Source organism: Asticcacaulis taihuensis (assembly GCF_900100255.1).
Classification (GTDB): domain Bacteria; phylum Pseudomonadota; class Alphaproteobacteria; order Caulobacterales; family Caulobacteraceae; genus Asticcacaulis; species Asticcacaulis taihuensis.
Map to the genome: position 1 here is coordinate 225797 of NZ_FMTS01000006.1, position 43681 is coordinate 269477.

General features: G+C 60.2%; 50 protein-coding genes (1 of these 50 only partly in view). 21 read left to right on the top strand and 29 right to left on the bottom strand.

Annotated features, from left to right (window positions below):
• Window positions 1-81, top strand: the 3' portion of a protein-coding gene (locus tag BLO49_RS14950; protein WP_090650079.1) for an undecaprenyl-diphosphate phosphatase. Its footprint begins 723 nt before the window's first position; 81 of the gene's 804 nt are visible here — the last part of the coding sequence; its start codon lies off the left edge, out of view; the stop codon is at window positions 79-81.
• Window positions 82-206: 125 nt separating this feature from the next.
• Here the strand turns inward: BLO49_RS14950 and BLO49_RS14955 are convergent, their stop codons facing one another.
• Entirely contained in the window at window positions 207-716 is a 510-nt protein-coding gene (locus BLO49_RS14955; protein WP_090650081.1) for a L,D-transpeptidase family protein, read from the bottom strand.
• Window positions 717-769: 53 nt separating this feature from the next.
• Here BLO49_RS14955 and BLO49_RS14960 point away from each other — a divergent pair, with 53 nt between their 5' ends.
• The 3 genes from BLO49_RS14960 (at window position 770) to BLO49_RS14970 (ending at window position 2597) form a co-directional block, all read left to right on the top strand.
• Window positions 770-1456 carry a response regulator transcription factor gene (locus BLO49_RS14960; protein WP_023456094.1) on the top strand — a complete coding sequence of 229 codons (687 nt, stop codon included), beginning with the start codon at window positions 770-772 and terminating at the stop codon, window positions 1454-1456.
• A 43-nt stretch (window positions 1457-1499) separates the two neighbouring features.
• Window positions 1500-1943 carry a ribonuclease E inhibitor RraB gene (locus BLO49_RS14965; RefSeq protein ID WP_170828350.1) on the top strand — a complete coding sequence of 148 codons (444 nt, stop codon included), beginning with the start codon at window positions 1500-1502 and terminating at the stop codon, window positions 1941-1943.
• Window positions 1944-2066: 123 nt separating this feature from the next.
• Window positions 2067-2597, top strand: a complete 531-nt coding sequence (locus BLO49_RS14970) for a lipocalin family protein (RefSeq protein ID WP_090650084.1) — start codon at window positions 2067-2069, stop codon at window positions 2595-2597.
• Window positions 2598-2720: 123 nt separating this feature from the next.
• On the opposite strand, the gene BLO49_RS14975 is transcribed toward BLO49_RS14970, so the two are convergent.
• From BLO49_RS14975 to BLO49_RS14985, 3 genes are all read right to left on the bottom strand, one after another.
• Complete coding sequence (locus tag BLO49_RS14975) at window positions 2721-3140, bottom strand: hypothetical protein (protein ID WP_090650086.1); 420 nt, start codon at window positions 3138-3140, stop codon at window positions 2721-2723.
• Window positions 3141-3175: 35 nt separating this feature from the next.
• On the bottom strand, window positions 3176-3976 hold the full coding sequence (gene xth / locus BLO49_RS14980; protein WP_090650087.1) for an exodeoxyribonuclease III: 801 nt from the start codon (window positions 3974-3976) through the stop codon (window positions 3176-3178).
• Between the two features lie 281 nt (window positions 3977-4257).
• On the bottom strand, window positions 4258-4935 hold the full coding sequence (locus tag BLO49_RS14985; protein ID WP_090650089.1) for a LolA family protein: 678 nt from the start codon (window positions 4933-4935) through the stop codon (window positions 4258-4260).
• A 196-nt stretch (window positions 4936-5131) separates the two neighbouring features.
• Here BLO49_RS14985 and galA point away from each other — a divergent pair, with 196 nt between their 5' ends.
• Window positions 5132-7591, top strand: a complete 2460-nt coding sequence (galA, locus tag BLO49_RS14990) for a beta-galactosidase GalA (protein WP_090650091.1) — start codon at window positions 5132-5134, stop codon at window positions 7589-7591.
• Window positions 7592-7738: 147 nt separating this feature from the next.
• On the opposite strand, the gene BLO49_RS14995 is transcribed toward galA, so the two are convergent.
• Together BLO49_RS14995 and acnA are read right to left on the bottom strand one after the other, a co-directional pair.
• Complete coding sequence (locus BLO49_RS14995) at window positions 7739-10204, bottom strand: FtsK/SpoIIIE family DNA translocase (protein WP_090650092.1); 2466 nt, start codon at window positions 10202-10204, stop codon at window positions 7739-7741.
• A gap of 314 nt (window positions 10205-10518) precedes the next feature.
• Window positions 10519-13218 (bottom strand): aconitate hydratase AcnA, encoded by a 2700-nt coding sequence (gene acnA / locus BLO49_RS15000; RefSeq protein WP_090650093.1) that lies wholly within the window; start codon window positions 13216-13218, stop codon window positions 10519-10521.
• 233 nt (window positions 13219-13451) lie between these two features.
• Here acnA and ccmA point away from each other — a divergent pair, with 233 nt between their 5' ends.
• Together ccmA and ccmB are read left to right on the top strand one after the other, a co-directional pair.
• The gene (ccmA, locus tag BLO49_RS15005; protein ID WP_090650095.1) at window positions 13452-14087 is read left to right on the top strand and encodes a heme ABC exporter ATP-binding protein CcmA; all 636 of its coding nucleotides are present in this window, start codon (window positions 13452-13454) and stop codon (window positions 14085-14087) included.
• Window positions 14088-14291: 204 nt separating this feature from the next.
• Entirely contained in the window at window positions 14292-14960 is a 669-nt protein-coding gene (gene ccmB / locus BLO49_RS15010; RefSeq protein ID WP_090650096.1) for a heme exporter protein CcmB, read from the top strand.
• On the opposite strand, the gene BLO49_RS15015 is transcribed toward ccmB, so the two are convergent.
• On the bottom strand, window positions 14961-15263 hold the full coding sequence (locus BLO49_RS15015; protein ID WP_090650098.1) for a hypothetical protein: 303 nt from the start codon (window positions 15261-15263) through the stop codon (window positions 14961-14963). It lies immediately after the preceding gene.
• A 119-nt stretch (window positions 15264-15382) separates the two neighbouring features.
• On the opposite strand from BLO49_RS15015, the gene BLO49_RS15020 reads away from it, so the two are divergent.
• The 4 genes from BLO49_RS15020 to BLO49_RS15035 all read left to right on the top strand — a co-directional run bounded on the left by BLO49_RS15020 (window position 15383) and on the right by BLO49_RS15035 (window position 17428).
• Window positions 15383-16102, top strand: coding sequence for a heme ABC transporter permease (locus tag BLO49_RS15020; RefSeq protein WP_090650099.1), 720 nt, complete (start codon window positions 15383-15385; stop codon window positions 16100-16102).
• Window positions 16103-16110: 8 nt separating this feature from the next.
• Window positions 16111-16266, top strand: coding sequence for a heme exporter protein CcmD (ccmD, locus tag BLO49_RS15025; protein WP_090650101.1), 156 nt, complete (start codon window positions 16111-16113; stop codon window positions 16264-16266).
• Entirely contained in the window at window positions 16263-16793 is a 531-nt protein-coding gene (locus BLO49_RS15030) for a DsbE family thiol:disulfide interchange protein (protein ID WP_090650102.1), read from the top strand. The genes ccmD and BLO49_RS15030 overlap by 4 nt, the downstream gene beginning before the upstream one ends.
• Before the next feature lie 89 nt (window positions 16794-16882).
• Window positions 16883-17428: a response regulator gene (locus tag BLO49_RS15035; RefSeq protein WP_090650104.1), complete on the top strand. Its 546-nt coding sequence runs from the start codon at window positions 16883-16885 to the stop codon at window positions 17426-17428.
• Window positions 17429-17654: 226 nt separating this feature from the next.
• Here BLO49_RS15035 and BLO49_RS15040 read toward each other — a convergent pair whose 3' ends face one another.
• Window positions 17655-17855, bottom strand: coding sequence for a SlyX family protein (locus BLO49_RS15040; protein ID WP_090650105.1), 201 nt, complete (start codon window positions 17853-17855; stop codon window positions 17655-17657).
• Window positions 17855-18718 carry a prephenate dehydratase gene (locus BLO49_RS15045; RefSeq protein ID WP_090650106.1) on the bottom strand — a complete coding sequence of 288 codons (864 nt, stop codon included), beginning with the start codon at window positions 18716-18718 and terminating at the stop codon, window positions 17855-17857. Before BLO49_RS15045 ends, BLO49_RS15040 begins: the two co-directional genes overlap by 1 nt.
• A gap of 295 nt (window positions 18719-19013) precedes the next feature.
• On the opposite strand from BLO49_RS15045, the gene BLO49_RS15050 reads away from it, so the two are divergent.
• Entirely contained in the window at window positions 19014-19634 is a 621-nt protein-coding gene (locus tag BLO49_RS15050) for a c-type cytochrome (protein ID WP_090650108.1), read from the top strand.
• A 208-nt stretch (window positions 19635-19842) separates the two neighbouring features.
• On the opposite strand, the gene BLO49_RS15055 is transcribed toward BLO49_RS15050, so the two are convergent.
• Window positions 19843-20697, bottom strand: coding sequence for a C40 family peptidase (locus BLO49_RS15055; RefSeq protein WP_245679058.1), 855 nt, complete (start codon window positions 20695-20697; stop codon window positions 19843-19845).
• A 249-nt stretch (window positions 20698-20946) separates the two neighbouring features.
• Window positions 20947-22344 carry a leucyl aminopeptidase family protein gene (locus BLO49_RS15060; protein WP_090650109.1) on the bottom strand — a complete coding sequence of 466 codons (1398 nt, stop codon included), beginning with the start codon at window positions 22342-22344 and terminating at the stop codon, window positions 20947-20949.
• Between the two features lie 95 nt (window positions 22345-22439).
• On the opposite strand from BLO49_RS15060, the gene BLO49_RS15065 reads away from it, so the two are divergent.
• From BLO49_RS15065 to BLO49_RS15080, 4 genes are all read left to right on the top strand, one after another.
• Window positions 22440-23300, top strand: a complete 861-nt coding sequence (locus BLO49_RS15065; protein ID WP_090650111.1) for a tetratricopeptide repeat protein — start codon at window positions 22440-22442, stop codon at window positions 23298-23300.
• A 371-nt stretch (window positions 23301-23671) separates the two neighbouring features.
• The gene (locus BLO49_RS15070) at window positions 23672-24730 is read left to right on the top strand and encodes a ribonucleotide-diphosphate reductase subunit beta (RefSeq protein ID WP_090650112.1); all 1059 of its coding nucleotides are present in this window, start codon (window positions 23672-23674) and stop codon (window positions 24728-24730) included.
• Between the two features lie 239 nt (window positions 24731-24969).
• Entirely contained in the window at window positions 24970-25332 is a 363-nt protein-coding gene (locus BLO49_RS15075; RefSeq protein WP_090650171.1) for an endonuclease domain-containing protein, read from the top strand.
• Between the two features lie 237 nt (window positions 25333-25569).
• The gene (locus BLO49_RS15080) at window positions 25570-25857 is read left to right on the top strand and encodes a hypothetical protein (RefSeq protein WP_090650114.1); all 288 of its coding nucleotides are present in this window, start codon (window positions 25570-25572) and stop codon (window positions 25855-25857) included.
• Between the two features lie 7 nt (window positions 25858-25864).
• Here BLO49_RS15080 and BLO49_RS15085 read toward each other — a convergent pair whose 3' ends face one another.
• Both BLO49_RS15085 and BLO49_RS15090 read right to left on the bottom strand, forming a co-directional pair.
• Window positions 25865-26545 (bottom strand): Fe2+-dependent dioxygenase, encoded by a 681-nt coding sequence (locus BLO49_RS15085; protein WP_090650115.1) that lies wholly within the window; start codon window positions 26543-26545, stop codon window positions 25865-25867.
• 71 nt (window positions 26546-26616) lie between these two features.
• Entirely contained in the window at window positions 26617-28851 is a 2235-nt protein-coding gene (locus BLO49_RS15090) for a catecholate siderophore receptor Fiu (protein WP_090650117.1), read from the bottom strand.
• Window positions 28852-29069: 218 nt separating this feature from the next.
• Between BLO49_RS15090 and BLO49_RS15095 the strand changes: the two genes are divergently transcribed.
• From BLO49_RS15095 to BLO49_RS15105, 3 genes are read left to right on the top strand one after another with little or no spacing between them, the layout of a single operon-like run.
• Window positions 29070-29309, top strand: coding sequence for a FeoA family protein (locus tag BLO49_RS15095; protein WP_090650118.1), 240 nt, complete (start codon window positions 29070-29072; stop codon window positions 29307-29309).
• Window positions 29310-31142 (top strand): ferrous iron transporter B, encoded by a 1833-nt coding sequence (feoB, locus tag BLO49_RS15100; RefSeq protein WP_090650120.1) that lies wholly within the window; start codon window positions 29310-29312, stop codon window positions 31140-31142. It begins immediately after the preceding gene.
• Window positions 31139-31384, top strand: a complete 246-nt coding sequence (locus BLO49_RS15105; RefSeq protein WP_139159707.1) for a DUF6587 family protein — start codon at window positions 31139-31141, stop codon at window positions 31382-31384. Before feoB ends, BLO49_RS15105 begins: the two co-directional genes overlap by 4 nt.
• Before the next feature lie 40 nt (window positions 31385-31424).
• Here the strand turns inward: BLO49_RS15105 and BLO49_RS15110 are convergent, their stop codons facing one another.
• Window positions 31425-33881 carry a glycoside hydrolase family 3 protein gene (locus tag BLO49_RS15110; RefSeq protein WP_090650123.1) on the bottom strand — a complete coding sequence of 819 codons (2457 nt, stop codon included), beginning with the start codon at window positions 33879-33881 and terminating at the stop codon, window positions 31425-31427.
• A gap of 130 nt (window positions 33882-34011) precedes the next feature.
• On the opposite strand from BLO49_RS15110, the gene BLO49_RS15115 reads away from it, so the two are divergent.
• Window positions 34012-34428, top strand: a complete 417-nt coding sequence (locus tag BLO49_RS15115) for a GlcG/HbpS family heme-binding protein (RefSeq protein WP_090650125.1) — start codon at window positions 34012-34014, stop codon at window positions 34426-34428.
• 14 nt (window positions 34429-34442) lie between these two features.
• Here BLO49_RS15115 and BLO49_RS15120 read toward each other — a convergent pair whose 3' ends face one another.
• The 13 genes from BLO49_RS15120 to BLO49_RS15180 form a co-directional block, all read right to left on the bottom strand.
• The gene (locus tag BLO49_RS15120; RefSeq protein WP_090650126.1) at window positions 34443-34979 is read right to left on the bottom strand and encodes an SRPBCC domain-containing protein; all 537 of its coding nucleotides are present in this window, start codon (window positions 34977-34979) and stop codon (window positions 34443-34445) included.
• Entirely contained in the window at window positions 34976-35461 is a 486-nt protein-coding gene (locus tag BLO49_RS15125; protein WP_220083756.1) for an SRPBCC family protein, read from the bottom strand. The genes BLO49_RS15120 and BLO49_RS15125 overlap by 4 nt, the downstream gene beginning before the upstream one ends.
• Complete coding sequence (locus tag BLO49_RS15130) at window positions 35458-35874, bottom strand: VOC family protein (protein ID WP_090650128.1); 417 nt, start codon at window positions 35872-35874, stop codon at window positions 35458-35460. Before BLO49_RS15130 ends, BLO49_RS15125 begins: the two co-directional genes overlap by 4 nt.
• 12 nt (window positions 35875-35886) lie before the next feature.
• Window positions 35887-36363, bottom strand: coding sequence for an SRPBCC family protein (locus BLO49_RS15135; RefSeq protein ID WP_090650130.1), 477 nt, complete (start codon window positions 36361-36363; stop codon window positions 35887-35889).
• 1 nt (window position 36364) lies between these two features.
• Window positions 36365-37060, bottom strand: a complete 696-nt coding sequence (locus BLO49_RS15140; protein ID WP_090650131.1) for a YceI family protein — start codon at window positions 37058-37060, stop codon at window positions 36365-36367.
• A 25-nt stretch (window positions 37061-37085) separates the two neighbouring features.
• Window positions 37086-37622 carry an SRPBCC family protein gene (locus BLO49_RS15145; protein WP_090650133.1) on the bottom strand — a complete coding sequence of 179 codons (537 nt, stop codon included), beginning with the start codon at window positions 37620-37622 and terminating at the stop codon, window positions 37086-37088.
• Entirely contained in the window at window positions 37619-38110 is a 492-nt protein-coding gene (locus BLO49_RS15150; protein ID WP_090650134.1) for an SRPBCC domain-containing protein, read from the bottom strand. Before BLO49_RS15150 ends, BLO49_RS15145 begins: the two co-directional genes overlap by 4 nt.
• Window positions 38107-38625 (bottom strand): SRPBCC family protein, encoded by a 519-nt coding sequence (locus tag BLO49_RS15155; RefSeq protein WP_090650136.1) that lies wholly within the window; start codon window positions 38623-38625, stop codon window positions 38107-38109. The genes BLO49_RS15150 and BLO49_RS15155 overlap by 4 nt, the downstream gene beginning before the upstream one ends.
• Window positions 38626-38636: 11 nt before the next feature.
• Window positions 38637-39083, bottom strand: coding sequence for an SRPBCC domain-containing protein (locus BLO49_RS15160; protein ID WP_090650137.1), 447 nt, complete (start codon window positions 39081-39083; stop codon window positions 38637-38639).
• Between the two features lie 194 nt (window positions 39084-39277).
• Complete coding sequence (locus BLO49_RS15165; protein WP_090650139.1) at window positions 39278-39616, bottom strand: ArsR/SmtB family transcription factor; 339 nt, start codon at window positions 39614-39616, stop codon at window positions 39278-39280.
• Between the two features lie 96 nt (window positions 39617-39712).
• Window positions 39713-40273, bottom strand: coding sequence for a GNAT family N-acetyltransferase (locus tag BLO49_RS15170; protein ID WP_415500719.1), 561 nt, complete (start codon window positions 40271-40273; stop codon window positions 39713-39715).
• A 7-nt stretch (window positions 40274-40280) separates the two neighbouring features.
• On the bottom strand, window positions 40281-40598 hold the full coding sequence (locus tag BLO49_RS15175) for a hypothetical protein (RefSeq protein ID WP_090650142.1): 318 nt from the start codon (window positions 40596-40598) through the stop codon (window positions 40281-40283).
• Window positions 40595-41284 (bottom strand): MliC family protein, encoded by a 690-nt coding sequence (locus tag BLO49_RS15180; protein WP_139159708.1) that lies wholly within the window; start codon window positions 41282-41284, stop codon window positions 40595-40597. Before BLO49_RS15180 ends, BLO49_RS15175 begins: the two co-directional genes overlap by 4 nt.
• A gap of 110 nt (window positions 41285-41394) precedes the next feature.
• Here BLO49_RS15180 and BLO49_RS15185 point away from each other — a divergent pair, with 110 nt between their 5' ends.
• Window positions 41395-41913, top strand: a complete 519-nt coding sequence (locus BLO49_RS15185; protein ID WP_090650145.1) for a hypothetical protein — start codon at window positions 41395-41397, stop codon at window positions 41911-41913.
• A 201-nt stretch (window positions 41914-42114) separates the two neighbouring features.
• Here the strand turns inward: BLO49_RS15185 and mdh are convergent, their stop codons facing one another.
• Both mdh and BLO49_RS15195 read right to left on the bottom strand, forming a co-directional pair.
• Window positions 42115-43077, bottom strand: a complete 963-nt coding sequence (gene mdh / locus BLO49_RS15190; RefSeq protein WP_090650147.1) for a malate dehydrogenase — start codon at window positions 43075-43077, stop codon at window positions 42115-42117.
• A gap of 291 nt (window positions 43078-43368) precedes the next feature.
• Window positions 43369-43681, bottom strand: a 313-nt coding sequence (locus BLO49_RS15195) for a transposase (protein WP_170828351.1), incomplete at its 5' end; no start/stop codon positions are given.

Consider the following 43681-nt stretch of genomic DNA (forward strand, 5'->3'; position numbering starts at 1 on the left):
CGCGGTTACGGCTTCTTTGCCCTGTGGCGGGTCGTGGTCGGCGTCGGCGGACTGGTGTGGTGGTTCGGCTTCGCGCACTAAACTAATGGGGTTTGGGGCCTGCGGCCCCAAGTCTTTTCCCTTTAATAAAAAAGCCTCGCCCTTTTCGGGCGGGGCTTTTTTATTAAATCGAAGATGTGGGGTCACGGACCCCAAACCCCATAAGTTCACGCACAAATCTCGACCGCATCACCCAGTCGGGCTGCCCGCAGAAAGTCCAGCATGTCCGGCAGGGCCACAGCGACACACCCCTCGGTGCCGGAATAATCTTCGCGCGCCAGGTGCATGAAAATGGCAGACCCCATACCAGGCACCGGCGGGTCATCATTATGCCCCAGTACCAAGATCACATCATAAACATGATCATCCCGCCAAAGCTTTTCATGGCCAGGCGCAAAGGGCAGCTTCACATGGCGATTGTAAAATTCAGAGGACGGATCGTCGCACCAGCCATCATCCGGCGACAAAGGCACCAATTCCAAAGTCGTTTCCGGGGGCGCTAGGCGGTCCGGACGATAGAAAACATAGCGAATCGGCCAGATTCCCAGCGGAGAGGCGCCATCTCCCTCTCTTTTATCGCCCGCGGGGCGAACGCCCCCTTTCCCAATAGCGCAACGCACACTATGTTCGTTGATATGGAATTGGCCAGCGGCGGCGGCACTAAACTTATTGATCATTTATTTGTCATCGCGGCTTAATCTGATAACGACAAGACTTAAAGTACAGGATCATGGTGCAACAAAAAACCCTGCTGATCGTCGATGACGATGATGAACTGCGCGAAGCCCTGGCGGAACAGCTCGAACTTCATGAAGAATTCAAGGTTATCCAGGCGTCAAACGGCACCGAGGGCCTCAAGCTGGGCAAGAGCGTCAATGCCGACCTGATCCTGCTCGATGTCGACCTGCCCGACATGGACGGCCGAGAAGCCTGCCGCCTGCTGCGCAAGGGCGGGCTGACCACACCGGTGATCATGCTGACCGGCCAGACTTCGGATTCCGATACGATTCTGGGGCTCGATGCCGGGGCAAACGATTACGTCACCAAGCCCTTCCGTTTTGCCGTGCTGCTGGCGCGTATCCGTGCCCAGGTCCGTTCGCACGAAACCAGCGAGGACGCCACCTTCCGTATCGGGCCATATGAATTCAAGCCGGCGCTGAAAGTGCTGGTCGACCAGACGCAGAAGAAGACGCGCCTGACCGAAAAAGAGACCAATATCCTGAAGTACCTCTATCGCGCCGGTGGCAAGCCGATCACCCGTGAGGAGCTGCTGACCGAGGTCTGGGGCTATAATGCCGGCGTCACCACCCACACGCTGGAAACCCACGTCTACCGCCTGCGCCAGAAGATCGAACCCGATCCGGCCAATGCCCGCCTGCTGATGACGGATGCCGGTGGGTACAGGCTACAATTTTAGTAGGGCCACAGGCCCTGCACCCATTTGTTTGAGGGGAACAAAATTGGACGGCTTAATTCTGCGAATTATGGCGGTCGTTGGTTTGGCTGGCGGGGTGAATGCGCCGAGTCAAAACAATCCCGTATGGGCTGATAATCAGTCGTCAGTGACTTTGGGAAGCGCAACAACGGATGCCGATGAAGCGGATCGATCGGTTATTGCCCAATTGAAGGCTCAAGGCTCGGATACAACCAAACCGACTGACGTCATTTTCTATCTTATTTTCCCGACCCAAGCACACGCCGAAGCGCTTAGAGATTCAATCTCAGCAATGGGATTCAATGTCGATATTCATCAACTTGATGGGTATAGCGAATGGACGCTGGCAGCAAATAAAACACTGGTTCCCAGTGAAACGAATATACTGCCCCTAAGTCATAAATTTGAAGCTATGGCCCTATCAGAGGACGGAGAATATGACGGATGGGAAGCTGCGCTGCTTAAATAGTCTGCCTTTCGGACGAAATTGAACTCTGCAAAGGCTGGCGCTGCGAAACGTCGGCTTTAATGTGTGTGATCCGATCCGGTTGGCCAGCGTATGTTGTTAAGGGCGGCAACCAAAGGATTTCGCATGTTTCTGAAACTCGCCATGGCCAGCGCAGTCAGCGCCCTGCTTTTATCCGCCTGCGCCTCCATGCCCTCCAGTGCACAGGCGCCCCAGACGGTGGCAATCCCTTTAAGCCACTACAGCGGCACCTGGCTGGAGATCGCCCGCCGACCAATGTGGCTGACCAATGGCTGCGTGGCGGGTTATACGACCTATAGCACCGGCGCCAAGCCGAATGAGATCGCGGTCGAAGACGGCTGCCACAAGGATACACCAACCGGAAAACTAAAGACGATCCGGGCGCGCGGCGTGCTGACGGATGCGGGCGGCGACAATGCCAGACTGGAAGCGCACTATCCCTTCTTCATTACATGGAATTACTGGGTGCTTTATGAATCACCCGACCATGACTGGTTCATCAGCGCCGATCCGAAGATGAAAAACCTATGGATCTACAGCCGCACCGTGCCGTCTCCGGAAGCCCGCGCTGTCATGGTCGCCAAGGCCAAAGAACTGGGCTATGATGTCACTAAGCTGGAGTTTCCGGCCTTTTAGGCCAGCTCTATTAGACCAGCACATGCAGGCGATTATTGAATATATTGTCGTTGCGATTATCGCGGCCACGGTCCTGATCCGGGTGATTGCCCTGGTGGTATTCAGCCGCAAGAACAGGCGCCGCTAAACCTCTTCTGCATCGACATACCAGACGAACCAGATGGCGTCTTCCAACGTGCCGCCGCTCTCAATAAAGCGCGCTACCGGTTCCGGAAATGCCTCTTTGATCTCCCTGGCAAAATTGAATTCTGCCTTGAGCAGTTGCAAATCCTGCAAGGCGACATTGGCTGCCATCTCGACCTGGGCGTCCCAGGGCAGGATCGGCGGGATCAACTGACAGGCATCGATCTGCACCCAGTCGCATTCGCCGATGGCATCGGGTGTGCGGATTTGCAGTTGGCCGCCGATATTGCGCAGGCCCAGGGCGCGCGCCGCCTCAATCACTTCCGGTAGGTCGATAATGCGCCAGGCATATTCGTTATGACGGAAATCGGCCTTGGCCAAGGTATCCGCCGGCAGGCGGCTTTCAATCGGTTCACTCATGCGGGTCTCGTCTGGCAGGGCCCTGCCCCCGCCAATTAGATGTCAAAAATGGTCTGGATCGGCGCGTGATCGGAGGGCCGCTCCCATTCGCGCACGGTGTCGTGGATCTTGGCGGTGATATCGCCCCTGACCTTCGCCATCAGCCCCGGATTGAGCAGGATGTGATCGAGGCGCAGGCCGCGATTGCTTTTGCGGAAGTCTGCCGCACGATAGCTCCACCAGGTAAATATTTTCTGCGGATCAGGATAGGTGACGCGGAAGGGATCGTGAAACTCACCGGCCTGCATCAGCTTGCCGAAGGTTTCGATCTCGATCGGCGTATGGCTGACCACGCGCAGCATCTGGCGGTGGCTCCACACATCGAACTCACCCGGCGCGATATTGAGATCGCCACAGATCAGCAGGGGCTTATCCGGACCGCGCCGCTCCAGATCTTCGATCAGGCGCTCATAGAAGGTTAGCTTGTGATCAAATTTGTCATTGCCCTCACGGTCGGGGAAATCGCCGCCGGCCGGGATATAGAAGTTCCAGATATCCACGCCATCAATCCGTATGCCCTGGGCGCGGGCCTCGCCGCGGCGGCAGAAGGCCGGCGCCGGCAGGGTCTCGAACGGGATTTTCGACACCAGCGCCACGCCATGCCAACCCTTTTGACCGGCAATATGGATATGGCTGTAGCCCAGCGCCTCGAATGCCTCACGGGGGAACTCGTGCTCCTGGCACTTGATTTCCTGCATACACAGGATGTCGACATCGGCATCTCTCAGGAACTGTTCGATCTGTGGCAAGCGCAGACGAACGGAATTGACGTTCCACGAGACAAGGCTAAGGCGCATAAGGGAACAACTCTCAGAAACTCTAATGCCGGAGGCATTGGCAAGGGCGCCCGCCCGCCGGCGCTGATGCACCAAGCCCCGCGGCGCCTGAGCGGAAAAAAGCACAAAAAAAACCGATCCGCGCTGACGGATCGGTTTAAAGATTTGGCACATAACACGAAGAGAAAAAAGGGAAAACGCACACCTGGAAGTCCAGGTCGGGAGATAATCCGCCGTTCCATCTCCATGTGTTCAAAATAACACTCTTGCCAAAAATACACAAGAAAAAAGTGAAAAAGGCGTTATTTTTTCTTCTGCGGCTTATTTAACACAAATAAATCAGCCTTTTGCGCCGAATCGCGGCTGAAACTGGTCAGTTTAAGGTTCGTGGCGCGGTTTTGCGCATCGGTAATCGTCCACTCACGCAGGGCCAGCGCGCCGTTTGGCGCCTGGTCGAAGCCCAGCACCACCGAGCCTTCCACCGATTTGCGGCGGTCGCGCGCCTTCAGCGTAAAGCCTTGCGCATTGGAGCTGACGGCCGTCACGATCACGCCCTGGTCGAAGCGAATCTGACGGGCGAGGAACAGCGACAGGGGCGTTTCCGACAGCGGATACTGATCGAAGGATTGCAGACGCGGATCCCACATGCTGACCGTCTTGCCGTTGGAAACGATCAGCAGAGAGGTCGGCGCATCATATTCAAAGCGCATCTTGCCGGGACGGGCCAGATACCAGTTACCCGTGCTTTTGCGTCCGCGATAATCGGTCTGCTCGAAGCGGCCGTGGGCCGTGCCGAGCGCCTGCAGATAGGCCGTGGCGCTGGCGATACGCGCCTTATCGGCGGCATTGAAACTGGGGGGCGAAATCAGGCCGCTGAACTGGTTCTTGTTGCCCTGAGCCAGGGCCGGTGTAATGGCGGGCGCGGTGACAAGGGCGGCGGCGAGGCCAGCCAGCAGGATACGTTTGGTCAAATCGGTCATGGTCTACCCATAAAAGCAAAATTCGTAAAAATCCAATGCCTTCAGGAAACATCTCAAGGCGTCATTTTTACGACCTTAAACAGGATGCGCTGAACCCGGCGTGAATGCGACCGTTAGGCTAAAATCGTATACTTTATGCTTGTGTGGCGTGGCAAAAGTCGGCTTAAATGGAGTCGGTTTTCGAAGGATTGATCTCATGGTCGAAGTGCATCGTCGTCATCTGCTGCAAGGCGCAGCCGTCTTAAGCGTTGGCCTGGGTGCCGAAATGGCGGCACAGCCGGCTTTGGCAGGTATCCTCCCTGGGCCGGCCGACCTGGCGCCGCGCCAGCGCATCCGTTTTGATGAGGACTGGCGTTTCGCCTTTGGGCACGCTTCAGATGTCAACCGTGATTTCGGCTTCGGCGCCTATCAGTATACTCACGCCAAGCAGGGACTTTCGGGCGTTACCGCCGCCGAGCCGGATTATGACGACAGTACTTGGCGCCAGGTCAGCCTGCCGCATGATTGGGCGGTCGAGCTGCCTTTCGTCAATAACGATACCTACACCCTGCCGGCGCCGGATAAGCGCCGTGAATATGAAGAGGATGAAGCGGCGGCGCATGGCTACAAGCCTGTGGGCCGCAAATATCCGGAAACCAGTATCGGCTGGTATCGGAAGGTGCTCAGGCTGGAAAAGGGTGACGAACAAAAGCGTCTGACCCTGGAATTCGATGGTGTCTTCCGCGATTCCATCGTCATCCTCAATGGCTATATCCTGAATCGGCACGAGAGCGGCTATACGCCCTTCGAAGTCGATATCAGCAACTTCATCAATACCGACGACAAGCCGAATATCCTGCTGGTGCGGGTGGATGCCTCGTATGGCGAGGGCTGGTTCTATGAAGGCGCCGGCATTTACCGTCATGTCTGGCTGGTCAAGACGGCGCGGACCTATGTGCCGCAGTGGGGCACCTTTATCAAATCGGATATTTCCGGCGCGGTCGATATCGAGACGCGCATCGTCAATGGCACCGATACGGCGAAAACGGTGACACTGGTTTCGACCATAAGCGACGCCGACGGCAAGGTAGTAGCACGACTGGAAACGCCGGTGGAACTGGCGGCGCAGGACGAACAAACGGCCAACCAGACCACCAAACTGGCCTCACCGCGCCTGTGGGGGTTGAAAGACCCGCATCTGTACAGCGTCCGTACCGAGATTATGGAAAGCGGCGCGGTGGTGGATGTTTTCGCCAGCACGTTCGGTATCCGCGAGGTGGTATTCAAGGTCGATGGCTTTTTCCTCAATGGCGAGGCCATGAAGATCAAGGGCACCAACAACCACCAGGATCACGCCGGCGTCGGCTCGGCCATTCCCGATGGCCTGCATGTCTGGCGCTTGCAGCAATTGAAGGAAATGGGCTCGAACGCCTATCGCTCGTCGCATAATCCGGCGACGCCGGAAGTTCTGGAAGCCTGCGACCGGCTGGGCATATTGGTGCTCGACGAAAACCGCCTGATGACCTCGGCGCCGGAAGGCATGTATGAACTGGAAGCCCTGATCCGGCGCGGGCGCAACCACCCCTCCATCATCCTGTGGTCGATCGGTAATGAAGAGCCCCAACAGGGCACGGAACGCGGTGCTAAGATCGCTCGTGATATGCGCCGGCTGATCAAGAAACTGGACCCGACGCGGCCGGTGACAGCCGCCATGAACAATGGCCAAGGCTTTGGCATCACCGAGAGCCTGGATGTGCTGGGCGTCAACTATTACGTCACGCGGCTGGGGCCGGTGCGCGAAAAATACCCGAACCTGCCGGTAGTCGGCACGGAAACGGCCTCGACACTATGCACGCGTGGCGAATATGAGCGCTCGGAGACGAAACTCTATGTGCCGGCCTATGATGTCACCGCGCCGAAATGGGGACACACGGCGGAAAACTGGTGGCCGCTCTATGACAAGACGCCGAACCTGCTGGGCGGCTTTGTCTGGACCGGTTTCGATTACCGCGGCGAGCCGACGCCCTTCAACTGGTGGCCGTCGGTCACCTCGCATTTCGGCATCATGGACCTGTGCGGCTTCCCGAAGGATAATTTCTGGTATTATCAGGCGTGGTGGTCCGACAAGCCGGTGCTGCATCTTTTCCCGCACTGGAACTGGGAGCCGGGCAAGGATGTCTCCGTCTGGGTCCATTCCAACTGCGAGGCGGTGGAACTGTTCGTCAACGGCAAGTCACAGGGCCGCAAGGACGTGGCTAAGGATTATCACCTGGAATGGACCGTGCCCTTTGTCCCAGGCAAAATCACGGCCTATGGCTATCGGGGTGGCAAGGTGACCATGAAGGCCGAGCGCGTGACGGCCGGTGGCGCGGCAAAAGTCGTTCTGACCTCCGAGCGGGTGGACGATATAGCCGTGTTGAAGGCCGAAGTGTTCGACAAGGCGGGCGTGGCGGTGCCCAAGGCGGACAACCTGATCTTTTTCGATGTCGAAGGGCCTGCGGAAGTGATCGGTGTCGGCAATGGCAACCCCACCAGCCACGAACCGGACAAGGCACTTTACCGCAAGGCGTTCAATGGTCTGGCGCAGGCGATTGTGCAGGTAAAAGGTACGGGATCGGTGACGATTACCGCGCGTTCGGAAGGGCTGATTTCGGGGCGAGTGGTTTTAAAAGCTTAAGGTCGCCCCCTCCGTCAGCGACACCAGCCCTGCGGGCTTCGCGCTGCCACCTCCCCCGCTTCGCCAAGAGGCTCGCAAGGGAGGAGAAAGGGCGCCGATGCTGCAACTCGCACTGTAGCGATTCCGGGTTAAGGGTGCTTCGCACCCTTAGTGGCCGGGAGGCGGGCCGACCAGGATGTCGCGCTTGCCGACATGGTTGGCGGGACCGACCACGCCTTCCATTTCCATCTTTTCCATCAGCGAGGCGGCGCGGTTATAGCCAATCTGGAGCTTGCGCTGGATGTAGGAGGTGGACGCCTTGCGGTCGAAGGTGACGAAATAGACGGCCTTGTCGTAAAGGTCGTCGCCGGAGCCGCCGCCTTCACCGCCCATGCCGCCTTCGGAGCCGCCCTCTTCATCGCCGCCATAGGTGACGTCTTCGAGATATTGCGGCGCGCCCTGATCGCGCAGGAATTGCGCCACGGCCTCGACTTCCTCGTCGGAAACGAACGGGCCGTGCAGGCGGGTGATGCGGCCGCCACCGGCCATATAGAGCATGTCGCCCTGACCGAGGAGCTGTTCGGCGCCCTGTTCGCCCAGGATGGTGCGGGAGTCGATCTTGGAGGTGACCTGGAAGGAAATCCGGGTCGGGAAGTTGGCCTTGATCGTGCCGGTGATGACGTCGACCGACGGGCGCTGGGTGGCCATGATCAGGTGGATGCCGGCGGCGCGGGCCATCTGGGCCAGACGCTGCACGGCGCCTTCGATATCCTTGCCGGCCACCATCATCAGGTCGGCCACCTCGTCGATGATGACGACGATATAGGGCATGGGCTCGGGCACCATTTCGTCGAACTCGTAGATCGGCTGGCCCGTCTCGTCGAAGCCGGTCTGCACCTTGCGGACGAAGTTCTTGCCTTCGGCAGCGGTGGCGCGGGCGCGTTCGTTGAAATTGCTGATATTGCGCACGCCGACCTTGGACATGCGGCGGTAGCGGTCTTCCATCTCCTTGACGGTCCATTTCAGCGCCACAACGGCCTTTTTCGGATCGGTGACGACCGGGGCCAGCAGGTGCGGAATGCCGTCATATACACTGAGTTCCAGCATCTTCGGATCGATCATGATGAACTTGCACTGTTCGGGATCGAGGCGGTAGAGGATCGACAGGATCATGGCGTTGACGCCGACCGACTTACCCGAACCGGTTGTGCCGGCGATCAGGAGGTGGGGCATCTTGGCCAGGTCGGTGACATAGGGATCGCCGCCGATATTTTCGCCCAGCACCATCGGCAGGGTGTGTCCGGCTTTCTCGAATTCGGCCGAAGCCAGCATGTCGCGCAGATAGACGGTTTCGCGCACCTGATTGGGCAGTTCGATACCGATGGCGTTACGGCCCTGAACGATGGAGACGCGGCAGGAACGGGCCGACATGTTGCGCGCGATATCGTCGGCCAGGGCCACGACACGGGCGCCTTTCACGCCGGCGGCCGGGGCCAGTTCATAGAGGGTGACGACCGGGCCGGGGCGGATCTGGTCGATAACACCACGCACACCGAACTCTGCCAGCACGCTTTCCAGCATCCGGGCGTTTTGGCGCAAGCTATCTTCATCGAAGCTGTGGTTGCGCGCCTTGGGCTTGGCCAGGATAGACAATTCCGGCAGGCGGAAATTACTCGGGCGCAGGAAGTCGAACACCGGCTGCTTTTCAGCCTCGGCGCGCGGCGATGGCTTTATGGGCTTTATATCCGAAACCGGCGTCTCCATCGAATCGAGGAAGTCCGGGTCTTCGTATGGGCTCATCTCGTCATCGAGCGGCGGCAGTGCGCCGGTACGGGCCGTATTGGGTGAGATGCGCGGGGCGAAGGCGGGGGCGGCGGCCTCTTCCACCGGCGCCTCGAAGGTCTCTTCGTCGATGGCCACCTTCACCTTGGGGGCGCGCCTGACCTTGGCGACCACGGCCTCGCCGGTGCCGGTGGCGACGCGGCCGACACCCATGGCCGACATACCTTTTTGCGCCAATCCGCCCAGCACGCCGGAGAGATGCAGGTAGTGGCCCATGTTCAGGCTCAGGGCCTTGTTGAAGCCCAGAAGCGCCACGCCGGCATAGATCAGGCTGGCGATAATATCGCCGCCGGGCAGGTGCATGAAATCGAAGATCGATTTCAGCAGATTGTGGATGCCAGATCCCCAGAAACCGCCCAGGCTCTGTTTCAGAACCGGGTCATCGGAGGTCATGATCGGGGCGATGGCGGCGCTCAAAGCCAGCACGAACAGGGTGGCCCACAGGGCATGTAGGCGCAGCTTCAGGCGCGTCTGGTCCGGATCAGCATGGAAGGTGCGCAGCAGGCCGAAATAAATCATCAGGGCGGCGGCGGGCCAGGCGGCCAGGCCAATCGACTGGCTGCCGATATCGGCGATCATGGCGCCGAAGGAGCCCAGGGCATTCTGGATATCGCCATGACCGGCCGTATTCAGGCTGGAGTCTTCGGCATGATAGGTGGCCAGGGCGATAAAGAAGGAAAAGCCGGCCAGGGCCGTGAACGCGCCGCGCAGACGGGCCATAAGCGGCGATTGCCACATGGCGCGCATATGGGTTTCGACGGCGTTCCAAACGGTCATGGTCAGGCTGGACATGTGTACTCGTAGAGCGGCTTTAAACGGGGAATTCAGCCTGAACAGATGCCACAGAAAGGGTTAATAGCGGTTTACCATGTCGGGTTTTGCGGCCTTAAAAGTAAGAAACCCCACCACCAACGCGCAAGCGCGCGTTGGTCCCATGGCTTGCGAAAGCTATACTTTCGCTGGCGCCAAACCCCAAACAAGTTGGGGAGGTACAAGAGGCGCCGCGTTCACTGTCGAAGTGCGGGTGCAGGGCCATTATGGCCCTGCAAAGAAAAAGCCCTCCGACCTTTTGGCCGGAGGGCTTTTTCTTTTAGATGGCGCTTAATCTACTCAGCAGCTTCGGCAACGCCGCGGGCCAGGTTACGCAGGACGTACGGCATGACACCGCCGTTCTTGTAGTATTCCAGTTCGGTCGGCGTATCGATGCGGCAGCGGACCGGGAAGCGGGCCACCTTGCCGTCCGAGGCGCGGAACAGCTCAACGATCAGTTCCTGACGCGGGCTGAGGTTTTCCAGGCCGCGGATGGTGACAATCTCTTCACCGGTCAGGCCGAGCTTGGCCCAACCATCGACCTTGAACTGGAGCGGCAGCACGCCCATGCCGACCAGGTTCGAGCGGTGGATGCGCTCGAACGATTCAGCGATGACGGCGCGGACGCCCAGCAGCTTGGTGCCCTTGGCAGCCCAGTCACGCGACGAACCGGTGCCGTATTCCTTGCCGGCGAAGACAACCAGGTTGCGGCCTTCCGACTGGTAACGCATGGCGGCGTCATAGATCGGCATGACATCGCCGGACGGGAAGTGCTTGGTCACGCCGCCTTCGATTTCCGGGGTCATCTTGTTACGGATGCGGATATTGGCGAAGGTGCCGCGCATCATGACTTCATGGTTGCCGCGGCGGGCGCCGTAACCGTTGAATTCCGAGACGGGGACGCCACGGTCGATCAGGTACTTGCCGGCCGGCGAAGCAGCCTTGAAGGAACCGGCGGGCGAAATGTGGTCGGTGGTGATCGAGTCACCGAAGACGCCGAGCACGCGAGCTTCGACGATATCGGTCACCTTGTCCGGCGTCATGGTCATGCCGTCGAAATAGGGCGGGTTGGCGACATAGGTCGAGGCCTCGTCCCAGCCATAGGTCTGGCCACCGGCCACCGGGATGGCCTGCCAGTGCTTGTCGCCCTTGAAGACGTCGGAATAACGGCTGGCGAACATGGCGTTGGTGACATGCTTGCGCTGCATGTCGGTGACTTCCTGCGTCGTCGGCCAGATGTCCTTGAGATAAACGTCCTGACCGTCCGAACCGGTGCCGATCGCGTCCTTGGTCAGGTCGATGTTCAGCGAGCCGGCGATGGCATAGGCCACGACCAGCGGCGGCGAAGCCAGGTAGTTGGCGCGGACATCGGGGTTGACGCGGCCTTCGAAGTTACGGTTGCCGGAGAGCACCGAGGCGGCGACCAGATCGCCCGAATTGACGGCGGCCGAGATGGCTTCCGGCAGCGGGCCTGAGTTACCGATACAGGTGGTGCAGCCGTAACCGACGAGGTTGAAGCCCATAGCGTCGAGGTCTTCGGTCAGGCCGGCCGAGTTCAGGTAATCGGTGACGACCTGCGAGCCGGGGGCCAGCGAGGTCTTGACCCACGGCTTGACCTTCAGGCCCAGGGCGCGCGCCTTGCGGGCCACGAGACCGGCGGCGATCAGGACCGAAGGGTTCGAGGTGTTGGTGCAGGAGGTGATGGCGGCGATCACCACATCGCCGTGGCCGACGGTGAAGTCGGCACCTTCGACCGGGACGCGCTTCGATTCGTCACCGGCCTTGCCGAACTCGCCTTGCAGGGCCGAGGTGAAGGCGGTGGCGGCGTCGGAGAGCAGGACGCGGTCTTGCGGGCGCTTCGGACCGGCCAGCGACGGCAGGACCGAGCCGAGGTCGAGTTCGAGCGTGTCGGTGAAGACCGGCTCGTGGCCGGGCTCCAGCCACAGGCCTTGCGCCTTGGCATAGGCTTCGACCAGGGCGACGCGTTCCGGCGTGCGGCCGGTTTCGGCCAGGTAGTTGATGGTCGGCTGCGAGATCGGGAAGAAGCCGCAGGTGGCGCCGTATTCCGGGGCCATGTTGGCGATGGTGGCCTGGTCTTCCAGGGTCAGGTTGGCGATGCCGTCGCCGTAATATTCGACGAACTTGCCGACGACGCCCTTCTTGCGCAGCATCTGGGTGACGGTCAGCACCAGGTCGGTGGCGGTGGCGCCTTCCGGCAGCTTGCCGGTCAGCTTGAAGCCGATAACTTCCGGGATCAGCATGGGGATCGGCTGGCCGAGCATGGCGGCTTCGGCCTCGATGCCGCCGACGCCCCAGCCGAGGACCGACAGGCCGTTGACCATGGTGGTGTGCGAGTCGGTGCCGACCACGGTGTCCGGATAGGCCACTTCACCGCCATCAGCGACGTTGGTCCAGACGGTCTGGGCCAGGTATTCCAGGTTCACCTGGTGGCAGATGCCGGTGCCGGGAGGCACGACGCGGAAGTTGTTGAAGGCCGAGGAACCCCAGCGCAGGAAGTTGTAGCGCTCGATATTGCGCTCATATTCACGATCGACGTTGCGGGTGAAGCTGTCTCCGTGGCCGAAATAGTCGACCATGACCGAGTGGTCGATCACGAGGTCGACGGGGTTCAGCGGGTTGATCTTCGCCGGATCGGCGCCGAGCTTGACCATGGCGTCGCGCATGGCGGCCAGGTCGACGACGGCCGGAACGCCAGTGAAATCCTGCATCAGCACGCGGGCCGGGCGGAAGGAGATTTCGTGTTCGACGGCGCCCTTGTTCTTGACCCAGGCGGCCATGGCGCGGATGTCGTCAGCCTTGACGGTGTCGCCGTCTTCGTTGCGGAGGAGATTTTCCAGCAACACCTTCAGCGAGGCGGGGAGCTGTGAGACGCCTTCGAGGCCATTGGCTTCGGCGGCTTTCAGATCGTAGTAGGTGTAGGTTTTGTCGCCGACCTTGAGTTCGGCTTTTGACTTGAACGAGTCAACGGAAGACATTTACGCGGTGTCCTTTTCAGGTTAGCCCGCCCAGTCGCCACGATGGCAAACTGTAATTCAAGAATGCGCGTGCCTAAGCGCTTTTGGCGCGTCAAACAAAACAATGAGGGACGCACAGGGTCCGGACATTGCGCTGCAATACCTTGAAGGCGGAGCATCTGCCTTCTAAACTTTCTATTTGTTTTCGTCTATGCCAGAACCATGCGAAGCCTTGGCGCGAAAAGGGTTATTTTATGGGGTTGAATGTGAAGGTTGAGGGATTGAGCCTTAAAAAAGGCTACAACCTTTTGATTCACAACCTGAATTTTGAAATAAAGCCCGGTGAGGTGATTAGCCTGACGGGCGAAAACGGCGTCGGAAAAACGACTCTTTTACGTACTCTGGCAGGGTTTCTTATGCCCCACGCAGGCACGATTTCTGCGCATGAGAATGATGTGCAGATTGAGCCGGAAATATGGCATGGCAGCATGACCCATTTCCTCGGTCACCACGATGCCCTGAGCCCCTCGCGGACGGTGGCGCAGGAGCTGAAATTCCAGGCCGACTTTCTGGGCGGCGAGGTGGCCGGGATCGAGCAACTGAACCTGCTGGGCCTGATGGATCTGGAAACGCGCTATCTCTCGGCGGGGCAGAAACGCCGGCTGTCGTTTGCGCGCCTGCTGATGGTGAAGCGACCGCTGTGGCTGCTCGATGAACCGATGGCGCCGCTCGATGTTGGTCATCGCGCGCTCATCGCCGGGCTCATGCAGAAGCACCTGTCCGAAGGCGGCATGATCATCGCGGCGGTGCATGATCCGCTGCCGTTTGAGACGCGCGGTCTGAAACTCGAACGCCCGACGGCAAAGGAACGCGAGGCCGCGAGTGTTTGAGGTGATGGTCAACTTCTCCTCCCCTGCAAAGCGGGGGAGGTGGCAGCGCGAAGCCCGAAGGGCTGGTGTCGCTGACGGAGGGGGCATTTCGGATGCAGTGTCGCCCCCTCCGTCTCGACGCGCTTCGACCTGCGGTCCGCGCGTTGCTCGACACCTCCCTCACAACGAAGTTGCCGTGGCGCTGCGCTACAGGGGAGGAGAAGGATGATCCGCCCCGCCCTCACCCTTCTCAAACGCGATCTCGGCTTGTCCCTCACCAAGGGCGGCGGGCCGCTGCTGGCGGTCGGCTTCTACCTGACCCTGATGGCCATGATCCCCTTGAGCCTCGGTCCCGATCAGGCCGTGCTTTCCCGCATCGCCGCCGGACTAACCTGGTTGTGCCTGGCGCTCTCCAGCCTGCTGTCTCTGGAGCGTCTGTTCGAGCGCGATTATGAGGACGCGGTGTTCGATACCTTGCGCCTCGGTCCCTTGCCGCTGGAACTGATCGCCCTGCTGAAATGCCTCAGCCAATGGTTCGGCACCGGCGTGATCCTGTCGCTGATGACGCCGATCGTCATGATCATCCTCGGTGCGCCGGTGTCGCTGGCGCTGATGGGACTAGTCTCGGCGTTTCTGGGGTCTTTGAGTTTTGCCCTTATCGGCGGGATCGGCGCCTCACTGGCCTTGGGATCGCGCAAGGGCGGGGTGCTGATGGCCCTGCTGGTCCTGCCCTTCTACGTGCCGCCGGTGATCTTCGGCGCCGGCCTGATGCAGGCGGTGCAAACAAGCGCCTCTCCGTTACAGGCGCTGGCTTTTCTGGCGGCCTATGCTCTGTTCGCCCTGGCGCTCGGTCCTATTGCTATGGGGGCGGCGCTCAGAGGCGCCCTCAGCTAATCACCACGGCAGATAGCGGGTGGCCTTGATATGGTGCTCGCGATAGGTGACGCGGCGGGCATTGGCATGGCCGAACCAGTAACGCGCCGGAATGCTCAGGCCCAGCATCAGCAGGATCGAGAGCTGTATGATCAGATGGGCGAGGTTCGCGTTTTCCACCAGTCGGTCGATGGCGATGCAGAAGCCTGTCATGACAATGGCGGCCAGCCATGAGATCCAGCGGCAATCCTTGCGCACGTCGAAATAATAGACGGCGAAGGTCAGGCCGAAGATCAGGGCGAGAAGAAAATACCCGAACTGCATGTCATACGCTCCCAGCGATTCAGACGAGTTTAGCAAATAACTGCAATCAGAAGGTTAACGCGAAAAAGCCACATTTGACGCCCCTTGCCGAACATCGCCAAACCCCGTATGTCCGGAGCATGATCAATTTCCTAGCCAATCCGGAACGCTTTACCCGCGTCACGCGGCCCCTGCGGCCGTGGCTGGCGGGGGTGACGGCGCTGCTGTTCGTCTGGGGGCTTTATCTCTGCTTTGCCTCGCCGGAGGATTACCAGCAGGGCGATACGGTGCGGATCATGTATGTCCATGTGCCGGCGGCCTGGATGGGCCTGACCGTCTATGCCGCCATGGGGATTGCCAGCTTTTTCGGCCTGATCTTCCGTCATGCGCTGGCCGATGTCGCGGCGAAAGCGATGGCGCCGATCGGAGCGGTCTTTACCGGCCTGGCCCTCCTGACCGGTGCCCTGTGGGGGATGCCGATGTGGGGCACGCCGTGGCAATGGGACGGCCGCATGACCTCCGAACTGATCCTCTTCCTCTTCTATATCGGCTATATCGCGCTTCATGCCTCGATCGAGGATGAGGTGCGAGCCGCGAAGTCGACCGCGATCCTGGCCCTGGTTGGTCTGGTCAACCTGCCGATCGTGCATTTTTCTGTGCAGTGGTGGAACAGCCTGCACCAGGGGGATTCGATCTTCGTCAAGGGCGGGCCGACGGTCGCGCCGGACATGCTGTGGCCGCTGTTCGTCATGGTGGCGGCCTATCACGCCCTGTTTGCCTGGCTGTTCCTGGTGCGGCTCGATAGCGAAATCCTCGCCCGCAAGTACCGCGCTTTACGCGCCCGGCTCAGTTTCAACTAGGAGCGCTTATGGACCTTAATATGGGCAAATATGTCGTCTTCGTCTGGGGCTGCTATGGCGCCACGGCTTTGGCTCTGGGCGCGTTGATCATCGTGTCTCTGCGCGCACAGGCCAAACGTCGCAAGGTGCTGGAAGCTTTGCAGGCCGCCGTGGAGACCAAATGAAACGCCTGATCTACTTCGCCCCGCTGGTGCTGTTTGTCGGCCTGCTGGCCGTGCTGGGCTATTACAATTTCCACAAGAAGGAACGGCTGGAGCCGCGTGAAATGGTCGGCAAGGCGGTGCCCGAAGTGGTGATCAACGACCTGCAGGATGGCACGCCGGCCTCGTTGAAGGCGCTGGTGGCGGGGCATGACAAACCGGTGCTGGTCAATGTCTTCGCCTCGTGGTGCATGCCGTGCGTCGCCGAAAATCCGCAACTGATGGCGCTGAAGGCCAAGGGCGTGACGATTATCGGCATCGCCTGGAAGGACGAGCCGCAGAACACCCTGACCTTCCTGGCCCAGCACGATAATCCGTATGCGAAAACCCTGACCGATCCGGAGGGCAAGATGGCTCTGGCGCTGGGGATCACCGGTGTGCCGGAGACCTTTATCGTCAGCCCGGACGGCACTATCACCGACAAGATCGCCGGCCCCATCGTGCCGGATACCTTCGATGCGGTCTATGCTGAGGTCAGCGCTAAGAAATAAAGGTTGCTTTTGCGAACTTTGTAAAATTTCCGGTAACCCTGTTCGGCTAGACTGCCCGCCTAATTGATAGCATCAATCGGGTGCGGAGCATGAAACTAGCCAGCTTGGAACGCGTCAGATTTCTGGTCGTCGAAGACAACGGCCACATGACGAATATTGTGAAAACCATTCTGCGCGGCTTTGGCGCGGTGCATATATTCGAAGCGCGCGACGCCACGGAAGCCTTCCACCGCCTCAAGCATGACGCCATCGATATCGTTATCGTTGATTACCAGATGGAGGTGCTGAACGGCATCGAGTTTGTGAACCTGGTACGCAAGTCGTCGGACAGCGCCAATCGGTTTGTGCCCATCATCATGCTGACCGCGCATTCTGAGCGCTCGCATGTGGTGGATGCGCGCGATGCCGGCGTGACGGAATTCTGCTGCAAGCCGGTCACGGCCAATGAGCTGTACCGCAAGGTCGTGTCCATCGTCGATCATCCACGTCCGTTTTTTAAGCTGAACAGTTTCTTTGGGCCGGAGCGCCGCCGTCGGACGGATTCGAAATATGAAGGCCCCGAGCGCCGCAAGGAACGGCGGCCGGAACCGCCCGCGCCGGAAAGCGATCAGGACGCGCTTAATGCAGCGTCGTGAGCGCGATCACTGAGCAGATCGATGGGATCGTCTTCCTGATAGGTTCGAGACTGGTCAGCAGGAAGAAGTGACTTCCTCCCCTGCGAAGCGGGGGAGGTGTCGAGCAAGCGTAGCGCGTCGAGACGGAGGGGGCCTCTTCTCTGGCTGAAATACCCCCTCCGTCAGCGACACCGGCCCTTTGGGCCTCGCGCTGCCACCTCCCCCGCTTCGCAGGGGAGGAGAAAGTTCAGTAATGCGGCGGCTTGGTCACCGGCACCTCGCCCGCGCCGGATTCCATGGTTTCCAGCCGTTCGCCCAGGCGCTCCAGCATCCGTTTCATCCGGTCGATGACCTTCCACTGTTCGGTGACCTGTTCCGACAGTTCGTCTATGGTCTTCGCCTGGTGCGCCGTCAGTTCTTCCAGCGCCGTCAAACGGTCATCGGACATCAGCGCTGCCCCTCGGAATTGCGGAACGGATCGAGCGGATAGGTGCCGAGGATCTCGACATCGACGGCGAAGAAGTTCAGTTCTTCCAGCGCCTGTTTCAGCCCGCCTTCGGTTGGCCGGCCTTCGACATCGCAATAGAAGACGGTCGAGGCGAAAACGCCGTTTTCGATATAGCTCTCCAGCTTGGTCATGTTGACGCCATTGGTGGCGAAACCGCCCAGCGCCTTGTAGAGCGAAGCCGGGATATTCTTCACGCGGAAGATGAAGCTGGTCATGCAGTCGATGCCTGGCTCAGGCTCGACCACGCGGTCTTCCGTCGTCAGGATCAGGAAGCGCGTTGTGTTGTTTTGCGCGTCTTCCATATGGCGGCGCAGGATTTTCAGGCCGTAAAGCTCAGCGGCCGGCTCCGGTGCGATGACAGCGCGGTCCAGTTCGCGGGTCTCGGAAAGCGCCCGCGCGGCGCCGGCGGTATCGTGGAAGACCTCGGCGGTGATGTTCAGTTCGCGCAGCGCCTTGCGGCATTGCAGCAGGGCCATGGTATGCGAGGCGGCCACCCGGATATTTTCCAGTTTCGTTTCCGGCACGCCCATCAGGATCATCTCGATCGGCAGAAAGCGCTCTCCGATGATCTTCAGGCCGGAATTGGGCAGCAGGTGATGAACGTCGGTGACGCGGCCGGCGACGGAATTCTCGACCGGGATCATGCCCAGTTCGCATTCGCCATCGCGCACGGCGGCAAAGGCGGCTTCGAAGGTGGGGTAAGGCGCCGGGGTAAATTCGCCAAACCAGCGCTTTATGGCCTGATGGCTGAAAGCCCCCGGCTCGCCCTGATAGGCGATCTTGCGAATGGTTTGCGTGTTCATGGTAGTCCTCAACCTCAGAAATTTCCAAAACCGGTCCCGGTTTTGGCAAGCACAAAGTGCGCCCGAGCTGATGCGAGGAGCCTCGCGGCGTCTGAGCGGATTAAGTGCGACGAAATGCCACGCATGGCTCTAATTTAGCCCCGCGGGGCTAAAAGTAAGCTTGCGAAAATGCCGGTAGCGTGTCAGAGAGCCAAACGCAAGTAGATCAATAAGCCTTGCTTTCGCCACATATTGACACACGTCACGGGTGGCCTAAGCTTCGGGCACTAATGAATCAACAGGGTAACTTGGCGACATGAGCGGCGACCTTCAGGTAAACAAAATTCTCGGTGCGGTCCTGGCGACCGGTCTGGTGATCATGGGCGTCAAGCTCGGCGCCGAAGCCATCTATCATCGTGAAGCGCCCGAAAAGGCCGGTTATCATATCGAGGTCGCCGATACCGGTGGCGAAGGCGGGGCTGCTGCCGCCGTCGATACGCCGCCCGACTGGGGCACGGTGATCCCGACCGCCGATATCGCCGCCGGCGAAAAGACCTTCCAGACCAAGTGTACCTCCTGCCACAATAACGCCAATGGCGGTCCGAACGCCATAGGTCCGAACCTGTGGGGCGTGGTCGGCCGTCCGGTCGCCTCGCACCCCGGCATGGACTATTCCGACGCCATGAAGGCGCACGCCAAGGAGGTGCCGAACTGGTCGTGGGATGCCATCTACGCCTTCCTAGGCGCGCCGTCGAAAGTGGTCAAGGGCACCAAGATGACCTTCGTCGGCGTCAAGAAGCCGGAAGACCGCATCAATCTGATCGCCTACCTGCATAGCCAGGGCTCGACCGGCTACGCCGTGCCGGCGCCGAATCCGGCCGCTGCCTCCGAAGGCGCTGCTGCGTCACCGGCAGCCGCGGAAGCTGCTTCTAAATAAGCGGATACAAACGCAAAACAAAAACCCCGCCGGATCATTCCGGCGGGGTTTTTCATGTCTTATCCTCCCTTCTTGGAGGGGAGGTGGCAGCGCGAGGCGCTTTAGCGCCGGTGTCGCTGACGGAGGGGTAAATGTCGCGGCGGGTTGGCCCCCTCCGTCGCGGACAAGCCGCGCCACCTCCCCCGCTTTGCAGGGGAGGAGAAAGTTCTTACAAACGCCTGAACGCCAGCGGCATACCCGAACCGCATGAATCGATGCGATTAACGGCATCGGCCAGAGGTTCGATGGCCACCTTCATGTGGTGGGCGTTGGCATGGATGATATGCACATCATCGGTCATGATGGCGACATGGCCCTTCCAGAACACCAGGTCGCCGCGCACCAGACCGCGCAGGTCAGGCCCGATATCGAGGGCTAAGCCCAGCTTCATTTGCATATCGGAATCACGCGGGCAGCCGTAACCTGAGGCATAGAGCGCCTGTTGCAGCAGGCCGGAGCAATCCAGGCCCAGGCTTTCGCGGCCGCCCCACTGATAGGGCGCATTGATATAACTTTCGGCCACGCTGACGAAATCCGGCGCGAAGGTCTCGAAGGTCGACAGGTGATTGGCAAACACCCAGCCCATTTCATTGATATAGGCAAAGCCATTTTCATAACGCGTGACCGAGACCAGCGCATTGTGGCTGAGCGCGGTCAACGTCGAGGATTTCAGGTTCGGACCGGCGAAGACGTAAGTACGCAGGGTTGAGACATAATGTGTCGGCAGGTACCAGTCGCGCTTGAAAGCCGATACGGGCACATAGCCGACATAGCCGTCGCGCAGGGCCTGGCCCCAGAAATAATCATGCTTGCGCTCGATGACCTTGAAGCGCTCGCCCATCAGCAACTGATCCCACTGTTCCGCGCCGTGTTCCGGCTGCGACAGGATCGGCGCCGAAGCATCGTAACAGGAGAGCACCTCACCGGCGACATAGGTCTTGGCGCGGATCAGGCCCTCATGCGCCTGATCGGTCACGCCATCCTTGAAGGGCGTGGTGCGCTTGTCGAAAGGATCATCACTCATCTGCGTCATAAAGCCGTATACCTTCTGCAGGTCACTATCACCGTGGCGCACGTACTCTGCGCCTTATATGGTCACTCTACGATACGGATGCAAAGATCGCCTTAACGGCCAAGGTCAACAGAGTCTTTATGCGCTCAAGCGCCGCGCGGCTTACCTCGCATCAGCTCGGGCGGGCGGTCGCCCTTGCCGGATTTCCTGAGAAATCCGGAATTTTATGAAAACTTAAAGCAGGTCTTAACACGGATGATTTCAGTAAGATGTCAGCAACTGATATACCGCCCTAAGCGCCTGCGCCTCGGCCCCAACGGGGGAACCGGCCCGGCCGCGCGGATTCCAGGCATAGATGTCGAAATGCACCCAGGCGCCTGATTTCGGCGCGAAGCGTTGCAGGAAAAGCGCCGCCGTCACCGAACCGCCCTGTGCCCAGCCGGCCGGATCGTTACGGATATCGGCGATGTCGGAATCCAGCGCATCAGTATAGCCCTTCCACAGCGGCATCCGCCACAGGGGGTCGTTCTGGGCGATCGAGGCCACTTCCAGTTGCCGCGCCACATCCTCGTCATCGGTATAGAAGGGAATGACCTCCGGCCCCAGGGCCACGCGCGCCGCACCGGTAAGCGTGGCGAAGTCGACGGTCAGGGCCGGTTCCAGTTCGCCCGCCCGCGCCAGGGCATCGGCCAGGATCAGCCGGCCCTCGGCATCGGTATTGCCGATCTCGATCGAAAGACCGGCGCGTGAGGCCAGGATATCGCCCGGCCGGAAGGCATCGCCTGAAATCGAATTTTCCACCGCCGGGATCAATACGGACAGCGCCACCGGCAACTGGCTGGCCATCACCCAATCGGCCAGGGCGAGCGCATGGGCCGCGCCGCCCATATCCTTCTTCATCAGCCCCATGCCGGCGCCACCCTTGATATTCAGACCGCCGGTATCGAAGGCCACGCCCTTGCCGACCAGGGCGACCACCGGGAGCGGACCGGGCACACCCGCCGGCTGCCAGGTGATCTCGATAAAGCGCGGCTGGTTGTTCGGCCCGGCGGCACGACCAACGGCGTGAACGGCGGGAAAGTTTTCGGCCAGCAGATCATCGCCAACCGTCACCTGGATCGCGGCGCCATGCGCCCCGGCGATGCGGCGCGCCTCGGCCTCTATCTCCGCCGGCCCCATATCGTTGGTCGGCGTATTGACCAGATCTCGCACCAGATTGTGCGCCCTGACCTCGCGCGCCACGGCGGTTTTCGTCGCCTCGTCGAGCGCCGAGTCATCGAGCCTGACTTCACTCGGCGTGCTGCCCGATTTATAGCGCGTGAAGCTGTAGGCGCCTAATCCCCAGGCGACATGGATGGAATGAGCATCCAGTTCCGCGTCATGTTGCAGGGCCCACAAACCCTTCGGCAATTGCGATGGCAGGGCGCGGAAAGTCATCGGCGTGTAATTCTTGCGCGCACCCAGGCCGAACCAGGCGCGGCAGCCGCTCTCTTCCGGCAGGACGATCAGGCTGCCCGCCTTACCGGTAAAGCTTTTCGCCGTCAGGAACTTCGCCTGTGCCGGCTTCAGCGCGGCGATCGCCGCGGCGGCCTCTTCCTCGAAAAGGGCAATCAACGTGTTCTCTGGGGCGGCTTTGGGGGCCTTGATCGGCTTGGGCATTGAGGGGCATCACCGTTAACGATTGTTAAGAGCTTTAACTATATCTTCACAGCGGTCACCGAAAGCTTAATTCTGTTCGTTAATCGGGGTTCGCCATGCTGCGCCACCTGCTTGTTTCCGCTGCTCTTGTGGCTTGTTTCACGGCCAGTCCTGCATCCGCCGGCCTGTTCGGCAAGGATGACGCCAAAAAAGACACCGCGCCGGCCACTTCCGCATCCGCCACACCGAAAGCGGCCGGTTTCAAGCCGGCCACCAAGGCCGAGATCGAGGCCGCCCTGCGCGCCGATCCGCTGCAACAGTCGGTTTTCTTCAATGACCAGTTCGAGCATAACCCGACCGATGCGAAGATGGGGCTCTACCTCTCCAACGCCCTGCGTGCGCTCGGTCGCTATCCCGAAGCCGCCGACATCGCCCATCGTGTCCTGCTGTTCGCCCCGGATAATACCGACATCCTGCTGGCCGCCGCCCGCGCCCATATCGCCGACAACAACGCCTTCTTCGCCATCGATCCGCTGCAGCACGTTATCGAGCTGAAGCCGAAAGACTGGCAGGCTTACTCGCTGCTGGGCGTCGCCTATGACCAGACCAAGCGGCCGGACGAGGCGCAAACGGCGTGGAACCAGGCCCTGGCGCTTTCACCCAATAATCCCGCCGTGCTCACTAATATGGCCATGGCGAAAGTCACCCGCGGCGATTTCACCGGCGCCGAGCCGCTCTTGCGCACCGCCGTGGCGCAAGCAGGCGTCACCGTGCAGATTCGTCAGAACCTGGCCCTGGTGCTGGGCCTCGAAGGCAAGATGACGGAAGCCGAAAGCCTGCTGCGCCGCGACCTGCCGCCACAACAGGCGGATGCCGCGCTGGCGTGGCTGCAAGGCGCCGTGGCCGCCAAGGCCGCGCCGGCTTCGACCGCCGCGCCGACGCGGTCATGGGATTCTGTGAAGGCGTCGGGTAGTTAAGTAAGAAACCCCACCACCATTTCGCTTCGCTCATGGTCCCCCTCCCCAATAAATTGGGGAGGTACAGGAAGCTATCCTTATGCCTCCCCGACTTGTCGGGGAGGGGGACCGCGCCCATCTTCGGGCGTGGTGGTGGGGGTTCTTGCTTCCTTATCCCCATCACCAATTGTAACCCGTTAACTTTTGTCGCTGCACGCCACAACGCCCTGTGCTAGCGTGATCCGCAAAGCGTCGTTTCGCGCCTTCGTATCGGGATTGAAAAATTATCCCCAAAAACCACCTACCATATGTAGATGTTAACCTAGCCTTAACCACGAAATGTGGTGATATAGCCACGACATTTGCGCTTTAGTATCGATTCGGGGTTTTCTATGAGCAGTTCACTTCTTCTGGCCAATTCTTCCGCCGGTCTCCTGACCCCGAGCCATTCCTACAAGCCGTTCCGCTATCCCTGGGCCTTTGAGTTCTGGCGCAAGCAGCAGCAGGTCCACTGGATTCCGGAAGAAGTGCCGCTGGGCGAAGACTGTAAGGACTGGGCCACCAAGCTCAACGATTCCGAGCGCAACCTGCTGACCCAGATCTTCCGCTTCTTCACGCAATCGGATATCGAGGTTCAGGACAACTACCTGGAACGCTATTCACGCGTTTTCAAGCCGACCGAAATCAAGATGATGATGTCGGCCTTCGCCAATATGGAAACCGTCCATATCGCCGCCTACGCCCTGCTGCTCGAAACCATCGGTATGCCCGAAAGCGAGTTTGGCGCGTTCATGGATTACCAGGCCATGCGCGACAAGCACGACTATATGGGCACGTTCGGCGTCGATACCGAAGCCGATGTCTGCCGCACGCTCGCCATGTTCGGCGGCTTCACCGAAGGGCTGCAACTGTTCGCCTCCTTCGCCATGCTGATGAACTTCCCGCGCTTCAACAAGATGAAGGGCATGGGCCAGATCGTGTCATGGTCGGTGCGTGACGAATCCCTGCACTGCGAAGGCATCATCAAGCTCTACCATACCTTCAACCGCGAAACGAAGGCCGTCACCAAGTCCGTGGCCGATGACATCATCGATTGCTGCAAGACCGTGGTGACCATGGAAGACAAGTTCATCGACCTGGCGTTTGAAATGGGCCCGGTCCAGGGCATGACCCCGGATGATATCAAGGCCTATATCCGCTATATCGCCGATTGGCGCCTGCGCCAGCTCGAACTGCCGGAAGTTTTCAATGCCGGCAAGGAAAACCCGCTGCCGTGGTTGCAGGTGCTGCTGTCGGGCGTCGAGCACGCCAACTTCTTCGAGGCCCGCGCCACGGAATATTCCAAGGCCGCCACCAAGGGGCAATGGACCGGCGACGAGGGCGTCTGGGGGGCCTTTGACCAGCTTCTCAAAAAGCGGTCGGAAGCGACCAAGGGCAATGTAAGCGCATAAAGAAAAGCCTCCGGAAACGGGGGCTTTTTTACATTCTCCTCCATTGCAAGCGCAGCGCAGCGGGGGAGGTGGCGGGCGAAGTCCCGCCGGAGGGGGCCTCTATTCTTAATCTGACATCGCGGTATGTTTGTCTTGTGAAGTGGCCCCCTCCGTCTCGACGCGGCCTTCGGCCTTGCTCGCCACCTCCCCCGCTTCGCCCAAGGGCTTGCAAGGGAGGAGAAGGGTGTTAGGCTTTGATCATGAGGGTTCGGGACAAATCCAAGATTGTTTTTGCGCGGAAACTTCGGCGTGAAATGACTCCACCGGAGGCGCGTATCTGGGCGCGGCTAAGAGTGCGTGACACTGGTATCAGTTTCCGCCGACAATATCCAATTGGGCCCTATGTGCTTGATTTTTATTGCGCCAAGGCAAGGCTGGCGATTGAGGTCGATGGCCTGATCCACACGGTTGAGGACCATCCGGAACGTGATGCGCGACGTGATGCGTGGTTGTTGGAGCAGGGTATCGATACCTACCGGATTGCGGCCAGTGACGTGATGGCTGATCCGGATGAGGTGGCGCTGGGTATCTGGTTGTTGGCGAAAGAGCGGGCGGGGATTTAAGAGGCCCCTCCGTCAGCGACTTCGCTGACACCTCCCCCGCTTCGCAAGGGAGGAGATTTAATCCCCGCTCCTAATTCCCGTTCCATGCTTGTCCCTATGGAACAGACAAACACTCCCATCGCCACGCCTGAACAAAGACAGGCGCTTCGTCGCAACCAGCAGCAGCGTCTGCGCCGCCCCCTCCGTCTTGGCGCAAGCGCCAATCCACCTCCCCCACCGCTTCGCTGGTAGGGGAGAGTGGCCGAGGCGCTGTTGCGCGTCGTCGAAGCACTCGAACCGCCCGCCACCTACAAGGAGGCCGAGCAGGCCGCCAAGACCCTGCTGGCGGTGGGCAAGGTGCTCGATGCGGTCAATACCGAGACGCGCGATGATCTGCCGACCAAACCGGCCTGGGTGATCACAGCCGAACCCGCCGCCGAGCGTGAGGCCCTGACCAGTTGGCAGGCGGTGCTCAATCACAGTCTGGATACCCTCGCCGCCGCCCGGCGGATGAACCGCGAAGCCGCACCGGCCTGTCAAACATAGGGATTCGCTACGCCTCGGCCCACTGGCGCATGAGATTATGATAGTGCGCGGTCAGGCCCAGCACCTCAGGGGCATCGCCCAACTGCGCGCGCAGTTTTCGGATATTCATGTCGAGATCGAACAGCATCTGACGCTGTGTGCCGTCGCGCACCAGGCTTTGCAGCCAGAAGAACGAACAGACCCTTGCGCCGCGCGTCACCGGCGTGACCTGGTGCAGGCTGGTTGACGGGTATAGGATCAGGTCGCCAGCGGGCAGCCTGACCTCATGCGTGCCGTAGGTATCGACCACCTCCAGTTCGCCGCCGTCATAGTCCTCTGGATCGCAGAGAAACAACGTGCAGGAGAGATCGGTGCGCAGCCAGCCGTCTCCACCTGGCAAGGGCCGCATGGCGCCATCGACATGCAGGCCATAGGTCTCCCCGCCTTCGTAGCGGTTGAACAGCGGCGGCACGAAACGCAGTGGCAGGGCGGCGGCAAAGAACAGGTCGCTGGCCTTTACCGCGTCGAGCACAATCTGGCTCAGTTCGCGCGACAATTCGCCATGTTCGGGCAGTTGTCGGTTATTCTTCACGCGTGCGCCTTGTGCGCCCACAGTCGTTCGGCCGTCCAGCCAGTCGGCGGCATCAAGCCGGGCGCGCATCTCGCGCACCTGATCGCGGGTAAGGACATTGGGAACATGCAGCATCATGGGGCAATCTCCGGAAAGCCGGAAGCCCCGGCGATACTCGCCGGGGCTCGTAGGTAAATCAAATCTGACGATCAGAAGCTGATATTGGCCGTCAGGCGGAAGGTCTGGGGCGTGCCCGGCGTATAGCGGTAACCGGACTTGTTGATCGCCGCCACATACTGTTTGTCGAGCAGATTGTAGGCATTGAGCTGGAGCTGGACGCGCTGTGTAAGCTGGTAAGTCGCCACGCCATCAAAGACCATATAGCCCTTGACGAAGGCGGGGGTGCCAACGGCGCCATCCCTGCCGCGCTTCATCTCGCCATTGTAGCGGGCGCCGCCGCCAATGGTGAAGCGCTTGCTGGCATAGGTCGTCCACAAGGTGAAGGCGTCGGTCGGGCTGTAGGCCAGGTCGGCGGAGCCGTCTGCGGTGACGGCGGCCACGTTCTTCACCTTAGTATCCATCACGGTATAGCCGGCGCTGATGTTCCAGTGCGGATTAAGCTGGCCGACCACGCCCAGTTCGATGCCGGAGACGCTCTTTTCGCCGGCATGATAGAAGGTGCCGTCGGTATCGGTGGCGATCGTATCGGAATATTGTGTGCGATAGAGCGCGCCGGTCAGCGAGAGACGCCTATGCAGCAGGTCCCACTTGGTGCCGATTTCCGAGGTTTCGGCCTTTTGCGGGTCGACATTCGGATTATTGGCATTGGCCGCATCATCGGCGGCCAGGGTGAAGCTGGCCCCGCCCGGCGGTTGCTGGGTGATGGCGTAGGAGGCGTAAATGCTGCCATTAGTGGCGGGCTTGTAGACCAGGCCGAACTTGCCGGTCAGCAGATCGTCTTCGGCCTTATACGCCGTGACCGTGCCATCAACGGCGACGCTTTTGTAATCGGTTTTATAATGATCGAGGCGCAGGCCGGCGCTGACCTGCCAGGCTTCGCTGAACCGGATCGTATCATTGACATAGAGGCCGATCGTATCGGTCTGGCCATCGCTGTAGGCGCCACTGTGTTTGCGGGTATAGCCGCTGACATTGGCATCTGGAGTGTAGACGCTGACCGCCGGATAGGCGCCAGCGGTAGTGCTGTCGAAGGCCAGGCTTTTCTGTTCTTCGCTGATCAGTTCCAGGCCGGTACTGAGGCTATGCTCCAGACCGGCGGTGCGGAAATGCGCCTGCAGGTTGGTCTGGTTGGTCAGCATGGTATTGCGAACATCCTTGTTGTTGACAAGGCGCGTCAGGGTCCAGGTCGATGGATCGGCCGGGTCGGGCGTCAGCAAGGGCCGCGTGCTGGTGGCTGCCTGGCCCATGATGGCGGTAAGCTGGTAATCCTGATCGGTCTGGCTCCAGCGCGTCAGGTTGCTGAGATGCAGGCCGTTATTGAAATCATGCTCGATGCTGAATGTGACAACATCGGTCTGGATATCGTCGAAATCATCCTTCGTGCCGTAGAAATTTTTCGGATTGACCGGCGCCGCGTCATTCAGAAAATCGCGGTCGTCTGGTGCGGAATAGCCGGGCAGACCGATGGTTGAGACACCGCCGTCGGGCGTATTGTCCTGATCGACGTGCATGACATCGAGGAAATAGCGGGTCGAGGTGCCGAGGCCGAAGCCCAGCGAGGCGGCGGCGCCCCAGCGCTTGTTCTTAATCGCGTCACGGCCCGCGATGCCCGCATCCTGGGCCATCAGGTTGAGGCGCAGGGCGCTGGTCTCGGCCAGTTTCCAGTTGGCATCGGCCGTGGCGCGGCTGAAGTCGCCGCCGCCGGCGGAAACTGAGGCACTGGCGAAATCATGTGGAGCGGCGTGCTTGGTGTAAAGATTGATAGCGCCGGTGGCCGAACCGCGGCCGACATCGGTGCCGGCGGCCCCTTTCAGGACTTCGACGGACTCGATATTGAAGACGTCGCGCGAGACCGAGGCGACATCGCGCACGCCATCGACGAAGATGCTGCCGGAGGCATCAGAGCCGCGCATATAGACGGCATCGCCCGTAGAGGTACTGCCGTTTTCACCGAGATAGAAGGTGCCGACGCCTGCCGAATTGCGCAGGGCTTCGGTCAGGGTCGTGGCGCCCTGTTCACGGATGATCTCCTTGCCGATGACCTGAATGGTTTGCGGCGTATCGATCAGGTCGGCGGTGGCTTTTTTGCTGGATGAATGATCCTCCTTATATGGGCCGTGGCGCTCGCCCCTGACGATCACATGGGTGGAATCGCGGGCCGCATCGGCGGCGGCATCGGCCAGGGCAACCCCTGGCAGGGCGAGGGCTGTCAGGGCCAGAGCGTAGGGATTTACCGCATGTTTGCGGTTGCGGATGGAGGACATGTTTCTTCTCTCAGATTAGGCTGGGGAGGCAGCGTTGTTCGATTTGTTATTGCGAACCATTCTTAATTGCAAGCTGAATCTTGCGAATAATTTGCATTCTTGTCTTTTTGGCGCCGCATTGCCGGTCAAATTGCCGCAGGTTTTTGCGTTTCATGTGCAATCACTTGACCGGATAGGGTCATAAATGATAATCATTCGCATCGTACGAGTGAGCCCTGATGAAACTGACCGACCTGCCCGCCTTTGCCCCCGCCCATGTGACCGGCGTTATCGATACGCATGACGGTGACCTGATCAGCAATCGCCTGCGCGAACTGGGCTTTGTCGATGGCGAGGAGGTCCGGGTGGTCGGGCGCGGCCCTATCGGTGCCGATCCGCTGCTGATCCAGATCGGCTTCACCCGGTTCGCCCTGCGGCGTTCGGAAGCTTCCCGCGTTTTGGTCGAAAAGGCCGCCTGAATGGACGCTCTCACTATCGCGCTCGTCGGCAACCCGAATTGCGGGAAGACGGCCCTGTTCAACCAGTTGACCGGCGCCCGTCAGAAGGTGGCCAACTATGCCGGCGTCACGGTCGAGCGCAAGGAAGGTGTCTTCCACGCGCCCTCGGGTCGCAAGGTGCAGGTGCTCGACCTGCCCGGCACCTACAGCCTGGAGGCCATGGGGCCGGACGAAATCATCACCCGTGACATCTGCCTCGGTCGGCGTCCGGGCGAGACCATGCCGGACCTGATCGTCTGCGTGGCCGACGCCACCAATCTGCGCCTGCACCTGCGCTTCGTGCTGGAGGTCAAACGCCTCGGCCGGCCGATGATTCTGGCGCTCAATATGATGGACGCCGCCAAAAAACGCGGCATCTGGATTGATACGGCACGCATGGAAGCCGAACTCGGTGTCAAGATCATCGAGACCATCGCCGTCAAGGCCGAAGGCACGGCGGCGCTGGTGGCGCATCTCGATTCGAACATTGCCCCGCATGTGCCGGAAGTGAAAGAAAGCGGCGATCTCCACACCGATGTGCGCCGTATTCTCGATGCTTCGGTAGTCATGCCGCAGCGCACCTCCCTGATCGACGACCGGCTCGATGGCATCCTGCTCAATCCTTTCCTCGGCATTCCAATCCTTGTCGCCATCATGTTCGTGGTCTTCCAGGCGGTCTTCACCTGGGCAGCGCCGGCGCAGGATTTTATCGAGGCCAGCATGACCTGGCTGGGCGTCTTCGTCACCCAGACCCTGCCGGATGGACTGCTGAAAAGCTTCATCGCCGACGCCCTGATCGGCGGCCTGGGCTCGGTCATCGTCTTCCTGCCGCAGATCATCATCCTGTTCTTCTTCATCCTGATCCTGGAAGAGTCCGGCTATTTGCCGCGCGCCGCCTTCCTGCTTGATCACCTGATGTCCAAGGCCGGCCTGACCGGGCGCTCCTTCATTCCGCTGCTCTCCAGCCACGCCTGCGCCATTCCCGGCATCATGGCCACACGGAGCATCCACGATGTGCGCGATCGCATCACCACCATCCTGATCGCGCCGCTGATGACCTGTTCGGCGCGTATTCCCGTTTATACCCTGCTGATCGCTGCCTTCGTGCCGGAGCGGAGCGTATGGGGCTTCGTCAGCCTGCAGGGGCTGGTGCTTTTTGGCATGTATATCATCGGGATTGCCGGCGGCCTGACCGTATCGCTGGTCATGTCGGCTTTCCGCCATGACAAGAGCGAGCATCCACTGATCATGGAACTGCCGTCCTACCGGATGCCGCACGCCAAGAACCTGGCGATCGGCCTGGGGGAGCGCGCCATGATCTTCATGCGCCGCATCACCGGCATCATCTTTACCGCCAATACCCTGCTGTGGGTGACGACCACCTTCCCCGGCAAGCCCGAAGGCGCCACCGGTCCGGCGATCGACTATTCGCTGGCCGGCATGATCGGCCATCTGATGGAACCGATTTTCGCGCCTATCGGCTTCAACTGGCAGATCTGCGTGGCCCTGATCCCCGGCCTGGCGGCGCGCGAAGTGGCCGTGTCGGCCATGGGAACGGTCTATGCGGTCTCCGGCAGCGATGATGCTGCGGTGGCCGATCAACTGGGGCACCTGATCTCGTCGCAGTGGTCGCTGGCCACCGCCTTGTCCCTGATGGCCTGGTATGTCTTTGCGCCGCAGTGCCTCTCCACTTTGGCGGTTATTCGCCGCGAAACCAATTCGTGGAAGATGGTCGGCATTACGGCGGGCTATCTGTTCACCCTCGCCTATATATTCGCTTTCCTGACCTATCAGATCGTATCGAGGCTCTCATGATGTACGCTGTCATCCAGGCCGTGATCATCACGGCGATTGTCAGCTTCTGCGCCGTGCAGATGCTGCGCAAGATGCTGCCCAAGCTGAGCCATGATTTGCAGGTGAAAGGCGCGCAGGCGCTAAACCGCGCGGGTCTGACGAGCATGGCGCAAAAGCTGGAGCCGATCGTGGCGAAGGGCGATGGTTGCGGCTCGGGCTGCGGCAGTTGCAAGGGCTGCGCACTGTCTGAATTGAAGCGGTGAATTGATCCTCCCCCACTTCGCAGGGGAGGATCAAGATTTATCACTCTGCCGGACAACTGGCTCCGGGCCTGGTTTCCGTCAGGCGGATATCCGACACAGATATATCCAGCGCTCCGGCCGTCTCGATGCGCGCCACGGTCGGGGTGGCGGCGAGGTTCTGTGCCTTGAAGCACGACAGCGGCACGGCGAGCGTGGCATAGCTGGTGGACGCATTTTTCAGCCATCCGGTGACCGGCACGGAAGCAGACCCGACGCCCAGACGTACCTCAGCCGATGGCGTGGCGTTTACACGGATCGACAGCGCAATCATCATGGCGCCATTGGCTTCGCGGGCGATATCGGACGGCGCGTCGGCGCCAACTTCCAGTGCGGCCCTGGCCTTGCCGTTCCAGACGGCCTTGACCGCGCCGTCCGTTTCCGGCGAAACGGTCAGGGCTGCGGTGCCATAGAGCGTCGCCTGGCTGCCGACATAGTCCATTCGGTGCTGGGCATTGTCGCTTAAGGTCAGCTTATAGCCGTTCCAGAATGTTCCCTTGCTGAGATAGACGTTCTTTTCGCCATATTTAGTGGTATCCGCCACTTCCGGCAGTTGCGGCGTTTCAGCCGGTGCGGCGTAACTCAGGCCGAAGCCATAGGCGAATTGTGGGGCGTAGTCCTTGTCGCCGACATTGAGCGGCGTCTGGTCCGGACGCTTTGGCCACGAGAAACTAAGCTTGCCGCTGAAATCGCGCTTGCCGGTCAGCACATCGGCCACGCCTTCACCTTCGGAGCCCGGCAGCCAGGCGGCGACAAAGGCATCGGCGGCATTGATCTGCGGGTTCACATAAAGCGGCCGGCCCGACATCATGACCGCTACCACCGGAATACCCTGTGCCTTCAGTTTTTTGATCAATTCCAGAGACTCGGAATTATCGTGATGAAGGGCCACGTCCGACTGATCACCCATGAACTCGGCGTAAGGCGTTTCGCCGAAGATGACGATGGCGACGTCCGGCTTTTGCGGTCCGGTGCCATCGGGGCTGTACAGCGCCTGTCCGCCCGAAGCTTCGATCTGGGCCTTCAGGCCCTCATAGATGGAGGTGGCGCCAGGGAAATCGGCATTGGTGTTGTCGGCGCCCTGCCAGGAAAGCGTCCAGCCGCCCGACTGCATGGCGATATTGTCCGCGCCATCGCCGGCGATCAGTACACGGGCACCCGCTTTCAGCGGAAGGACGCCATTGTTCTTCAGCAAAACCAGTGACTTCGCCACGGCCTCTCGGGCAATGGCGCGGTGTTCTGGCGTGCCGATGGGTTTGAAGGTCTCCGGACGGTTGGCGGGCGAGGGCTGGTCGAACACCTTCAAACGAAACTTGACGCGCAAAATCCGCCGCACGGCGTCATCCAGCCGCGCTTTCGGGATTGTGCCGTCTTTTACTTCGCGCACCAGATTGGCATACAACGGCTTCCAGTCCTGCGGGGCGTTGAAGATATCCAGCCCGGCATTGAAGGCGGGGGCGCAATCGGAATTGCTGCAGCCGGGGATCTGGGCATGGGCCAGCCAGTCGCCCATGATGAAGCCGTCAAAGCCCATCCGGCCTTTCAGCACATCGGTCAGCAGGGCCTTATTGCCGTGCATCTTGGTGCCGTGCCAGGAATTGTAGGAAGCCATGACCGACTGCGTGCCGGCATTGATGGCGTCGGCATAGGCGGCGCCATGCAGGCGGGCGAGGTCGGCTTCCGAAACCGTCGAATTGCCCTGGTCGCGGCCGCCATCGGTCGAGCCGTCGCCGAGGAAGTGCTTGGCGGTGGCAATGACGTGATGGTCGTCGAGGAAGGTGGCGCCGGCCCCCTGGATACCGCTGACCATGGCTGCGGCATATTGCCTGGTGATCGCCGGGTCTTCGGAATAGCTCTCATAAGTGCGGCCCCAGCGATCGTCGCGCGCCACGGCGATGGTCGGAGCAAACGACCAGTCCATGCCGGTGGAGCGGACCTCGGCGGCGGTGGCCTCGCCGATGCGCTTCAGCAGGTCGGGATCGTGCGCTGCGCCGAGGCCGATATTGTGCGGAAACAGCGTGGCGCCGTAGACATTGTTATGGCCGTGGACGGCATCCGATGCCCAGATCAGCGGGATAGTTACTTTCTGACCGGGCGCGACCGATGCCTGATAATAGGGCTCGATCAGGTCCACCCAGTCCTTGACCGTGGCGTGCTTGTTGCCGTTCGGCACGGCGCCGCCGCCATTTTCTATCGAACCGATATGATACTGGGTCACCTCTTCCGGCTTGATCGATTTCCATTCCGGCTGGATAACCTGGCCGACCTTTTCTTCGACCGTCATCCGCGCCAGCATGTCGGTGATGCGCTTTTCAATCACCGGATCGAGGCCGATGGGCGATTTGGCGGCCGGCCACAGTTTTGGATGGACCGTTGCGGGCTTTTCAGCGGCCTGAGCGCTGACGGCCAGCAAAAGGGCAGCCACGGACGCGGCGGCCCGCAGGAGAGGACGGTGGGACATGGGGCGCTTCTTCTCTGCTATAATTATTTGCGCCTATGGATCACGATGACAGCGCTGTCGTCAAGGGGCTATTGACACCGGTGACGAGGCATTCGTATTCAGGACCAAGATTAAAACAAGGACAGGAAACGTGCAAACCCAACTCAATCTTGGCGAGGCCGAAGCCCGGCTGGCCATCGATGCCTGCGTGGCCGAACTGAAAAAGCGCGGCAAGGCCGGCGTGGTCGCGGTCGGTGACAGCCATGGCGAACTGCTGGCCCTGTGGCGCACCGATGGCTGCGCCCTGCCGCCGATCGTCATTGCCCAGAACAAGGTCTACACCGCCGCTCGTGTGCGCGGCCCTTCCGGTGATCTTGGCCGCAATGCCCAGGCCGATGGCTCCGATGTCCATTATCATGGCGACAGCCGCTATGTCGGCTGGGATGGCGGCGCACCGGTTATGCATAAAGGCCAGTGCCTCGGCGCGGTGGCGGTCAGCGGCCTGTCCGGCGTCGAGGATCTGGAAATCGCCCAGATCGGCATCGACGCCATACTGGCCAGCCTTTAATTTTTGACAAGTCTCTAGTCACCAGCGCGCTGCAAAACCGCATCCAGCTTGTTGAAGCTGCCGCTCCAGCCCGCGCCGCTGCCGAGCCTGATATGGGCATCGCGCATGGTGGCCATGGTAAAGGTCTGGCGCACGATAACGCGCGTGCCGGCGCCTTCATCGGCGAAGGTGATCAGGGTGCGGATCGGATCGGCGTTGTAGTCCTCCGGCCGCCCGCCGGCCTCGACAAAGCCGGCCTTGACCGCTTCATGCCAGCCCTCGGAATGACGACTGGCATCCATGATCATGACAAGGCTTTCGTTCGGCACGATCTCGCCGAAATGCCCGCCGATCGGATAGTCCTCGCCGTCGGGGCTGTGCATGACAAGCGACATCTCGCCGCCTTCGCGCACATCGATATCGACCGTGGCGGTGAAACCTTCCGGCCCCCACCACTCGGCCAGCATGACCGGATCGACCCAGGCCATGAAGACCAGCGGACGCGGCGCATCGAAGAAACGCGACAGGACGATATCGTTCGCCTCGGTGGCGACATCTGTTTGATAGCTCATGCGGAAATCTCCATCGGAAAAGAGAGCAGGGTATGCAAGCGATCGAAGCTCGACCACCAGCCATCGCCGTGGCCTTCGGCTTCATGCGCCGACGCGAAGGGCCGCTGGGTCAGCGTCACCAGGGTCTGGTGGCCGCGATCCTGGAAGGTAATGACCACTGTATTGGCCTCGCCGCGTTCGCCGGCCTCTTCCCAGACAAAGGTGAAAACCAGTTTTTCCAGCGGCACCACCTCGGTGAAGACGCCGTTCTGCCACAGAACCTCACCCGTCTCGACCGAGGTCAGGCTGTTGCGCCACCGGCCGCCCGGCCGCACATCCATATCGAGATGCGTGGCCGGATAGTGCGCCGGTCCCCACCATTGCGACAACAGGGCCGGATTGGTCCAGGCTTCATAGACGAGGGCCCGCGGCGCATCGAACAGGCGCTCGATCCTGAGGTCACGCTCCGTATGGGCGATGTTGCGGCAGGCCCCGTCCCTCACTTCGGCATGTCCGCTTCCAGGCTAATCATCCACGGCGTGCCGTAGCGATCGGTCACCATGGCGAACAGCGGCGTCCAGAAGGTCTCCTGCAATTCCATCTTCACCTCGCCACCCTCGGCGAAGGCGGCATAGATGCGCCTGGCGTCTTCCGGTGCTTTCGGGTTGATCGTCACCATGAAGCCGGCCGGCTTGGCGAACATGTGCAGCGGGGCATCCGAACCGGCAATTTCATGATCGCCTACCTGAAGGGTGGCGTGCATGATCTTGTCCTTCCATTCCGGACCAAACATGTCCTTCATCGGGCTTTCGCCGTGGGTCTGCATGAAGGTGATCTCGCCGCCGAGGGTTTCGGCGTAGAATTTGAAGGCTTCGGCGCAGGTGCCGGGGAAGTTGAGATAGGGGGTGATTTTCATGATAGCGTTTCCTTATACTTCTGCTTTTTGGGAAATGATGAAGGCCAGGGCCATGTCGATCAGCTTTTCGGTGCCGGTCTTGCGGTCTTCCGGCGTCGGGTAGCCATCGAAATGGACGACCTGTTCGGTCAGTTTGAGGTGCGTGCCCTGGCCGTTCGGGGTGAACTCGATGGTGGCCAGCGAACAGGAGAGCCGCTTGTCGTTATGGTGCATGTCGTAGCTGTAGACGATGCGCTGGTCCGGCACGATGTCGCGGTATTCGCAGGTGAAATCGCTGACCGTGCCGCTTTGCCAGCGGCCTTTCAGCCGTTCGGTGCCGCCTTCGCGGAAATCGAGATGGCGCTCGATCAGTTCCCATTTGTCGGCAGGCGCGGTGAACCACTGCGCCTTGGCGTCGGCATTGGCCCAGGCGAAGAAAACCAGGTTGGGCGGCGCATCGATATCGCGTTCAATGATAAAGGTATCGTGGTGGCTGGAGCGTTCAGTCATCTTAAGTCTCCTTTGGTTTCAACGCAGGACCGGTCATTTCGGTCTCGATGGTGAAATCGACCTCATCCTCCACGCCCATGGTCGTGCCCGGCGCCGGAATGCCGTAACCCATACCGAATTGCGAGCGCTTGAGTGTGCCTTTTGCCGAGAAGCCGATGCGGGCATTCGGGTCATAGCCCGCCAGGCCGGGATAGCCGCCATTGAAGGTCACGGCCAGGGTTACCGGATGCGTGACACCATGCAGGGTCAGGTCGCCGGTGACATTGGCGGTATTGGCGCCGGTCATGGTGATCCGGGTCGAGGTGAAGGTGATCTTCGGGAAGGCCGCGGCATCGAAGAAGCTCTTGCCCATCAGTTCGTCATGGAAGCCCTTGGGCGGGTTGTTGAGGTCCAGCGAATGCGGATCAATGGCCACGGCCAGGGCCGCCTGTTCGGGATGCGCCGGGTCGAGTTTCAGGCGGGCATCGATACCGGTAAAGCGCGCGGTGAAATGCGAAAAACTCATGTGGCTGACGCTGAAGGTCAGGGAGGTGTGCGCCGGGTCGGTCTTGTAATCGCCGGCCGGAATATTGGCCACTGATGGCGCGGCGGAAGCCGGGGCCGTCTCGGTTTTCTGTTCGGCTTTTTGGGGCGGTGTGCAGGCCAGGTTCAGGGCGCAGAGGCTCAAGACCGCGCACATAGTGAGCAGGCGTTTCATGATAGTCTCCTTAATTTTGATGGCCTTAAGCGGCTTCCTGTTCGCTCAGGCGTTTCAGGTTTTCCAGCCCGCGTTCGAAGTCCTTGCCGATCAGGTTGTCCATATTCATCAGCGTGCCCATCAGCTTGGACATGAAGGGCGACGGCCCGAACATGGCCCAGGTGACGATGGTGCTGTCTCCGGAGGGTTGCAGCAGGAACTCGGCGCTGTTGGTGGCGGGAATAGGTTTGATAAAGTCGAGATTGATCAGCAGGCGATGCTCGGGCGCGGCTTCGCGGATGGTCATGCGGCCCTTGCCGGCTCTTCCATTACTGTCCCAATCATAGACCGCACCGACACCCGAGGTTTCGCCGCTGAAGGTGCGCTTGAGGCTGGGGTCGAGCTGCTCCCAGGGCGACCAGTCCTTCCATTTGCGAAAGTCGGCGATATGCCCGTAGACAATCCCGGCCGGCGCCTTGATGGTTATCGAGCGCTGCATCCGGAAATTGTTCGGCTTGCTGATGACGACGAACAGGAAGGTGAACAGGGCCGCCAGGACCAGAATGACGATGAGCATTATCATTTCACATTTTCCGGAACTGTGTTGAGGTAGGCGTCAAGCTTATCCATCATGTCCCTGGTGCCGCCGATCCGGTCTTCGAGATGGTCGACGCCATCTATGAACAGGATCTGTTCGACGAGTTTCAGATGTGAACCGGCGCCTCTGGCGGAAAACTCCAGCACCTGCTGCGATACGGTGAACAGACGGCCGTCCATGGTCATATTGTACTGATGGATGATGCGCTCATCCGGCAGGATGTCGAGATAGAGCCCGTCATTGGTCATCCACGGCGCATCGGCATTCGGTCGGCCGCGCCAGTGCTCCCAACCGCCCACCTCGAAATCCATCGTATGCTTGGTCACTTCCCAGGTGCCCTCGCCGCCGTACCAGGCCCGCTTGGCCTCCAGATTGGTGAAGGCCCAGAAGAGCAGGGATACGGGGTGGTCGTAATCGCGTTCGAGGGTGAAGGTTTCGGGCTTGGCGGCCCGGATGGATCCGGGCATCATCATGATTTGATCCTCGCCAGATAGGCATCGAGCTGTGCAAAGGTGCCGCCGAAGCCCATCTGCATGGAGGCATGACCGGCCTTGAAGACGGCGCGCTCTTCCGGTGTGGCATTGATCGGATAGGACCGGCTCTCGGTCAGGGTCTTGCCGTCTTTCTCGCTAAGTGTCTGGATCGCCAGAACCTCCAGTGGCCACAGCGGCGCCATCGGATGGCGCACCGGCTGGCCTGCCTCGTTACAGAAGGAAACGACATAGGCCATACTGTCAGGGGCATTGATCTCGCGGAAGACCCATTTGCCCCACATGGTAATTCCGGTGGGCATCTGCATCCCGTAAAGGAAGGTGCCGCCGACTCTGAGATCGAGCGACTTGACAATCAGCTTCATGCCGGCCGGTCCGAACCAGTTGGCCAGATGATCGGCCTCGGTCCAGCAGGCCCAGATTAGAGCCTTCGGGGCATCAAAGGTGCGCGACAGCTTGAAGACTTCATCTTCGGCGGCAGGGGCTTCCAGGGTCATTTATCGTTTCCTCAGAGGGTTTGCAGGTGGGCTTCGAGCCGGTCGAAATTCTGTTCGTTGGCGGCTTCGAGAAAGGGCGCCAGACCGGGGTCCTGGCCGGGGGCGAATTTCATGATCCAGGTCAGCTCGGTGGTGTCATCGTCCACGGCATCGAAGCTCATGGTCATGACGAAATCATGCATCGGCTCGATATGCTGCATGACGATGCGCTCAGGCGAGACTTCGAGGAATTCCTTGACGTTATCGAACTCGCGGTCGTTTTCATTGACCATGGTGAATAGCCACCGGCCGCCAACGCGCAGATCAAAGGTGTCGATACGATTGGTGAAGCCGTGTGGCCCCCACCACAATTTCACCTGCTCAGGATCGGCAAAGGCGGTATAGACCTTCGCGTGCGGGAAAGGCAGCCGGCGTCGGTTGAGCACCTTGTAGGCCGGGGTGTCGGTTGTCTCAGTCATTATTCACTCCCCTGGCCTGCAAGATTTTTAAATAGGCCGTCAACCGGTCAAGCCGCGCTTCCCAGAGCTGTTTGTAGTATTGCCACCACATACCGGTCTCCTCAATTCACGTTCGGTTTAATCGCTCCGGCGTAGCCGGCAAGGGCAAGGCCCGCCCGAGCTTATGCGAGGTAGCCCCGCGGCGACTGAGCGCACTAATGAACCTCTCCATCGGGCTTCAAGGTCTTGAGATAGGCGTCGAGACGATCGAAACGGGCCTCCCACATCTTGCGGTACTCGCCGATCCAGGCATCAACCTCTTTCAGCGGTTCCGGCTCCAGCTTGCAGGGCCGCCACTGGGCCTCACGGCCGCGCGAGATCAGCCCGGCCTTTTCCAAGACCTTCAGATGCTTGGAAACCGCCGGCAGGCTCATATCGAACGGTTCGGCCAGTTCGCTGACCGAGGTTTCGCCCAGCGACAGACGTGCCAGTATGGCGCGGCGCGTCGGATCGGCCAGGGCGTTCAGGGTTTGCGACAGGCGGTCTTGGGACATGATACTCAACTTAATTTAACCGATTTGTTAAATAACTTATTGGTTAAATAACGGACAGAGTCAAGCCCTTCATTGTAAAAACTGATAAGACTCTGTTCAGACGAACTTTTTCCGGTTTTCGCGCCACTCATCGCGGGACTGCCCCCAGACATCGACCACCTGATCCGCATAGGGATCGGGCAGGCGCGCCTGGCGCATGATGTAAGATCCCAGGGCCTCAGCCAACTTCGCCGACGGCTGATTGCCGGGGTTGATGGTATGGATGATCATATCCCAACCCAGCCCATCGCAGGCAAAGTCCATGCTGGCAATGGCCGCTTCCTTCGCATAACCCTGCCCTTGAGCCTCAGTGAGCAGGCCCCAGCCGACCTCGCGGTCTGGCCAGCCGTGCGGACACAGCGGTCCGATGCGGCCAATCCACCGGCCGGTGCTTTTCTCGATGACGCTGAACATGCCGAAACCATCCAGCGCCCAGGAGCCGGCGATGGTGCGCAAAATGCGCCAGACCACCGGCGGCGAGGACAGGCCGCCCAGATAGGTCATCGCCTTTTCATCAGCATGAAAGGCGCAGAAACCGTCGAAATCGGCATCGACCGGCGGACGCAGGATCAGGCGGTCGGTCTCAAGCGTGGGGCCGAGCGGAGAGTCATAAGGCAGGGTCAAATCAGCGGTCCTCGATATCCAGAGTGCGGCCGGTGCGGCGATCTATATAGACATAGCGGGTTACCGTCGAGGCGCCACCGCCCCAGGCGCTCAGTCCCATCAGGAAACCGAGATCGTACCAGCGGCCGATATTGGGATAGGCATACATGCGGATGGTATCGGAAAACAGGCTGATGACGAAGGAGATCGGCGCCAGCAGGCCATCAATAATGCCACGCACCAGAGCGGGATCGTGCGGCCCGCCCATCGGCCGCGTGGCGCAGGCGGCCAGCAGGCACAGGCTAGTGAGGGCCGCAATCGTTAATAGTGCTTTTTTCATGGCTTTATCTCCTCACAAACGACCATGCCCTTACCGGGTACGGTCCACATGACTTCATCGCCCTTGTTCCAGAATTCATAAGCGCCATCCGGCAGGTCGGCGGCATAGCGCGCGCCGGATGCGCTCATTGCTTGCGTCAGGACAGCGCTCTTGTCGCCCCATCTGACATAGACCAGTGAACTGGCGCCATTGATAAAGGTCGAGGTCATGTCGCCGGCGGGGCAATGCCAGCCAATCGGCCCGATGCTGACGGCGGTATCGTTGCGCGCCACCGGGTAACCGGCGCGCAGGTCGCTGATCCGGCCGGCATAGGCATTGAGCAGGCAGGTTTCGCTGTTGTCAGTGGTGGCGCAGGCATTGCGCTTGTCGAGCCAGCCGCCCTGCAACCGTTGCAGCGCCACGCGGTCGATGCCGGGCGCCTTGCTGATCAGGCCGTAAAGGCGCGTGACCTCGACATCGAGCCGGGCCAGTTCCGCATTACCGCAGACCATGATCTCGGCCTTGAGCGTGGCCTTCTGACAATTGAAACTGGGGGTGGCCGCGGCGGCCTGGGCCAGGGGCTGGACGGCGGCGCTGGCCTGTTCGGACGCGGCGGCGGCACTGCTTTGCGCCTCGGCCTTCTGGCTGGGTGCGCAGGCGGTCATCAAAGCGGCGACGGCCAGGATCGGAATAAGCGATTTGAACATGGCAAGACTCCTCAGATGAGGCAGCCTAGCATATCCGCAAATAAAAAAGCCGCCCGTTTTCACGCACAGGATTTTGCCACTTAAAGAAGAATCGTGTCACAGGCGTGCCTATGGGATACTGGCCTCTGCTTATTGTTTCCGGAAACGCAACAAGTCTGTCGCATCTCGAACCTTTCGAGTTTCAGTGCTTGCCGCGCGATCATGTCCAGCCGATAGCGCTAAATGTTCGCTTCAATGACCATTGCTTCACGACAGGGTTCAATCCGACCAAGCATGATCCGCTGGATATCCTGCCCACGCTTCTGGTTGCCAAAACAGAGAAGCGTGTATTTTGTCCAGACCGCTACAACCTGAGTTTTCAGTTACCGGAACTTATCAAAGCATTCGGCGGCAAGCGTATTGCCTCGACACGAGACGGCAATCTTGTCCGTGTCGAAAGGCCGGATGGTCAGAGCTATGCTATTTTCTTCACTATGCGAAAGCATAGCGCGACAAGGGTGAACCTGTTTGTTGTCAGCGCCTATCCGATTGGGCCTGGCAAAAAGGTTGCCTATACGGGAGAGATGAAATTCGATATCGCCCTGGCGAAGATCCTGCGCGGCGAAAAGGCGAAGTTCCCGAGCCGATAAAAACGAAAAAGGGTTCCCGAAGGAACCCTTTTAAGCATCTGGCAACCGCTTGGATATCTCGCATTGCGCGTGGACCTGATTGGGCCGAAGCTTGCACAGGCGGGGGAAGTTATCTCAGCCAGTCAACTTTCCGTATTTCACTTTGTATTTGAAAATACGGCAAAAGTCAAGAAAATCGGAACTTAAGTATATAATTTCCGATTAGGCTAGTGACGGATCGATCGTCTTACAGGCGGCGATGAGCCCCTGAACGCTTTCGACCGACTTGGCGAACATCGCCTTTTCTTCGTCATTGGTCGAGAACTCGATGATGCGCTCGGCGCCGTCCTTGCCGATCACGGCCGGAACGCCGACATAGAGACCGCGCAGGCCATATTCACCGTTCAGATACACGGCGCACGGCAGGACGCGCTTCTTGTCGAGCAGGTAGGACTTGGCCATGGCGATGGCCGATTCCGCCGGGGCGTAAAAGGCCGAACCGGTCTTCAGCAGGGCGACGATTTCGCCGCCACCGCCACGGGTGCGCTTCACGATGGCGTCGAGTTCTTCCTGAGTGAAGAAGCCCTGAGCCACACATTCCGGCAGGGGCAGGCCGCCGATGGTCGAGTGGCGCACCATCGGCACCATGTCGTCGCCGTGACCGCCCAGGGTCCAGGCGTGGATGTCTTCGACCGACACGCCGGTCTTTTCCGCCAGGAAGTAGGCGAAACGGCCCGAATCGAGCACACCGGCCATGCCGATGACCTTCTTGTGCGGCAGGCCCGAAAATTCGCGCAGCGCCCAGACCATCGCGTCCAACGGATTGGTGATGCAGATGACGAAGGCGTTCGGGGCATATTGCTTGATGCCTTCGCCGACGGCCTTCATGACCTTCAGATTGATGCCCAGCAGGTCATCGCGGCTCATGCCCGGCTTACGCGGCACGCCGGCAGTGACGATGCAGACATCGGCATCGGCGATGGCCGAATAGTCATTGGCGCCCTTCAGGGCCACATCCTTGCCGAAAACGGCGGTGGCTTCGGCGATATCGAGCGCCTTGCCTTGCGGCGTGCCTTCCATGATGTCGAACAGGACGACATCGCCCAGTTCTTCACGGGCGGCGATGTGGGCCAGCGTGCCCCCGATCATACCCGAACCAATCAGAGCAATCTTTGCGCGTGCCATGGGAACTCCCTTTAAAAATGCCGCAGGTCAAAAACTGCCCGCGTCCTAGTCCTGTTAACGATTGTGCGCAAGTCCCCTGCGGATGGTTTGCTGCACAGCAACCTAAAAAGTGATATCCCGGTAACGGGTGCGCGTTTAAATGGGATTAATGGCGGGCGCGAAAGCAAGAAACCCCACCACCACGCCATGAAGAATGGCGCAGTCCCCCTCCCCAGTAAAACTGGGGAGGTATAAAAAAGAAACTGGATCTTATACCTCCCCATCTCCGATGGGGAGCGACTGTGTTATTAGTCAAGTTTTTTGTTCAGTCCACGGCCTGTTATCTCTGATCATGGCGTTGATCTGTGTCAGTAGTTTCCTGGCGACGGCGATCATGGCGACCATTTTAGGCTTTCCGGCCTTGACCAGGTTTTCAAAGAAGGTCTTGAAAGTCTTGTTGTGGGTCTTTGCGCTCAATGCGCTGACGAACAGGGCGCAACGGACGCTTTTGCGGCCGCCGCCGATAAAGCTCTTGCCGCGCCATTGTCCTGATTGCCGAGTGAAGGGGGCCAGACCCGCCAGGGCAGCGATCTGACGCCGGTTGAGCCTCCCCAGTTCGGGCAGT

Bases quoted from the DNA above. Each gene is read 5' to 3' on its own strand.
- BLO49_RS14955 (WP_090650081.1), bottom strand. From the start codon at position 716: ATGATCAATAAGTTTAGTGCCGCCGCCGCTGGCCAATTCCATATCAAC.
- BLO49_RS14960 (WP_023456094.1), top strand. From the start codon at position 770: ATGGTGCAACAAAAAACCCTGCTGATCGTCGATGACGATGATGAACTG.
- BLO49_RS14970 (WP_090650084.1), top strand. From the start codon at position 2,067: ATGTTTCTGAAACTCGCCATGGCCAGCGCAGTCAGCGCCCTGCTTTTA.
- BLO49_RS14975 (WP_090650086.1), bottom strand. From the start codon at position 3,140: ATGAGTGAACCGATTGAAAGCCGCCTGCCGGCGGATACCTTGGCCAAG.
- xth (WP_090650087.1), bottom strand. From the start codon at position 3,976: ATGCGCCTTAGCCTTGTCTCGTGGAACGTCAATTCCGTTCGTCTGCGC.
- BLO49_RS14985 (WP_090650089.1), bottom strand. From the start codon at position 4,935: ATGACCGATTTGACCAAACGTATCCTGCTGGCTGGCCTCGCCGCCGCC.
- galA (WP_090650091.1), top strand. From the start codon at position 5,132: ATGGTCGAAGTGCATCGTCGTCATCTGCTGCAAGGCGCAGCCGTCTTA.
- BLO49_RS14995 (WP_090650092.1), bottom strand. From the start codon at position 10,204: ATGTCCAGCCTGACCATGACCGTTTGGAACGCCGTCGAAACCCATATG.
- acnA (WP_090650093.1), bottom strand. From the start codon at position 13,218: ATGTCTTCCGTTGACTCGTTCAAGTCAAAAGCCGAACTCAAGGTCGGC.
- ccmA (WP_090650095.1), top strand. From the start codon at position 13,452: ATGGGGTTGAATGTGAAGGTTGAGGGATTGAGCCTTAAAAAAGGCTAC.
- ccmB (WP_090650096.1), top strand. From the start codon at position 14,292: ATGATCCGCCCCGCCCTCACCCTTCTCAAACGCGATCTCGGCTTGTCC.
- BLO49_RS15015 (WP_090650098.1), bottom strand. From the start codon at position 15,263: ATGCAGTTCGGGTATTTTCTTCTCGCCCTGATCTTCGGCCTGACCTTC.
- BLO49_RS15020 (WP_090650099.1), top strand. From the start codon at position 15,383: ATGATCAATTTCCTAGCCAATCCGGAACGCTTTACCCGCGTCACGCGG.
- ccmD (WP_090650101.1), top strand. From the start codon at position 16,111: ATGGACCTTAATATGGGCAAATATGTCGTCTTCGTCTGGGGCTGCTAT.
- BLO49_RS15030 (WP_090650102.1), top strand. From the start codon at position 16,263: ATGAAACGCCTGATCTACTTCGCCCCGCTGGTGCTGTTTGTCGGCCTG.
- BLO49_RS15035 (WP_090650104.1), top strand. From the start codon at position 16,883: ATGAAACTAGCCAGCTTGGAACGCGTCAGATTTCTGGTCGTCGAAGAC.
- BLO49_RS15040 (WP_090650105.1), bottom strand. From the start codon at position 17,855: ATGTCCGATGACCGTTTGACGGCGCTGGAAGAACTGACGGCGCACCAG.
- BLO49_RS15045 (WP_090650106.1), bottom strand. From the start codon at position 18,718: ATGAACACGCAAACCATTCGCAAGATCGCCTATCAGGGCGAGCCGGGG.
- BLO49_RS15050 (WP_090650108.1), top strand. From the start codon at position 19,014: ATGAGCGGCGACCTTCAGGTAAACAAAATTCTCGGTGCGGTCCTGGCG.
- BLO49_RS15055 (WP_245679058.1), bottom strand. From the start codon at position 20,697: ATGAGTGATGATCCTTTCGACAAGCGCACCACGCCCTTCAAGGATGGC.
- BLO49_RS15060 (WP_090650109.1), bottom strand. From the start codon at position 22,344: ATGCCCAAGCCGATCAAGGCCCCCAAAGCCGCCCCAGAGAACACGTTG.
- BLO49_RS15065 (WP_090650111.1), top strand. From the start codon at position 22,440: ATGCTGCGCCACCTGCTTGTTTCCGCTGCTCTTGTGGCTTGTTTCACG.
- BLO49_RS15070 (WP_090650112.1), top strand. From the start codon at position 23,672: ATGAGCAGTTCACTTCTTCTGGCCAATTCTTCCGCCGGTCTCCTGACC.
- BLO49_RS15075 (WP_090650171.1), top strand. From the start codon at position 24,970: ATGAGGGTTCGGGACAAATCCAAGATTGTTTTTGCGCGGAAACTTCGG.
- BLO49_RS15085 (WP_090650115.1), bottom strand. From the start codon at position 26,545: ATGATGCTGCATGTTCCCAATGTCCTTACCCGCGATCAGGTGCGCGAG.
- BLO49_RS15090 (WP_090650117.1), bottom strand. From the start codon at position 28,851: ATGTCCTCCATCCGCAACCGCAAACATGCGGTAAATCCCTACGCTCTG.
- BLO49_RS15095 (WP_090650118.1), top strand. From the start codon at position 29,070: ATGAAACTGACCGACCTGCCCGCCTTTGCCCCCGCCCATGTGACCGGC.
- feoB (WP_090650120.1), top strand. From the start codon at position 29,310: ATGGACGCTCTCACTATCGCGCTCGTCGGCAACCCGAATTGCGGGAAG.
- BLO49_RS15105 (WP_139159707.1), top strand. From the start codon at position 31,139: ATGATGTACGCTGTCATCCAGGCCGTGATCATCACGGCGATTGTCAGC.
- BLO49_RS15110 (WP_090650123.1), bottom strand. From the start codon at position 33,881: ATGTCCCACCGTCCTCTCCTGCGGGCCGCCGCGTCCGTGGCTGCCCTT.
- BLO49_RS15120 (WP_090650126.1), bottom strand. From the start codon at position 34,979: ATGAGCTATCAAACAGATGTCGCCACCGAGGCGAACGATATCGTCCTG.
- BLO49_RS15130 (WP_090650128.1), bottom strand. From the start codon at position 35,874: ATGAAAATCACCCCCTATCTCAACTTCCCCGGCACCTGCGCCGAAGCC.
- BLO49_RS15135 (WP_090650130.1), bottom strand. From the start codon at position 36,363: ATGACTGAACGCTCCAGCCACCACGATACCTTTATCATTGAACGCGAT.
- BLO49_RS15140 (WP_090650131.1), bottom strand. From the start codon at position 37,060: ATGAAACGCCTGCTCACTATGTGCGCGGTCTTGAGCCTCTGCGCCCTG.
- BLO49_RS15145 (WP_090650133.1), bottom strand. From the start codon at position 37,622: ATGATAATGCTCATCGTCATTCTGGTCCTGGCGGCCCTGTTCACCTTC.
- BLO49_RS15150 (WP_090650134.1), bottom strand. From the start codon at position 38,110: ATGATGATGCCCGGATCCATCCGGGCCGCCAAGCCCGAAACCTTCACC.
- BLO49_RS15155 (WP_090650136.1), bottom strand. From the start codon at position 38,625: ATGACCCTGGAAGCCCCTGCCGCCGAAGATGAAGTCTTCAAGCTGTCG.
- BLO49_RS15160 (WP_090650137.1), bottom strand. From the start codon at position 39,083: ATGACTGAGACAACCGACACCCCGGCCTACAAGGTGCTCAACCGACGC.
- BLO49_RS15165 (WP_090650139.1), bottom strand. From the start codon at position 39,616: ATGTCCCAAGACCGCCTGTCGCAAACCCTGAACGCCCTGGCCGATCCG.
- BLO49_RS15175 (WP_090650142.1), bottom strand. From the start codon at position 40,598: ATGAAAAAAGCACTATTAACGATTGCGGCCCTCACTAGCCTGTGCCTG.
- BLO49_RS15180 (WP_139159708.1), bottom strand. From the start codon at position 41,284: ATGTTCAAATCGCTTATTCCGATCCTGGCCGTCGCCGCTTTGATGACC.
- BLO49_RS15185 (WP_090650145.1), top strand. From the start codon at position 41,395: ATGGGATACTGGCCTCTGCTTATTGTTTCCGGAAACGCAACAAGTCTG.
- mdh (WP_090650147.1), bottom strand. From the start codon at position 43,077: ATGGCACGCGCAAAGATTGCTCTGATTGGTTCGGGTATGATCGGGGGC.